Origin of the sequence: Bifidobacterium sp. RTP21102st3_E2_RTP21102_210122, assembly GCF_040916945.1 — a bacterium.
Taxonomy (GTDB): Bacteria; Actinomycetota; Actinomycetes; order Actinomycetales; family Bifidobacteriaceae; genus Bifidobacterium; species Bifidobacterium longum.
In genome coordinates this window covers 1-57,671 of sequence record NZ_JBCPAN010000003.1, presented here as the reverse complement: position 1 = coordinate 57,671, position 57,671 = coordinate 1, and the positions used below count along the sequence as shown (strand labels likewise).

Genomic DNA, 57,671 nt, shown 5'->3' with positions numbered 1-57,671 from the left:
TCATGTACGTTTCGATGACATGATCGGCGTACGCGTCATAATCCGATTCGGTCGCGCTATCGACGTTTTTGCCCTGCTGAGCAATCCACGTCTTGAAACCGTCGACCATAACACCGCTGTAATCCAAACCTCGTACGAGTTTGATGCCTCGGGCATGCAGATACGGCGCGTAATCGCTCTTGAGCTTGTCATAGAACGGCTGGGCCGCCGCTTCCTGGCCACTGGGAACGTAGCTGAACACATTGACGACATCGATGCCGTATGGAATGTCGTACATGGAGATCCAATTGTCATCCGGTAAATCGGTGTTCACGCCTTTCATGGTCACGTCACGCCATGCGCGGTAATACACCATGAAATGCTTGTTGCCGTTACCCTCCTGCGACGCCGCAACGGGGGAATCCCCCTCCTGGGCGTTCGCAACCGTTCCCATGGCCAGCGAACATCCGAGCATCAGTGCTGTGGCGACTACGCCCGCCGCGACGGCGGCGAGTCTGCGTCCGATGGACGAGCGCCCTTCACTACCTTGTGAGCAACACATATATAATCTCCTTTGTTGTTTCCTCTATCGGGTGACAACCCGCAGACTTGCAGGTTGCGAGAATGGATGCCTTGCGGTTTCAGGCTCCATCCGGGGGTGTGATGCGGTTCCAGTGCTTCGCACCCCACATTCATACATGCCCCCTAATATTCCCCCGGCAGCGTCGCCGTGACCGTATGCGTCGAATCTCCATCCAGCGTGCAGGTCACCTGAACTTGCCCGTCACCGACATCCCGCAGACGATCACACGGCACGTGGAACGCGATATCGCGACGCTCTCCCGCGTTCAAGTCCATGTATACCGAATCGACAAGCATTGCCAAACGTGGGATGCGGCGGCCGCCGCTGACATGCGCGAACAGATTCACGGCACCCGCGGCCCCGTGATCGTCAGCATGTGCCGTCACCTGCACCAGCACTTCACCTGGATGCGATTGCGTATCAGCGTGCATCTCGCTGAACGTCACCGCCGCCAGCGAACCGGCTCCATAGCCGAAGCCGCGCAATATCGGTTCCGCCGCATCCTTGTAGACATGCGCGGCACTTTGGCGGTCATTGTATCGAACGGGAATGGCTGCGGGATATGCGGGTAAGGTCACAGGAAGGCGGCCAGACATGTCGGCTCCGTCAACCAATACGTCGGCTACGGCCTGCGGCCCATATTGGCCGGCATATCCGGCCCAGATCGTCACGGCGGAGCGTTCCAGCACATCGGTCAGTACATGCGCGCGACCGCACACCGCCACCGAAACAATTGGAGCGGTGGTCAATGCCGCGACTTCGCCTAGCATGTCATCCTGACGCCAGGGCAGGCGGATGTCAGACAAGTCCACGCCTTCGCCGCAGGTGGCACCGTATTCGGTTACGGCCTTCGCCGCGCCATTGTCGTCGAATTCACTGTCATAGCTGCGTTCGCTGGTGCTGCCGCATACGAATACCACGGTCGACGCACGCGCCCATTGATCGGCCGGCGCATCGCTCGGCTTGGCGGCCAAGAGAACTCGGTCCTCCCCGAGACGTGCCACCAATTGCCGGTAGACGCTTGACTGTTCATCGGCGGGCAGAGGGGCGGTGTAATCGCCCAGGAAGCAGTCGAAATCGTCGGAGAACGGGCCGGCGACAATCACAGGGCCGGCTTGAGCATCAGCTATGACGCTGCGGATATCGTCGAGCGTGGCGGCAGACTGGCCATCATTGATCAGCGTTATCGCCTCGCGGGCCATGCGCTTGGCCTGCTCACGCCCATCCGCAGTGGCCTGCGCGATGGCGTCGGCGCTCGGCATGGCAATTGCGGCGGTATCGGCACCGTCTTCGGGCAAGAGACCGAACATGGCTTTGAGTTCCAGCACCCGGCGCAAGGCCGTGTCGACAGCGGCCACTACCTGTTCGTCATCCGCATATTCTTCGAGGCGGGTGAATCCTTCATCCCACAGGGAGACGTCCACGCCGGCGAGCAGTGCGGCACGCCCTGCCGCGGGAATGGAGCCGGCCATATCTTCGAGCCGATCCACGGCCAGGCCATCGGCCATCACGATGCCGTCGAAACCGAGCTGGTCGCGCAGATAATCCTTGAGCAGCCACGGGTTGGCGCAGCAAGGTACAGAATCGATATCGTTGTAGGCTGCCATAAAGCCCAAGGCACCGGCGCGCACACCGGCGGCCACCGGCGGCAGATGAATTTCATGAAGATCGTGCGGGCCCAGTACGGCGGACTGTCCGTTGCGGCCGCCCACGGCCTCGCCTTGCGCCGCCAGATGCTTGAGCACCACGGCCACTCCCCCGTGGCCGACCTTGCTGCGATGCTCACCCTGCATGCCGGTAACGATGGCCTCGCACATGCGGGCAGCCATCAGCGGATCCTCGCCGAAGCATTCCTCGCAACGGCCCCAGCGTGGGTCACGGGCGATGTCCAAACCGGATACCAATGCGATATGGATGCCGCTGGCGGCCAGTTCTGCGGCAACCGCGGCTTCCGCTTCCTGCACCCCCTGCGGGTCAAACGTAGCGCCCAAACCCAGATTGGTGGGCAGCACCGTGCCGCCCAGCGCCTGATGCCCGTGAGACGCCTCTTCGCTAAGTAATACGCCGATGCCGTGCGCGCCACGTTCCAGCACAGTTTGCTGCACCACGGCAATCGCCTCAGTCCGCTCCTCAGGGCGTATGCCGTTACCCCAATGTTGACCAGACCATGGGTCGGCTCGCAATAGACCGTACAGGGTGCCGAGTCCACCCCATCGGTCAATCTCCTGCTTGAGCTCGTCCGAGGCCACCAGCCGTCCCGCAGCATTGCGTTCCACGGACTTCCAACCGAGCAGACGCTGGTTCAACTGGCCAACTTTCTGCGTGAAGCTCATCGAATCAATGAGTCGGTCCACTGCGGCGCAATTGATGCTCATTGAGCGCTCCCCCTTCTCGTATATTGTCTTCTCGTTCTTCTCGCTCTTCGGCGAGTACCGGGTCTTATGTTTTGCCCTGCGCACTGCAATTGTGCGCACTGCAATTGAAAATATCCGGCTGTGGAACAAGGAGTAGATGATTCCACAACCGGATATCGGTTTAATCAGCCGTTTCGAACGATGGGTCCGAAACCGCAGTGTAGTAACGGGCGGCATAGGGGTGTTCGTCAGCGTGCAATTCCAGAATGCCACGCTGCGCGAGCGCCTCTTGATTGGACGCCACCTGCGAGGTGATGATGGTCGGGCGCTGGCCCGCCACCTGCAGCTTCATCCACAGGTCGCACACCGAGCCTCCCGGGCCGAGCGCACTGCGGTTCACCGGGTTTCCGGCCTCATCCACATCAATCACCACGGCGACGGTCTTCGGCTGAGCCGGCAATGCGGAACGGTACTGTGCGGCGAGTTCCCCGAACGTACGGCCGATCGGCTTCAGCTGGCCTTGCTCGTCGAACAAGCCCAGAGAGTGCTCGAAGAACGGGAAGTCTTCCATGCTGGCGGGCACATCGTGCGAGCACCACCACGTCACACCCCACAGGTTCCGGCAATCCATGGCACGTTCAACGGTCTTGCGGCAGAATTCCGGCGTGTAGTCGGTTTCCAGCACATTCTCCGGCGCACCGACTTCCTGGAGCCACACCGGGCGCTCGGAATCCTTGCCGAACGCCTTGGCCAGCTCGGCCAGGTACAGTGCGTACGACGAGCACTCCTCACTGGTGGCGCCGTATCCTTGCGCGATGCCGTTGAACACCCAGGAGTGAATCACTGTCATATCACCCTTGGTGGCGGACTGCACCGGAGTGAACGGGTGCCCATCGATGAACCAAGTGCCATCGTTGACGCTGTACAGCGCGTTGCGCCCTTCACCGGCGGCGGTCGGAAGCAGCGCGTCCAGCCATGCGTCGATCTGCCGGTCCGTGGCGCTCATCTTCGTGGGATGCGGCCTGTCAGACAGCTGATTGACCTCGTTGCCCAAGGTCAGACCCTTGAACGCGGGTTCCTTGGACAGCTCATCGGTCATGGTCTTGACCAGTTCACGCTCGGCCGCAACGGCGTCCGCATCGGTGAACATGTTGCCCGCATGCCAGGTGACCAGCCATGAAGGCAGGAAGTCGAAGCTGGACAGATGCCCTTGGAACACGTCCACATAGGCATCCAAACCGTGCTCGCCGGCGATGTGCACCATGCGGCGCACATCCGCCACGCCCTTCTTGTTGATCCAGGTGCGATTAGGTTGCAGATACGGCCAGATCGGGAAGATGCGCACATGGTCCATACCCAGTTCGCTGATCTGCTTGAAATCGTTGTCGATGCCGTCCCAGTCCGGGTCGAGCCATGCGTGGAACCAGCCATGCGACGGCGTGTAGTTGACTCCGAATTTCATTGGAGTACCTCCTTTTTCCAGTCCGCTCAGCCCTTGAGTCCACCCTGTTCCAAGCCACGGAAGAAGTAGCGCTGGAAGCAGCAGAAGAAGACGATGATCGGGATAAGCGAGACGAGCGCACCGGCGGCGATCAGTCGCGGATCTTGGATGAACATGCCCTTGAGTCGGTTCATGCCGAGGGTCAAGGTGTACTTGCTTTCATCGGAGATCGCGATCAACGGCCACAGGAAGTCGTTCCAGGCACCGACGAATGCGAAGATGCCGACAACGGTCATCGTGCCTTTGACCTGCGGTACACAGATGTGGAAGAACCGCTGCCATAGGTTGGCACCGTCCACCATGGCCGCCTCTTCGAGTTCCATTGGAATGGATTTGAAGGCGTTGGTCATGAGCAGGATGTTGATGGCGCCGCACAGGCCAGGCAGTGCGACTGCCAGCAGTGTGTTCTGCAGGTGGATGGAGCGAATGATCAGGAACTGGGAGATCATCACGCCTTCGATCGGGATGACCATGGTGCCCATGAACATGGTGAACACCAGTCCGCGGCCACGCCACTTCAGGCGTCCCAGTGCGTAGCCGGCCATCGTGGAGAAGACCACGTTGCCGAAGATGGAGATCAGGCAGACCACCAGCGTGTTGAGCATGTAGTGGAATACCGGGACCTGCTTGAACACGGAAATGTAGTTGTCCAGCGTCGGGGTCTTCGGCATCAGGTAGGGAGGCACGGCGTAGACGTTGTCGCCCTTGCCCTTGAACGACAGGGACAGTTCCCAGACGAACGGGCCGACGAGCAGCAGGAACATCAGAATCAGAATCAGATACTGGACGACTTTGCCGACAGTGACCTTATGCGTGTTGGTATTCATCAGTCCTCACCTCGCTTTTGTACGATCTGCTGCACGATGAGCATGACGCCGACGATGACGAGCACGACGATGGAGATGGCGCTCGCGTAACCAGTGCGGGCCTGGATACCGGTGCCTTCGCGCTTGATAAGCATCGACATCGTCATATCCATGCCGCCGGGGCCTGCGGAGCCGTTGGTCAACACGTAGATTTCGTTGAAGACTCGGAATGCGGCGATGGTGGACAGCATCATGATGAGCATCATCGTGGAGCGCACGCCGGGCATTGTCACGTAGATGAACTGGCGGACAGGGCCAGCGCCGTCGAGGGAGGCGGCTTCGTAAAGGGATTCATCGATGTTGGCGAGGGCGGTCAGGTAGATGACCATGTAGTAGCCGAGGCCCAGCCAGATTGTCACGAACATCGAGCTGAAGAGCACGCCCCATCGATCGGTGAGGAATGGAACCGGCTTGGAGATGATCTTCAATGCCTTGAGCACGGAGTTGACCAGACCGGCGGAATCCAGCAGGTTGGTCCAGATCATACCCACCACAACGGCGGACATAACCACCGGCATGTAGAAGGCGGTGCGGAAGAAGCCCATGATGCGGGAGTTGCCCTTGACCAGATAGGCCAGGATCAACGGGAGGATCACCATGAACGGCACTACGCAGATCACGTAGAGTGTGGAGTTCAGCAGTGCCGTGAGGAAGTACTCGTCATGGAACAGTTTGATGAAGTTTTCGAGTCCGACGAAGGTTCCCGGACGGAGCAGCGTGGAGTTGGTGAAAGCAAGCCTGAAAGTGTTGAGTGCCGCAAGGACGATGAATACAAACACAATCACGAACGCTGGCAGAACAAACAGGTAGGGGGCAATGATGGTGCCGAAGCTACGATTCTGCTTCTTGCCGTGGTTGAGGTTCATCGGTTCAGGCCGGTCGGAGGCCGTGCGGGCCTCCGACCTGTCAGCGGCGAGTGCCGCGTTGCTCACTGTGCGAGCTTCTCGTTTGCGAACTCGACGGACTTGTCAAGGGCTTCCTTGGCGGTCTGCTTGCCCTGCATGGCGAGGGCGATCTGCTGCTGGAAGTTCTTGTAGCCGTTGTTGTCGGTGAACTCGGACGGACGAGAGCCGTAGCCGTCCTTGACCTGGTCGAGCGTGATCTTCAGAGCCTTGCCCTCAAGGGTGCTTTCGTCGATGCTCTTGTAGTAGTCGTCATCCAGACCCCCCTTGGCGGACGGGAACACGGAGGCCTTCTTGTCGAACTCGATCTGGTTCTTCTCGTTGGTCACGAATCGGGCGAAGTCGATGGCGACGTCGGGGTGCTTCGAGTTGGCGCTGATGCCGAGCATCTCGTAGGCCACGGAAGCGGACTTGCCGTCGTTACTGATACGCGGGCCGACTGCGAGGTTCTTGTAGAGGTCCGGAGCGTTCTGCTTGAAGCCGTCAGCGGAGTAGGCGGAGCCAGCCATGGAGACCAGGTTGCCGCGCTGGAAGAGATCGGCGGCCTGGCTCCAAGAGGAGTCGAGGGCCTCCGGCGGGATGCCGCCCTTCTTGTACAGCTCAACGAAGCGGCTGATCTGCTTGACGCCGGCCTCATCATTGAAGGTGTACTTGCTGTGATCCTCGCTCATGAAGGACTTGACGCCTGCGGTCATCAGATCTTCGGCGTTGTAGCCCATCGTGGTGCCCAAATAGACATCCTTGCAGTTCTGCACGATGGTGTCGCCGGCGGCGAAATACTCATCCCATGTGGTCGGGATCTTGTTCGGGTCAAGACCGCACTTCTGCATCAGCTCGGTATTCCAGTAGGTCGGGCCATCGTTGACGTACCACGGCAGGCCGTAGGCACCCTTCTCGACGCCGTTGCCCTGCATGGTCACGGACTTCCAAGCACCTTCGTAGTAGTCCTTTTCCGCATCCGGAGCCTGCTTGGAGACATCGAGCAGCGCACCGGCCTTGGCCAGACCGTACAGGATGGAGTTGCCGCCATCGACGATGTCCGGCAGTTCGCCGGCCGCAGCCTGGCTGGACAGCTTGTCTTCGTAACCGTCGGACGGGGCGTCAAGCCACTTGACGGTGACGTCCGGGTGGTCCTTCTCATAGGCCTTGATCAGCGCCTCGAAATACGGGGTGTACTTGTCGTTCTTGAGGTTCCAGGTCTGGAAGGAGATCTCCTTCTTGCCGCCGTCATCCCCCGCAGTTCCGCTACCACAGGCAGCCACCGATACGAGCATCGCACCGGCACCGGCGATGGCGAGGATCTTCTTCATAGAAAACATACGTTTTCCTTTCCTTTTGGTTCCTTTTTCGCCCCGCCCTGCTGTGGACGGAGAAAACCTAATCGTTGTGTTCCGGTACAGTCACCCGTCGCGGTGATTGACGTGGTATCACAACCTTTATTCAGTTCTCATCGCTGAGACTAAACCGTTTTAGTTTCCAGCCAGTTATGAACCTGTTAACTAAATCGGTTTAGTAAGAATATAACACAATCGAAACATGCACGCAACGAATTCATCCGCGCGTGTCGCATTGATATTTGTCCAACGGGATCGCTCTCCCTCTTCTCATACAATAATGGGCCGCGCCCAACCGTATGGCAGAGCCGGTCTGTTCCGGTTCCGTTACGGTTGGGCGCGACCCAAAATATCGAGTCTAGGCCCAATATCCCTTATCGGCGAATACGCAGCGTGGTGAGCTGGAATGGCGCCAACGAAACGACCGCACCGTCGGCAGGCATTGGTTCGTCACCGGCGAGCGCGCGCGGCAGTTCGGCGTCCAGTTCCGGCTCCTCCATGAGATTCACCTCCCGCACGCCGGCCTTGGCATCGGCGAGAGCGGCGTCAAGGCGCAGTGTGGCCGTGGCATTGCCGCCGGCGGCCTCGTACAGGCGCACGATCAGATCGTCGGAACCGTCATCGGCGAGCTTGATCCAGTCCAATACGATGGTGCCGGTGGCGTCGGTGAGCGAGACCAGCGGCGCCATATCAGGCAACTCCCCTATTACGGGGCTGTTGAGTCGCGCCGCTTCGTCCAGCACTGCGTTCATATCGGCGTCAGCGACCAGAGACCATGCGAAGGAGTGCGCGCCTTGGTCGGTGCGTGGGTCGGGGTACAGCGGTGCGGACAGCAGCGACAACCGCACCATGGTGCCGCGGCCGGTGCCATGTGCCGTATCGGCGTGGATGGGGCTGACGTCGGAGCCGTAGGTGGAGGCGTTGACCACAGCGGCGGCATAGTCGGCGTCGGCGATACGCACGAAGCGATGCGTGCAGCTTTCGAATTTGGCATCATCGCTGCGCGTGTTCTTATTGATCGGGCGTTCGACCAGGCCGTATTGGCATTCATATTGCGCGTTCACCGCTTGCACGGTGACCGGCATATCCACTTTGAGGAACTGTTCGACGGCATGCCAGTCCACATCGGCGGTGAAGTCCAGTGTGGCGGAGCCCGGCCTTAAGGCAATGCCCGTACGAATTTCAACGCCCTTCGCGCGAGTGACAGCATGCACGACGGCCCCACCGTTGGCGGTTTCATCCACGCTTGTAATCGATGCCTCGCTGAGCGCGTTGGCGGTGAGGAATGCATCGCGTTGAATATCCCAGGCGTCCCAGTGGAAGGGTTCGTCTTTGAGCATTTCGTAGCGGCCCAGTCGGGTGCCGGCTGGCACCAGTTCACGATTGGTTCGCTGATCGACGATTGACGAAACGGTGCCGTCGGCTTCAATGCGCACGTGCAGTTGGCCGTTGTCGAGCACAATCGTATCGCCGTCATGGGTAACGGCGACCCGAGCCATGGATGCGGTTCCCGCTTCGGCTCGGCTCGAAGCCGGGCGTACCACCCACGTCTCACAGGCTTGGCGGGAATATGGGGCGATTACGGCGTCGGTTATGGTTGCGTCATCGGGTTCCACGACTGCGATCGCGCGCCCGGCTTCAAGGGCGATCTCGTTCAGCCGAGCGATGTCACGCGCGTATTCGGTCCGCGCCTGACGGTGTACCCATGCGATGGCCGAACCGGGCAGAATGTCGTGGAACTGGTTCAGGAGCAGCGTTTTCCAAATACGGTCCAGCTCTTCGCGCGGATAGACATAGTCCGGGTTCTTGATGCGGGCCGCGGCGCACAGGTATTCGGTGACGCGCAGCATCGACTCCTCCTGGCGGCAGCCGCGCTTCATGTCCTGCTGGGCGGTGAGGGTAGCGCGGTGCAGTTCAAGGTACAGTTCGCCCTTGAACACCGGGGTCTCCCCTTGCGCATCGTCGACGATATCCTTGCGCACGCGATCGAACAGTTGGTCGGGAGTACCGAATTCGATTTTCGGCGCGCCGGCGAGATCATGGTCGCGGCGGATGCGCGCGGTCATCTCACGGGTGGGGCCGCCGCCGCCATCGCCGAAGCCGTACAGCAGGATCGCGTTACGGGAGAGGTCCTTGTCCAGGAAGTTGCGCTGCGAATACATGAGCTCGTGCATGCTCATCCACGAGCAGTAGGTATCCGAGGGCGGGAAGTGCGTGAGAATACGCGTGCCATCGATGCCCTCCCACATGAACGAGTGGTGCGGGAACTTGGTGGTGTCGTTCCACGAGATCTTCTGCGTGAGGAACCAGTCGAATCCTGCACGGCGGGCGATCTGCGGCCAAGAGCCGGTGTAGCCGAAACTGTCCGGTAGCCAGATGCCGCGCGGCGCGACGCCGAGATGCTCCTTGAAATATCGGCGGCCGAACGTGATCTGCCGCACCAATGATTCGCCGGAAGGAATCATGTTGTCGGATTCCACCCACATGCCGCCGACCGGGATGAAGCGGCCCTCTTCGATGCGCCGCTTCATTCGTGCGAACAGGTCGGGATGCTCCTCTTCCAGCCATGCGTACTGTTGGGCGGAACTCATCGCATACGTGAAGTCCGGGTCTTCGTCCATCAAAGCCAGCACGTTGGATACGGTACGGGCCACCTTGCGGCGGGTCTCGCGCACCGGCCACAGCCATGCGGAGTCGATATGCGCGTGGCCGATGGCGATGTGTTTGATTGCGCTGGAGGCGGCCGGTTCGGCGAGTACGCCGGCGAGCGCCGCACGGGCTGCCGACAAGGTTTCCAAGTCGCGTTCATCGTAGATGTTCAGGGAGCGTTGCAGTGCTTTGGCGAGCTGCCAGTAGCGTGGGTCGTCGTCCTTGAGCTCACGAATCAGCGAGGAGACGGTTTCCAGATCCATGTAGTAGGCGAACACGTCTTCGTTGAAGATGGTGACGTCCATACGACTCAGTGTGTATGGGAAGTCACAGGTGCCGGTGGCCTCTTCGCCGAGTTCAGTGGGTGAGAACGGGGTGGGGCCTTCGACGAATGGGTTGGCGGCGGCTTCGATATAGACGGTGAAGTCGCCATGCTCATCGAGTTCGACAGTGCTGCTGCCGTCCGCGTAGACGAGTGGAATCCAGTGGTTGCGTGGGTTCGCGGATTTGATGGCGGTGCCGTCGGCACGATAGACAAGTCCCTCGGATTGGAATCCGGGGCCGCGGTGATCGAGCCAGCCGAGGTCTACCATGAGTTCGACTTTTCGTCCTTTGACCGCCGCCATGTCGATGTGGCCGTTCACCTCGAACCATGTGGTGCCCCATGTGGTGCCCCAGACGCCGGGAACGCGGAAAGGTTCGAAGGGCACTTGGCCGTTGCGCACTTTGGCTAGAAATTCGCTGGAGGGCACCGGTTCGCCGGGATTGTGGAACGAACGCAAGGTGCATGCGGCAAGTGTGGTGTGGATATGCGGTTTGACGCGCTGCTGCATGACGCGGTCGCAGCGCTCCAACTGCTGATTGGGCAGAAGAAACATGGAGAGTTCTCCTTTGCTGTGTCTAATGGAAATGATGGGTGTGGTGGCAATTGGAAAAACCGTAATACGACATGCTTCTGCCGCCTCATGGTTCGAGGAGGCAGAAGCGTCAGACGGGAATTCAGCGCGTGATGCGCAGGGTGGCGAGCTGGAACGGGCCAAAGTGCAACGTGGCACCTTCGGCGTTCTGCCTACCGTCTTGCAGCGCGACTGGAAGGTCGGTGGCCAGATTGTCGCCTTCCAGCACATTGGTCTCATGCACCGAAGCGCCTGCGAGCGCCGGGCAGATGTGCAGCGTGGCATCGGCCTGGCCGCCGGCCGCCTCATAGGCACGTACGATCAGGTCGCCGGAACCATCATCGGCCAGCTTCATCCAGTCCAGCACCACGGTGCCGTTTGCTGACTCGATCGAGGCGAGCGGCGTGATATCGGGCACATCATGGAGTACCGGTGCGTTGAGCACACCGGCGGCGCCAAGCGCACGGTCCACCGTGGCGTCGGTCACCACGGACCAGTCGAACTCGTGCGAGCCGATATCGGTGCGCGGGTCGGGGAAGGTCGGCGCGGAGAGCAATGACAGTCGGAACATAGTGCCCGAGTCACAACCTTCGGCGGCATTCCCGGAGATCGGCGTGGCATCGGACCCGTACACCGATCCGTTGATGACGGCCGCCGCGTAACCGGCGTCGCCGATAAGGGCGAAGCGGTTCGTGCTGCTCTCATACTTGGCTTCGTCGGATGCGGTGTTTTTGACGATTGGGCGGCGGACCAGACCATACTGGCAGTCGTATGTTGCTTGGTCGGCCACGATACCCAGCGGCAGATCGACTTTGAGGAAGCGTTCACGTTCGTGCCAGTCAATGTCGGCGTGGAAATCGAGCGTGTGTGAACCGGGGCGCAGCGTGATGGTGGTGGTGATGACGGTGTCATCGTCGGCGGTACGCACGCGGACTCGTGCCGCACCGTTTTCGGTATCGACCGATTCGATTGATCCGGTCATGGCATTCGCCATGAGCAGGGATTCGCGTTCGATCTCCCAGGCATCCCAAACGGCGGGTTCGTCCCTCAACAGTTCGTATTGGCCCAATCGGGTGCCGGCCGGAACCAGTTCACGGCCATGCTCCTCGTCAAGCAGCGACGAGATTGTACCGTCGGCCTCGATGGTGACGGACAGTACGCCGTTGGCCAGCAGCACACGGCCGTTGTCCAATGTCTGGGTCAGTACGGAAAGCGCGTCGGTCGGTTCGTTGATGCGGTTGGCATGCCAAGACGCGCCGCCATTGCGGAACTGGCTGATGCGGGCCTCGGCGAGCAGGTCGGCCTGCGGGTTGGCCTTGCGCAGCACGGCGCACATGTCTTGGGCGATTTCGGCGAGACGCTTCAGGTCGCGGCGATAGTCCTCGCGGGCTTCGCGGTGCACCCATGCGATTGCCGAGCCGGGCAGGATGTCGTGGAACTGGTTCAGCAGCAGCGTCTTCCATATGCGGTCCAGCTCCTCGCGCGGGTAGACGTACTCCGGATCGGACAACACGGCGGCTGCGCCCAGGTATTCGACCGTGCGCAACAGCGATTCCTCTTGGCGGCAGCCGCGTTTCATGTCCTGTTGCGAGGTCAAGGTGCCACGGTGCAGTTCGAGATACAGCTCGCCCTTCCAGACGGGCATTTCTGGGCCGGCGTTCTCTGCAAGCTGCTGATGCGCCTTGTCGAAGAAGTCATTCGGCTCTTCGATGCTCACCTTGGAGACGCCTTCGAGGTTCTCGTAGCGGTGCAGGTGCTCCATCATGTTGCGCGTGGGGCCGCCACCGCCATCACCGAAACCGAAGAGCAGAAGCGAGCGGTCGGAGAGATCCTTGTCCTGGAAGTTCTTCTCGGCGTAGTCAAGTTCCTGAACCTTGCACCAAGCAGCATAGGTATCCGCCGGCGGGAAGTGGGTGAAGATGCGCGAGCCGTCGATGCCTTCCCACATGAACGAGTGGTGCGGGAACTTGGTGGTGTCGTTCCACGAGATCTTCTGCGTGAGGAACCATTCGTACCCGGCACGGCGGGCGATCTGTGGCCATGCGCCGGTGTAGCCGAAGCTGTCCGGCAGCCATACGCCCTTGGGTTCCACACCGAGATGTTCCTTGAAGTATTTGCGGCCATATGCAATCTGGCGGATCAGTGACTCACCGGCGGGCAACATGCCATCGGCTTCCACCCACATGCCGCCGACCGGGATGAACCGGCCTTCTTCAATGCGCCGCTTCATGCGCTTGAAGATGTCCGGATGATCCTCTTCCAGCCAGGCGTACTGCTGGGCGGAGCTCATCGCGTATTTGAAGTCGGGGTCGGCGTCCATCAGCGCCAATGCGTTGGATACGGTGCGGGCCACCTTGCGGCGGGTCTCGCGCACCGGCCACAGCCATGCGGAGTCGATATGCGCGTGGCCGATGGCGCTGACGTTCATGGCCGAGGCATTGGCCGGCTTGGCCAGTACGCCGGCGAGTGCTGCGCGCGCGGCTTCCACGGATTCGGGGTTGCGCTCGTCGTAGGCGTTCAGCGAACGCTGCAATGCTTTGGCGAGTTGCCAGTAGCGCGGCGACTGTTTGTCGGCGAATTCCATCAGGGAGCTCACCACGTCGAGATCGACGGAGTAGTTCTCGTAGCGTTCATCGAATTCGGCCAGATCGGCGGACTTGAATACGTACGGCTCGTCCGGCTTGCCGGTGGCATGGTCGCCCAGTTCGGTCTCAATGAACGGAGGCACGCCGAGCAGCAGCGGGTTGCTGGCGGCTTCGAGGTACAGGGTGAAGCTGCCGTCTTCGGCGACCGGCACTTGCGCGTTGCCCTCGGCATCCATGAACGGCACCCAATAGTTGAGCGGGTGTACGGCTTTGATGGCGGTGCCGTCGGCACGGTAGACGAGGCCCTCGATATGGCCGCCGCAGGAGTGCGGGTACCAGCCGAGGTCGAGGATGAGCTCCAGCGGCTTGCCTTTCGGGTAGCCGGCCGGCACGGTACCGGTCAGGCGGAACCAGACTGTGCCCCATGTGGTGCCCCATTCACCGCCGAGCGTAAACGGCTTGAAGTCGATGTCACCTCGATTGAGCTTCTCGAAGAACTCGTCAGTGGGCATCGGCTCTCCGGGAATGTCAAAGGACTCCACCACAAGCTGTGCGATCGATGGGTGGATATGAGGGTCCACGCGCTGGCGCACTATGCGCTTGCACCGCTCCAGTTGCTGTTCAGGTTTCAGGAACATCTGCTGTTCACTCCCCTTATCTCTGCCGCTTGTGCGGCCACATCATTGTGCTGCCCGTTCATGGGAAACATATCGACATGCGCCCTCGCCCGCAGAAGACTAAAGCGCTTTAGTAACATATTGGAGGGAACGGGATATGATGTCAAATTACTATCGCAATTCAGCGTGTTCCGTCAGGCATGTCATGCTCGGTGTCGATGACGATGGTCACCGGCCCGTCATTGACCAGTCCGACCCGCATATGCGCACCGAAACGACCTTCCTTCACCGGCACTCCCCCGGAGCGCAACGCCTCGTCGAACTTGATCCACATGAAATCGGCATGCTCGGGCCTGCCGGCCTTGATGAAGCTCGGGCGATTGCCCTTGTGCACGTCGGCGAACAGCGTGAACTGCGAGATGGAGAGAATCTCGCCGCCGATGTCCTGGATCGAACGGTTCATCTTGCCCTGCGCATCCTCGAACACCCTGAGATTCAGAATCTTATGGGCCAGCCAGGCGATCTGCTTGTCGCCGTCCTCATCGGTGACGCCCACCAGAATCATGAATCCCGGGCCAATCTGCTGCGGCTCGAACGTGGGATCCAGCGTGCCCAATTCATTGACCACGTCTACCGATGCTTCGGATACTCGTTGCACTACAACTCTCATGACTCCCTACAGTAGCAACTGCAGCAACAAAAAAGCGCCGTTCCCTTACGGAAACGACGCTTGTCTTGGTGGAGGCGCGGGGAATTGAACCCCGGTCCGATGACCGAGCCCACAGTCTTCTACGTGCGTAGTCTGCTGGCCAAGTTGGCGATTTTTCTGCCCCCATCGATGTCGCAGACAACTGATGGCGAGCATATCCGCAGTTAAAGTCCCGATGCAGCCCTGAGGCTCAACTGCATCAGCAAGTCTTCTAAACGACGCTCAACATCCTCCCAAAGACGAGGAGGAGTGAACGGAGCGGCTGCTCACTGGTTAATCCTGACTAAAAATCAGGCAGCGAGAGCGAACTCAGTGCGGTTAGATTTAGCACTTATTCTTTTGCCGGGGTCATCCACGAGCGGACCCGGCGTTCTCGGCACGCTTCCCTGCAGCGAACAGGTCACCGTCGAAACCGATCGCCCCCAATCTTGAGTTATCAAGCTTCCGGCTTTTCGGCCGGACTTTTCAGCATACACCCTATGGCGCTACTCGCGCAAATCGCCAGCAGCGAACATCGCCCCGGAACCAACGAAGCCAACGAAATCGCCGTCACTTGATGATGGGCTTCTGGGATGAGGAAACATCAATCTGATGTTTCCCGGCAAAGCCAGCCGTGCCAGCGGTGATGTTCTTGTCGATTTCCTCGACTTCCGCCAACTTCAGCTTCAGTTGCGAAGAGTCGCCCCAAATGATTACGCGGTCACCGTCGTTAAGCGTGGTAGTCACCGAATCCTGCGTCTCAGCGGTGACCTTGGTAATGGACTTACGCATCGATTCCGGCAACGCGCCCAGAATCGTCAGCGTCTCCTTCACCGAACGGTTCTTGAGACTGGCGTCTATATCCTTGACCTCGATCACCGGGATGCCATCCACGTTGGCGTTCTTCACCGAGTTCAACACACGCGCCTGGGAATCCACCGCGGTCAGGGTATCGCCTCTTTTCAGCATGGCCGCGGGCCGTTGCGCCTTGACTTCCACGCTCATCGACTTGGGGAACTGTTTGGAGACCTTGGCCTCGCTGACGCCGGGAATGGACTTGAGTTGCTCTGTGACCTCATGGGCGGAGACCAGGAACAACGACTTTCCAGCCTGCTTATCGGCGATGACATGGATGGTCTGCGCACTCACCCATTCGTTGGCACCGGATACGCCGATCTCGCTGGTTTCCAGACGAAACACCGACGAGAAAAGCAGCAGCCATGCCAGCCCCGCCACTACAGCCACACTGACGACCGCAATCAACACGCGTAACGCAACGACGCGCACGTTTGCACGCTTGCGTTCTTTGGCGCGTTCGGTGAAATTCACCACTTTCGGGCGTGATGCGACTCCTAGGGAGCCGGTGGTCTGATGCAGCGTTTCGGCAACGTAATCCTCGCTGTGCAACCGCCGTGCATCGACGAAGGCACCGGCCTGGCCCTTGGCTACCGTCACATCGTCGATGATCTCCGGCTCGTCGATCTCATGACCGGAAGACACGGACCGGGGAGCGCGAGACTTCGACGAGCGACCCGTGTTTCCGCGTGAACCGATGGTGCGCGGCTTGCGGGAGCTCCCAGACGAACGACGTGAGCCGTTGTCATTGCCCCCGGATCTGACCGTGCGCCCGGACATCACTCGCAGCTTTCCCGATGGGCCTCAAGTGCGGTGAGCAGCACCTGATCCATGTCGGTGATGTCGCCCGCGCCCACGGTGAAGATCACGTCGCCGTGGTGGGCGCGCATGGCCATCATCTTGGCGGCCAGGCACATATCCTCAACCGGCTGAATCCACGTGCCTGCGGAAGCATCCTTGAGTCCCGCAGCCGCGTCCACGATGGTGGAGGGGCTGATGTCCGGGAAATCGGCCTGCTTTTCACGGGCCGGGAAGATGCCGGTGATAATGACGTCATCGGCTTTGGCTAAGGATTTGGCGAACTGGTGCGCGAAGAACTTGGTGCGGGAGAACAGGTGTGGCTGGAAGATCACACGAATGGTCGAATCGGGGTACCGGCGTCGGGCCGCATCCAGCAGGGCCGCGATTTCGGTGGGATGATGGGCGTAATCGTCCACTACAGTGACCTGCTTGACCGTGCCGCGCACCTGGAAGCGGCGTGCCGCACCGAGGAATGTGCCGGCCGCCTTGGCCGCGTCTGCGGGGCTCACGCCCAGCAGCACGGCAGCGCTGATGGCGGCGGCCGCATTGCGCGCATTGTGCACGCCAGGAACCTTCAGGGCAACGCTCTGAGACACCGGCTCCCCCGCCGTCACCGCGGCCGGCAGATGCAGGGTGAGCTGTTCGACGCCGCTGCCAGCGGTCTCGCTTTCCGAAGCGATCCAGACATACGCGGCACCGCCCAAATCGGGCAGGGATTCACGCGCGGTAGTGCCGTAGGCAACGGTATGGGATTTCACGTCGGCGGGCAGGGCCTCCAGCACGGCAAGTCCGTCGGGGTCGTCGATACTGATGATCACGTGACCGGTGGCCCGGCCGGCGTGGGCAACGAACGCGGCACGGTAGTGGGCTTCGTCGCCGTAATGGTCGAGATGATCGGCTTCACAGTTGGTGATAATGGCGATGGTCGGATGGTATTTGGCGAAGCTGCCGTCCGATTCGTCGGCTTCGGCCACCAGGATGTCGCCTTTGCCCGCGTGTCCGCCGTCCAGCGTGGTTCCGTCCGGGCCTTGGATAAAGCCGCCGATGGCGTAGCTTGGATCGGCACCGGCGTTCACCAGAATGTGGGACAGCATGGAGCTGGTGGTGGTTTTGCCGTGCGCTCCGGCCACGGTGACGGCTCGTTTGCCGTTCATGAGCAGGGCGAGGATGTCACTGCGATGCACAATGCGCTTGCCCGCCGCGTGTGCTGCGACGATTTCCGGATTGTCCGGTTTGATGGCGCTGGAGTAGACCACGGTCTCGGCCTGGGCGACATTTTCGGCTCGCTGCCCGAATTCAACGGTGATGCCCAGCGTTTCAAGTCGGTCGGTTTTGGCGCTGTGTGCGCGATCGGAGCCGTCCACCGCGACTCCTTCGGCGTGCAGCATTTCGGCCAGAACGCTCATACCGGCACCGCCGATACCGATGAAATGGGTGGCGCCGAGATCCGCAGGGCGGGCCGCAGCATCGAATGAGGCATACGTAGGGTCAAGCACTATGGGCTGATCTTGAGACAATTCAAAACTCCTTTAGGGATTCCAGCACCCTATATTATGACCGTATCTCGTGCTGCGGAACGGAATTGGTCAGTATCGCGCACGGAATGATATCTGAATACTACTTGGATGGTTCGGCTAATTGCAGAACGTGCCGGGCCATGATTTCGGCAGCGTTTCTGATGCCGTATTCCCATGCCTTGCGGCCGAATTCGGCAAGTCGTTCGTGATCGGCGAGCAGATCGGGCACATGCTCATGCACCCACTGCGGGGTCAGGTCCTTGTCTGCGACCAGAAGGCCGCCGCCGGCGTTCACCACTGGCTCGGCGTTGAAACGCTGCTCGCCGTTGCCGATGGGCAGCGGCACGTAAATGGCCGGCAGGCCCAGTGCAGCCAGCTCGGATACCGATCCGGCTCCGGCACGGCAAATCACCAAGTCGGCACAGGCAAAGGCCAGATCGATTCGTTCCAGATATTCGGCGGTATGGTAGTCACCTTGTCCGGCCGATTCGGGGCCGATGCCGGTAAGCACGTCCGCGCCGGCCGAGGCCGTGACCAGTTCGCGTACTTCGCTGATTTTGCCTCGCCCGGTCAAGTGGATGATTTGTGCGTGGGCCAACAGGTCTGCGGCGGAGGAGGCGATGGCGCGGTTCAGGCTTTGCGCTCCCAGCGATCCGCCAGTGACCAGCACCAGCGGACGGTTCGGATCGACGCCAAGCTGCGCGGCCGATTCACGGCGTACGGCGGCACGGTCGTCACCGATGCGTTTGGTCAGGGAGGCGATGGCCGGGCGCAACGGCAGACCGACGCGCTCGACGTCGGCTCCGGCACGCGGTTTGAGACCGGTGCCCTCGTACACGGTACCGATGAAATCGGCCCAACGAGCGCCCAGTTTATTGGCCATGCCGGCACGCGCATTCTGCTCATGGATGGCAATCGGAATGCCCATCTTGTGTGCGGTGGCGTAGACGGGGGCGGAAGCATACCCGCCGAATCCGGCCACGACATCCGCATGCCGCGTTTCAAGAATGGAGCGCACCTTGGCGGTTTCTCGCTTCCATTTTGCCGGGAAGCGCAGCATGTACAGGTTAGGGCGACGCGGGAACGGCACTTTTTCGATGGTGTCGAGCTCGTAGCCGGCCTCCGGCACCAAATCCTTCTCCAAACCCACCGCAGTGCCGATGACGGTGACCTGTGCCGTGGGTTCGATGTCGCGAATCGCCCCGGCGACCGCGAGCAGCGGATTGACATGTCCGGCGGTACCGCCGCCAGCAAGAACGATATGTGGTGTGCCTTGATTCATGATTACCGAGTCTACTTACGCGCTCTGACGCGACTGTTTTATCTGCGGTTGAGAGCGCATAAGTCCCACAACCAGTCCGGCCGCCGTCAAGCACATAACCATGGATGAGCCGCCTGCGGAGACGAACGGCATAGGCACGCCCAATACCGGGAACACACCCACGACCACGCCGATGTTGACCATGGCCTGGCCCACGATCCAAATGGTGACGCACATCAGCACCATGGCAACATAACGATCGGTGACCTGCAATGCGATGACGATCATGCACCAGGCGAGAATCGCGAAGAACAGCAATACGATGGCGCAACCGACGAATCCGGTCTCCTCGCCGATGATCGCGAAAATGAAATCGTTATGGGCGGCCGGCAGGTAATTCCATTTCTCCCGCGAATTGCCGATGCCCAATCCCAGAAAACCTCCGGAGGCGATGGCGTACTTGGCGTGAATGGACTGGTAGCATACGCTCTGCGCGTCAGCGGCCGAGCAATCGCCATATGTGGCCAGAATACGACGCAAGCGGTTCGGGCTGGAAACCGCCAATGCACCGACCATAACCACCGCGCCCAATACGCCGACTCCCATCCATTTGCCGGGGAACCCGACGATCAGAAAGGCCACGCCTCCGATGAAGACCAGAATCATGGCCGTGCCGAGGTCCCTGCCGCCCATCACCAGTGCCACGCCTATCGCATACAGCGCCAACGGCGCGGCATATGCTTTGATTCCCTTCTTGTGGTACATCTTGCTGCAGGCATGCAACGACGAGGGAAGCCATATGCACATCGCGAACTTCATGAATTCGGCCGGCTGGATAGTGGTGAAGCCGAGGTCCAGCCAACCTCTGTTGCCGTAGACGTCGTGACCCAAAGGAGTAAAGGTCAGCGCCTGCAACAGGCAGGCACCCACCACAAAGAACACGCCGGTCCGTTTCCAGAACGTCACCGGCATCATCAATGCCACGAAGCCCAGCACCAAGCCGATCAGGCAAAACGCGCCCTGGTTCAGAAGCTGAAGGAACGGCGACTTGCCCAGTGCGGCCATGGTGACCGTGGAGCTGGAGAACACCATGATCAGGCCGAAGCATGTCAGCCCCACCACGGCCATGCGGAAGCCGTGGTAGCACCATAGCGGGTTGAGCAAGCTTCGCCAACCCGTGTAGTCGGCGATTTCGAGTGAGGGCTTGTCAGGGGCTCTGTATGCCTTACGCTTATGGGTATCAGTGGAGGCCATGCACCTCGCTCCACGTCTTGGCTGCGGCGGCGAATCGATTGCCTCGATCCGCATAGGACTTGAACTGGTCCATGGAGGCGCAGGCCGGAGCCATAAGCACGATGTCGCCGGCGGCGGCATACGTGCCGCAGGCTTCGACGGCACGGTCCATGACGGTATCGTTGTCTTCGGGATCGATGATGGTCACCGGGATGTCCGGAGCTTGGCTGGCAAACGCTTCGATCATCGGCTGCTGGTCTTTGCCGATGATGACGGCCGCTTTGATGGTGTGTGCCTGGTCCTTGACCAGGTCCTCGAATCGACTGCCTTTGGCCAGACCTCCGGCGATCCAGATCACAGACTTGGCCGGGAAGCTGGACAGCGAGGCGCGTGCCGCATGACCGTTGGTGGCTTTGGAATCGTCCACAAAACGAACAGAGCCGCCCTCGACTGCGGCCTCAGCCACGGTTTCGATGCGATGGCCGCCCGGCTTGAACGAGGTAAGCGCCTTCAGCGCGGTATCGCGATCAGCGCCAAGTCCCAGCACCAACGCCAATGCCGTCAATGCATCGGCCACCAGATGCGGGTACAGTGAGCCGTCCGGCTCTGCCAGATGCGTGAAATCGGTGATGGCGGCCAGTCTGACCGACTCTCCTACTGCGCCGCCGGCCACGCCGCTCCTGTCCACGATCCAGCCATCTTCAATGCCGATCTGGCCGGCCTGAGGGGCCTCGAGCGTGAATCCTACCTTGCGGCATCCTTCGGCAGTCTGAGCCTCGGCCGCCAGTTCGCTGACTTTGGCGTCCTGCGCATTGTAGACGATGGCGCGTTTGGCGTTGTGGAACACCTTGGATTTGTCGGCGGCGTAATTCTCGCGCCCGCCATGCCAGTCGAGGTGATCGTCGGCGATATTGGTGATCGCCGCGCAGTCAAGTGCCAGCGAATCGGTGAAGTGCAATTGGAAGGAGCTCAGTTCCACGCACAGTACGTCGTGCTGAGGATTGGTGGCGCAACGAGACAGGCTCATGCTCATGTCTCCGGAGGCGATATTGCCGGCGGTCGGCGCGTCGAGTCCGCAGGCGGTGAGCATTTCCGAGGTCATCTCGGTGGTGGAGGTTTTGCCGTTGGTGCCGGTGATGCCGATCCATGGAGCCGGAGTACCGGTGCGCTCGTTATTCACACGCAGCTGCCATGCGAATTCCACCTCGCTCATCACGGGGATGCCACGGCGTTGGGCTTCCAGCACGAACGGGGTGCGGGGGTTGAACACCGGGGACGACATGACGTAGTCCACATGGTCCCAGTCCACGTCATCAAAGGAGTGGAGATCGGCCTCGGGCTTCCTCTCGTCGACGCCAATCACGTGGGCACCGCGTTCCCTCAATACCTCCGCCAACGAGGTGCCGGACACCCCCAGTCCGGCGATCACCACTGTCTTATCCGCTACTTGCATTGTTCCTCCTGATATAGGAATTCCGTGGGTGAGCATAATCCACCCAGATTTCCGCTAGCTGAACAGCAGGCCGGAGCGGGTGACCCAGTCGCCGTAGAAAATCGTCAGGGCGAGCAGCACGAAGATGAGTTCGATCATCCAGAACCGCACCACCACCTTGGTTTCGGTCCAACCCTTCAGTTCGAAATGATGGTGAATCGGCGCCATTTTGAATACACGTTTGTGGGTCATCTTGAAGTACCCGACCTGGATGACGTCGCTCATGGCTTCCATGACGTACAGTCCGCCCAGAACCACCGCCAGGAATTCGGTGTGCGTGGCGATGGACAGGGCTGCGAACAGACCGCCCAAGGCCAGGGAACCGGTATCACCCATGAAAATCGATGCGGGGTTCGAGTTGTACCACAGGAAGCCGAAGCAGGCGACGGCCGCGCATACGGCGATGACGGTCAGATCGAGAGGATCGGACACGGCATAGGAATATCCGCCATGGCTGCCGCCCTTGATGTGGTAGCTTTCCCAGAATGCGATGACGCCAAAACCAGTGAAGGCGATCATCGACGAACCTGCCGCCAGACCGTCAAGTCCATCCGTCAGATTCACTGCGTTGGTCCATGCGGTCATCAGGAAGTTCACCCAGATGACGAACAGGATGATGGCTACGGCACGGCCGGCGAAGTCGAAGTTGAAGAACGGCTGTTCGATGAAGCTGATGCCTGCCTGCGCACTGGGGAATCCCGATTTGGTGGGAATCAGCAGCGCAAGTACCGCGTAGATGGTGGCGAAGATGAACTGGCCGATGAACTTGCCGCCCACCGATAGGCCTTCGTTCTGTTTCTTACGCACCTTGGCGAAGTCGTCGATAAAGCCCAGCAGACCCATCGACAGCATGGCGAACAGTACGAGCGCCGCGGACCAGGAGGGCACGTCGCCCGAACGCAGGTATCGGTACAGTGCGGAGGATGCCCAACCGAGCAGAATCGCGAAGTTGATGACCACGCCGCCCAACGTGGGGGTGCCGCGCTTGACCAGATGCGACTGCGGCCCATCCTGGCGGATGTACTGGCCATAGTGCAGCTTGTGGACCAGCCGAATCAGCAGCGGGGTGCCGACTAAGGTGACGATGAGCGACACCAGCATTCCAATGATCAGAGCAATCACGTGCAGCTTCTCTTTCTTGTCGGTTTCTTGGGGTGGTTATCAGGTCAGTTCTTTGCCCAGCGTTCAGCCAAAGCGCTCAGGCCTGACGCGTGCGATCCCTTGAGCAGTACCACAGCGTCGGGATGGTTGCGAGCCAAGTCGATGACCAGCTGTTCGGCCGCATCGATGTCGTGTACGCAATCCACCGACGCGGATTGGCTCTGACGGGCACCGTCCGCCAGAGCCTGTGCCAGTGCATCGAGATGTTGGTCTTGGGCGGAACCGACCGCGATGATCGCGTCGATGCCCAATTCGTCCGCATACGTGCCGATCGAGGTGTGCAATGCCGTTTCATCGGCGCCGAGTTCCAGCATGGCACCCAGCAGCGCCACGCGGAACGGCTCCTTGCCGTCATTTGAGTTCCAGGCCTTCAACCCGTTCAGGCCGGCTTTCATGGAGTCGGGATTGGCGTTGAAGGAATCATCGATCAGCGTGAAGGAAGTCCCCTCGCGATTCACCGTGGACAATGCCATGCGATGAGGGCTGATGGTGTGCTGCGAGGCCAGAATCCGTGCCACCGTTTCGGGTGCCATACCGTAACGCATCGCCACGGTTGCGGCGGCCAACGCGTTCATCACATTGTGACGTCCAGGAATGCCCAGATGCACCGGCGTATGGTTGCCGTCCGCATCGACCAACGTGAATTCAGCATGATCGGACCGGTCGGCAGTGACATCAATGGCCCGCACCTCGGGCTCCTGCGACGATCCCAAGCCGAACCACAGCACGTCGCCGTTGGCCAGGCCGGCCATGGGAACCACGTGTTCGTCATCGGCGTTCAGTACCGCGGTGCCTCCGGGAAGCAATCCCTGCACGATTTCGCTTTTCGCCTGTGCGATGCGTTCGCGGGAGCCGAATTCTCCAAGGTGAGCGACGCCGACCTTCAATACGATTGCCGTGTTCGGCGGTGCGATACGGGTCAGTCGCGCGATTTCGCCGATATGGCTGGCACCCATCTCAGCCACGAAGAACCGGGTGTGCTCATCGACCCGCAACGCAGTGAGCGGCAGGCCGATCTCATTGTTGAACGATCCCACCGGAGCCACGGTCGGACCTACGGTGGCAAGCAGGGAGGAGAGCAGATCCTTGGTGGTGGTCTTGCCCACCGAACCGGTCAATCCGATGATGTCGAAGTCGCCGTCCAGCTCGCGGCGGCGAACGATGTTGTATCGGGCGAGTTCGCCAAGGGCGTCGACCGTGTCTTTCACTACGATCTGCGGAAGGCCATCGGACTTCACCTCATGGTCGACGATGGCCACCGTGGCTCCCTGTCCAGCGGTTTTCGCCACAAAGTCATGCCCATCGACACGCTCGCCTCGGATGGCCACAAACACCGATCCGGGGCCGGCCTGCCGCGAGTCGCTGACCGTATTGGTGGCTCGAGACTCGGAACCGGCGTCTCCGATCAATCGACCATCGACGGCCTTGGCGATCTCCTCCACGCTCATCGGAACCATGGTGTTTCAAACTCCTTTACGATTACGCTTCGTCCCGTATCCACGGACTTAATTGAGATTATTGGCCACATGCAGGGCACTGCGTATGTTGTTTTTCCTCACGCCGGCGGCCAGCACCATGGCGATGGCCAAGGACATGTGCCCGAGTCGGACGCGGTCATACATTGCCGGTGAATCCGCAGCCATTTCATCCGATTCGGGTGTCGACGAGGTCATGGACATGTCATGTTCCGCAACGAATGCGTAGCGTGTCTTCAATTCGTTCAAGCTTGCGCTTGCGTTGACATCCTCCGTGCCCAGTACATCCACGTTCACCGATTCCAACGCATGCTCGGCCAACGTGCGGTCATCCATGGCGATGATCACGGCCGCCACACCGTCTTCGGCGCACACGGACAGCGCGCGCTGCATATCGAGGATGCCCAGAGGATAGTTCAGGTTCATGGTACGTGTCATCGACGTGGACCCGGATGCGGTGATTACCGCCACCGGATTGCCCAGCATGTGCAGGAATTCGGAGAGCTGGGACACGCCTGCGTCGACGGCCTGCTCATCCGCACCGGTCACCGCGAACACCGCCATGGCATTGGACGGTCCGCCGGCCAGACCGCTGGCCAGATCGCCGAGTACGCGATCGTCGAAATCGCCGTAGAGCAACGGTATATCGGCATTGGCGATCTGCCCTTTGGACGCGCGTGGCAGCAACGCCGCATAGGCACCGGCCTGTGCGGCATGCAGTACATCGGGTTCCTGCTCATGCGTGCAGATGAACAGCGAGCCGGGAATCACGGTGTCCACGGCATCGCTGAGTGAGGTAATGGTGACATTGGTGGCGAAGGGTGGATCGACTTCAAAACCGTACCGTTCGACCAGCATTCCCAGGGTCACCCGCTGGGCGATGGATTCGCTCACTGCACTCATGGGCTATCGCCTTTCTCCCCTGATCCTTACCACGTGACTGGAATAGCATTTTTGCGTGGACCGGAGACAGGCACCTCGTATTTCTGCATAAGGAACTCACAAATCTGTGCGGAAACAGGGCCGGCCGTCAGACCGCCGAACACACCATTCGGATCCTTCATCACCACGGTGACCGCATAGCGCGGGTTGTCCGCGGGAATCACCACGGAATAATCGGAGATAATGGACGAGAGCGTACCATCCGAGCCCTGCACCTCTGCGGTACCGGACTTGGCGGCCATGCGGTAACCATCGACCTTGACGAACTTGTTGTAGCCTTCCGCCACTGATTCCATCGCATTCATCATGTCCGATGCGACCTTTTCATCCACCACGCGGGCGGCTTCGCCCTTCTTGGTCTCAGTGGTCTTGCCATTGGCATCGGTGGTTGATTTGATGATCGACTGCTGCTGCTTGACACCCTTGTTCGCGATGGTGGCCACCACGTTGTTGAGCTGCAGGGCGTTGACGGTGTAGCCCTGACCAAACAGGATGGTGTTGCGCGTACGCAGATCCCACGCCGAAGGGTTGGTGAGCAGACCGCTCGATTCACCGGGCAGGTTCAGTCCGGTCGGTTGTCCGATGCCGAATTTGGTCAGGTACTCGTAGCGTTGCTCATCCGGATAGTTCTCCCCGGCCATAATCATGCCGACGTTCGATGAGTTCTGCAGAATGCCGGCGAGCGTCCAGCGCTCAGTGCCATGGTCGAATGAGTCCTTGTAGGTCTGGCCCTCCTGTGTGATGTGGTCCGGGACCGACAATTGATCGCTCATCTTATGCAGTCCCATCTGCAGATAGCCGGACATGGAGATGACCTTGCCCACCGAACCAGGCTCGAAGGTTTCGGACACGGCCCGAGACGGGCTCATCTTCGCCGCATCGGTACCAGCCTGTACTTCATCGCTATCGGCCAGTGCGAGAATCTCCCCGCTCTGGACATCCTGCACCACGGCGATCGCCCACGCTGCACCATACTTGGATTCGGCCTCCTTCAAGACCTTTTTGACATACCATTGCACATCACGGTCAATGGTCAGGGTGACATCGTCGCCATTTTTGGCCGCCACCGATTCGGTCATGGTGCCGGGAATCTCTTCGCCGCCATTACCACGCTGGTAGGTTTCATGGCCATCGGTTCCGGTAAGCGTCTTGTTCTCGACCTGCTCGATGCCGGCGACGCCATCGCCGTTGTCGTTCACGCCGCCAAGCAGCGCGCCCATGAGATCGCCATCCGCATACAGTCGTTCACTGCTCAGCTCACCCCAGACAATACCGCCCAGGTGCAACGACTCGATGCTGCGCTTGACCTGCGGAGTCACATCTTTCTTCAGAATCACATACTGCCCGGTACCGGACAGATCAGCGCCCAGTTCCATGGCGTTCATATCCAGGACTTTGGCCAGCAGTCGGCCCACGGCCGCCGCTCCGGTAGCGCCCACGGGTTTGCCGTCAATTTCGTGGCAGTAATCACGGGTGTTGTCATTGCAAGTAATCGGCTCGAACTCCTGTGCAGCCTCCGGATTGGCGACGATAGTATAACGCTCCACGCTTTGAGCGAGCACGGAGCCGTTGGCGTCGAGGATACGCCCACGCTTGGCGCTCAACGTCACGGTCAGGGTGCGGTTAGCCGTGGCCGCTTGTGCGGTTTGACGGCCGCCGATGAGCTGGGTGGAGGCCAGCTGAATCACGCATGCCGACGCCACCAACGCCAATGCGGCGCCGATGGCGATGCATTTGAACGCGAAGGTCTTGACCTTGGCGAACTCTACGATGCGACGAATGGTGTTCACTGGGTTCCGCCTTTGTTGGACTGGTATCCGCTTAAGTCGATGGACACTGACCCCTGCTGCGGGACCATGCCCATGTCGCTGGCCTTGTCGGGCAGGTTCGCGACCAATTGATCGAGTTTGGCCTGATCGTCTTCGACATCTTGGGTAAGTCTGTTGATGTTGGTTTCGATCTGTGCCGCCTCAAACGAGTTCTGCACCATCTGGGTACGCAGCATCAGCGCGCCGAACAAGGTGCCGACGAGGAAGATCACTGCGATGGCCACGTGCACCAGCGGTGCGCTTCTTGTTCTGGTCCATTCGATGACCCGTCCGACGACATTGCCCTGCTCGTTTCCACGCGGGTTGGAGACCACCCGCAGCTCAGGTCGGGAGGAGGACTGATGCTTGGTGTGCGGTCGGTTCGAGGCTGGAGCCGCGTTCGATCGAATGCTACGTGCAGTTGCCATATGCTGTTATCCCCTCCTTGTACGAATTCGTGCCGTGTTTTTGGCTCTGCCCGGAGACGCGGAGCCTTGTATCTTGACGTCATTCAGGCCCTGCGCGGTTTGCGTAAAGCGTTTCCTCCATCGTGACGGAATCTCACGGCTGACTTCCACCGCCCGCAACCGCACCGAAGCCGATCTCGGGTTGGCTGCGATTTCATGTTCGTCGGCCTTGATGGCACCTCGCGTGAGATCCGTGAAAAACGGTTGGGCATCCGGCGGTATGACAGGCAGGCCAGCCGGAACATCCACTCGCAGCCCTTGTGCCATGAACGATTTGACGGTTTTGTCTTCGAGCGAATGATAGGACTCCACCACCAGTCGTCCCCCGACATGCAGTCGGTTCGCGGCCTGCGGCAATGTGGAGGCGAGCTTGTCCAATTCGCCGTTGACTTCAATGCGCAACGCCTGGAAGACGCGTTTGGCGGGATTGCCCGCCGGGCGGTGGGCTTGCGGCACCACTTCATCGACCAGACGGTTGAGCTGTGCGGTGGTGGTAAACGGCTCCTTGTCTCGACGCGCCACGATGGCGCGGGCGATCTGACGCGAGAAACGCTCTTCACCGTATTCCTTGAATATGCGGACCAGTTCCGCCGCATCATAGGTGGCAAGAATCCGTTCGGCCGTCAACGGCTGGCTGACGTCCATGCGCATATCCAGCGGCGCATCATGCGAATAGGAGAAGCCACGATCGGTTTCGTCGATCTGCAGGCTGGATAATCCCAGATCCATGAATACGGCGTCCACGCGTTCGATGTCTTGGTCCGCCAACACCTGATCGAGCTGATCGAAGGCGGCATGCACCGGAATGAATCGATCGGCGAGCCCCTCCCGTTCCATACGTTCGGTGGCCAGCCCCAGCGCTTCACTGTCACGGTCAATGCCGATGAGCCGAGCCTGAGGCGCGGCCTTGAGGAAGGCGATGGAATGGCCGGCAAGGCCCAGGGTGCAATCCACTGCGATGGCGTTCTCATGTTCCAGGGCAGGTGCCATCAGGTTCACGCAATCGTCAAGCAATACCGGCAGATGAATATTCGCCACATCAACCATCAGAATTCCACCTCCGGCAACACATCGTCAGCAATATCGGAATATCCCTCTTCCTTCTCGGCGAGGTAGGACTCCCACGTGTCCTTATTCCACAGTTCGGCACGGGTGCCAACGCCGATCACCACGACGTCGGAACCCAGATTGGCGTAATCGCGCAGCATCTGCGGCACCAGCACGCGGCCCTGCTTGTCCGGCTGCTGGTCGACGGCACCGGAAAGGAACACACGCAGGTATTCGCGGGCGGCTTTGTTTCCCACCGACACACGCTGAATCTGCGAGGCGATACGTCGAAATTCGTCGAACGGCAGCAGGTACACGCACCGTTCCTGGCCTCGGGCCATGACCAGGCCCTGCCCCAGCTGGGAGCGGAATTTGGCCGGAAGCGCCATACGGCCCTTGGCATCGATCTTCGGCGTATATGTGCCGAGAAGCAATGGCGGCAGACCAGCCATGAGATCGGCCATAGTGGTGGAGCCTTGTGCGTTGGCATCAGCGTCGCGAATCGTCTGATCGGCAACCATGGCTCCACCTCCTTCATCGTTACGTGGGATACACTTCGGCCAACTGGCTCACCACTCTACCCCACGATTCCCCATTTCTCCCCACTCATGCACGATTTGCTCACCCTTTTAGGGCAATTACCGATGGATTGCGCGTGTCGGCCACGACTGTCGCACGAATGGACGCTCCGCACATCTAATCCACGTCGCGCACCCCACCGACCGAGCAGCATGGTGAATTCACGCTGAATTCACCTATTCCGGGTTGTCCGCATCACTGACGTAGGGGGTGTGCGGTAAATTTGAATGCCTTAAGTTTTTCTGCCCCACGGAAATGGAACGAAGAGAACAGCATGTCGAGTTACGCCTCCCAGCTGCATGAAGAGCAGCAGGCCGTCGATCGCGCCTATGGACGATTGGATGATCTGCGAGCCGAAATGTGGCAACGCCTGGACACCGTACGCGCCGCCGGCTCCCACGGATCCCCCACGCAACGCAGCGAACGAGACTCCTTTGCCGCAATGTACGAAAACCGCCTCACGCAATTGCGCAGCGTTGAGGATCGGCTGGTGTTTGGCCGCCTCGATGCCAAGAACGGCGACCGTCATTACATCGGCCGCATCGGCCTGTCGAGCCCGGACCATGAGCCGATTCTGACCGACTGGCGTGCCGAAGCCGCACGTCCTTTCTATGAGGCGACCCCTTCCAATCACGGCGACATCGTGATGCGCAGGCATATCACCTTGAGTTTCCGCGAAGTCGTGGGCGTTGAGGATGAGGTGCTCGACGTGCATTCAGACCAGGTCGGCCAAGCGTCTTCCGCCGGCACATTGACCGGCGAGGGTGCGCTGCTGGCTTCGTTGAGCTCACGCCGCACCGGCAAGATGACCGATATCGTGGCCACCATTCAGGCCGAGCAGGACCGCATCATCCGCTCCGACATGAATCGCGCCGTGGTGGTGCAGGGCGGCCCCGGCACCGGCAAGACGGCCGTGGCGCTCCATCGCGCCGCCTACCTGCTGTACACGCACCGGCGCACGCTGGAACGTTCCGGCGTGCTGGTTGTTGGCCCCAGCTCGGCGTTCCTGCACTACATCGATCAGGTGCTACCCTCCTTGGGCGAGACCGGCGTGGTCTCACGCACCATCAGCGATCTGATTCCCGGCATCACCGCCACGGCGGTCGACTCCCCTTATGCAGCCAAGCTCAAGGGCGATCGACGCATGACCTCCGTAGTGGCCAATGCCATCGCCGCACGCGTGCGTGTTCCCGCTGCTCTGCCGACAGTAACCATTAGCGGCATTCAGGTACCAATGCTGGCCACTGATATCGAGCAGGCGCAGGCGGACGCGAAGCGCACCCGACAACCTCATAACAAGGCCCGCGAGACCTTTATCCGTTCGATGCTGACCAGCATGCAGAACCGTTATGCCGAACAGCTTGATTACACGCCGGATCAGGCGGAGCTGAACCGCGCGATGTCGCTGCTACGTATGAACGAGCAGGTTCGCAAGACCCTGAACCTGTGCTGGCTGCCGATGACCGCCCCATGGCTCATCGATCAGCTGTTCGCCCATCCCGAACGTCTGAAGTCTCTGGCTGGTTGGCTGACCGACAACGACATCGCGGCACTTGCCCGCCCCAAAGGCTCCCCGTTGACCCGCTCCGATATTCCGCTGCTCGACGAAGCAATGGATATGCTGGGCCCCGATCCCAAGGCGGTGGCCCGCCAGTCCGCCGCCGACGCACGTCGTGCCGCCGAAGAGCAGTATGCCAAAGACACTCTGGCCGCGACCGGTCTGGGTGGAGGCATCGTCTCCAGTCAGATGCTGCTCGACCAGATGAACGGGGACGACGCTGAGCTGACCGCGCAGCGGGCCGCGGCCGACCGTGAATGGACCTACGGGCACATCGTGGTCGATGAAGCGCAGGAATTGACCGCCATGGACTGGCGTATGTTGATCCGCCGTTGCCCCTCCCGCTCGTTCACCATCGTGGGCGATGTGGCGCAGACTTCGGCGCTGGGTGGCACCCGACGCTGGAGCAAATCGATGAACCGCCTGTTCGGCGAAAGCCACTGGGATTTGAACGAGTTGACCATCAACTACCGTAATCCGCAGGAAGTTTCCGAACTTGCCTCACGATTTGCTGAGGAGGAAGGCCTCTACATCTCCACGGTCAATGCGGTGCGCACCATCCCCGATTCGGTGTCCCGCAATGTGGTGCCCGACATGTCGTCCTTGCTGGAAACGACGGCCGAACAGGCGGCGCAGCTTGCCGAACAATTCGTTTCGGCAGACGGCACCGGCCGCATCGCCGTCATCTGTCCGGATAATCTCATCGCCCCGGTGCGCGATGCCGTGCGCCGCAAACTGGCTGTCATTCTTGACCCGGCCGAATACGCAAGGCTCATCGAGCAGCCCGAATGGGATGAGCAAATCAGCGTCTGCGGCACTGAAACGGTCAAGGGTCTGGAGTTCGATGCCGTCGTGGTGGTCGAGCCCGGTCTCATCGAGGATGACGCGCCGAGCCGCCTGGTCGCCGCCTCGGACCTGTACGTGGCAATGACCAGGCCGACCCAGAAACTGGTTATAGTTCGGACAAAAGCGGACGAAAAGTCCCCGAACATCTAAGGTATGAAGCATGCCCAAAGCACTGTTATTGGAAAACATTCACCCCGATGCGGCCAAATCGCTGCGTGATCACGGTTTCGAAGTCGAGACCATGAAGGGAGCCCTGAGCGAGGACGAACTCATCGATGCGCTGGATGGCGTGGACTTGGTGGGCGTACGCTCCAAGACCAACGTCACAGCCCGCGTGCTGGATGCGCGTCCTACGCTAAGCGCCATCGGCTGCTTCTGCATCGGCACCAATCAGGTCGATCTGGCACATGCCGGCAAGCGTGGCATCGCCGTGTTCAACGCTCCCTACTCCAACACCCGTTCCGTGGTGGAATTGGTGATCTGCGACATCATCTGCTTGATGCGCCGCATTCCCGCACACACACATCACATCAAGCATGGCCTTTGGGACAAGTCCGCTTCCGGCTCGCATGAAGTGCGCGGCAAGACCCTCGGCATCATCGGCTACGGCAACATCGGCTCCCAGCTGTCGGTACTGGCCGAGGCCCTCGGCATGCGCGTGGTGTTCTACGACATTGAGGAGAAACTGGCCCTGGGCAACGCCCGCCGTTGCGACACCCTCAACGAACTGCTGGAACAGTCCGATGCCGTGACCCTGCACGTGGATGGCCGCAAGTCGAACACCGGCTTCTTCGGCGAAGACCAATTCGCCCACATGAAGCAGGACGCGATTTTCATTAACCTTTCGCGCGGTTTCGTCGCCGATCTGGGAGCTCTGAAGCAGCACCTCGATTCCGGCCATCTGTCTGGCGCGGCGGTCGACGTGTTCCCCGTTGAGCCGAAGAAGAGCGGAGATCCGTTCGAGACCTCACTGGCCAATGAAGACAATATGATTCTGACTCCTCATATTGGCGGCTCCACCTTGGAAGCTCAGGAATCCATCGGCCATTTCGTCTCTCAGCGTCTTGAGGATTACTGGTTCAAGGGTTCTACCTCCTTGTCCGTGAACCTACCGCAGATCAACCTCGGTGAGTGCAAGGGTGTGTGCCGTATCGCCCATCTGCACGACAATCTTCCTGGTGTGCTGGCTCATGTCAATCATGTGCTCGGCGAGGAGAACATCAACGTTTCCTTCCAGTCGCTGGCAACCGAAGGCGAACTTGGCTATGTGGTCACCGACGTGGCTCAGAAGCCCAGCGCCGCCACGCTTGAAGCACTGCGCAACATCGAAGGCACCATTCGCATGCGTGTCATCAGCTGACGCAGCTCATCCTCGATTGATATGAAAGAGACCCGTCATCATGACGGGTCTCTTTCATAAGTGCTGGGCTTCATGATTGGCTCGCACCATGGTTTGCGAATCACTCGCATATCACGGTGCATGGCATTCGCATATTATTCACGCAAACCATCAATGGCGCTTTGGAAATCCTCCAGACCTGCAAAGTTCTGGTACACACTCGCGAATCGAAGGTACGCCACCACATCCAAGTCACGCAACGGTTTCAGGATGGCTTTGCCCACTTCATCTGAGGTGACTTCAGCAAGGCCTCGGGAGCGAAGATCCTCTTCGACTTTCTGTCCCAGCAGCTTCAGATCCTCTTCTCTGACCGGCCGCCCCTGACAAGCTTTGCGTACGCCGGAAATCACTTTGTCTCTACTGAATGGCTCCACGCCACCCGAACGTTTAGTGACCAGCAGCATACTGGTTTCCACCGTGGTAAAACGCTTACTGCATTTCGGGCATACGCGACGCCGACGGATGGAATGACCGTCATCGCTAATGCGCGTATCAATGACTTTGGTGTCGGGGTTCTGGCAAAAAGGACAATGCATGCTCCCCAGAATAACGTGTACGGGCGGAAAAACCATGCCGCTCGGGTTTCATTTACTCAACCGGAACAATAATGCGCTGCCCGGCCTGCAATGATCCGGACTCAAGATTGTTCAACGCAATCAGCTCATCCACCGTTTCCGATACATCATGACCAGCAGGCGTGATAGCCGAAGCATATGACCAAAGCGTATCCCCCGGCCGCACGATATAACTGGTCACCTGCGTGGCCCCCGTATCCGATTGGGCCCGCTGAGCGGTAAGCGCGCCGAAACCACACCAGGCCAGCGCCAAGGCGACCATCACTGCGATAATCTTCCCACGCACATTCCGGCGGGACGTTCCAGCATGCTGCATAGCTACACGTGCGCTACGGGCCGGGGCCATCACCATTGAACCAGTCATCACGACCACCTCTCTCGAACAGATGTTCTATCGAACAACTGTTCTTATAATGGCACAAACGTTCGACACGGTCAAGTCGAAACTCGAACAGATGTTTGATTTCACACGAACAACACGTTATGCTGGTGACATAACGAAAGGAGCCCTGACGTGAGCACCATTCCCTTCTCCCCCAAGCAGAAGCCGGACGAGTCCACCCTGACCGACCGCCAGCGCAAAGTGTTGGACGCCATTCGCACGCATATCGACGAACAAGGCTTCGCTCCCTCTTTCCGGGAAATCGGAAATGCCGCCGGGCTCAAAAGTCCGTCTTCGGTCAAGCATCAGCTACAAGTTTTGGAAGACAAGGGCTTCATCCGCATGAACGCGAACAAGGGTCGCGCCATCGAGGTGGTGGCAGGATCCGCCCCGAATGCCGAAAAGCCCTCCCAAGCCAGCGAAGAGGCAACCAGCACCAGTAATGTGGCGGAGATATACCAATTCCCCGCCGAAGCCATTGCCGAATCACACGATGTGCCGCTCGTTGGCCGTATTGCCGCCGGTGTGCCAATTACCGCCGAACAGCATGTGGACGACGTCATGCGTCTGCCGGAACGGCTGACCGGCTCCGGCACCCTGTTCATGCTGGAAGTCCACGGCGATTCCATGGTGGATGCCGCTATCTGCGATGGCGACTATGTGGTGGTGCGCGAACAGAATTCCGCCGTCAACGGAGATATCGTCGCCGCTCTGCTGGACGACGAGGCCACGGTGAAGACCTTCCGCAAGGAAAACGGCCATGTCTGGCTGATGCCGCACAACCCCGCATACTCGCCCATCGACGGCACACATGCCACGATTATGGGCAAGGTGGTCACCGTGCTGCGCAAATTGTAGCCTGTTCGCCACCAGCTGATCAGCGTGCACCGAATCGCGCTGGTCGTGCTATAGTCACGCACAGCTTACGAAACCCCGGCCTCGCGCCGGGGTTTCGTCGTATTCAGACCATATCGCAAATGGTATTGAGAAGCGGTTTCAACTCGATAGAGCGAAGGAGTACATATGGCTCATACCCATGCACCCGCATCATCCACATCCGTAAACCCTGCCGCGCACCAGCGTAGGCTGATTGCCACGTTGACCGTAACCGGTTCGGTCTTCCTCATCGAAGTGGTGTCGGCTGTCTTAACCGGCTCATTGGCCCTGCTGGTGGATGCCGGTCATATGCTCACCGACATGTCCGTGCTGGCGGCATCCACAATCACCGCCATACTGATGCGCCGCAAGCCCAACAACACTCGTACTTGGGGCTGGGCCAGGCTTGAGGTGCTCACCGCTGCCGCAGGTGCCGTGGTGCTGCTCATCGTTGGCATCTATGCGTTGGTGGAGGCCGGCATGCGTCTGTTCGGCGGTTCCAAAGCGGAAATCGACGATATCGGCTTGCTGCTGTTCGCGGGCATTCTGGGTCTTGCCGCAAATATCATCTCGATTTTCATCCTTGCCTCGCAGCGCGAAGACAACATGAATATGAAGGCCGCGTTCCTCGAGGTGATGAATGACGCACTTGGCTCGGTGGCCGTGGTGGCCTCTGCCCTGGTAATGATCCCCACCGGATGGAATGGCTTCGACGCCGTGGCCGGTGCCGTCATCGCACTGATGATGATTCCGCGCGCCATCAAGTTGCTGCACAACGCGGTCAAGGTGCTGCTGGAGGAAACACCGGATGGACTTGACCTCGATAAGGTACGCGAACATCTGGAAGACGTGCCGCATGTGCTTGCCGTGCATGACCTCCACGCCAGCACGGTGTCCACCGGCATGCCGATTCTGATGGCCCACGTGGTAGTCGACAAAGACCTCACCATGGAAGATGCCGCCACAATCCTCACCCAACTGCAGGATTGCCTGCGCGAGCACTTCCCGGTCTCGGTCCCCCACACCACCTTCCAGCTCGAGCCCGAGGGCTATAGCTCCCCCTCCTCCAACGAACTCCACGAATAAAAAATGCTCCCAACGGGAGCATTCAGCAGGGTATAAAAAATCGCTGTACGTGTGCGATTTTCGTGCCGCACAAGGTGAAGGCCTACAAAGGTAGGTCGAGTCTTGTGCGGTGCGAAAGGCGCTCCGTACAGCGATTTTTTATCAGAAGCCGAACTGGGCGGCGGTTTCCTTCAGCGTCTCGGCAGAGCGCTTCAGAGCGGCGAGCTCCTTGTCGGAGACCGGGGTGTTGATGGTGTTGTTGACGCCCTGACGGTTGAGGAGGGTCGGCACGGACATGCAGATGTCGGAGATGCCGTGGAAGTCCTTGAGCATGGAGCTCACGGGCAGAATGCGGTTGGTGTCGTGCAGGACGGCTTCGATGATGTCGACGCCGGACATGCCGATGGCGTAGTTGGTGGCACCCTTACCGTTGATGATCTTGTAAGCGGCGTTCTTGACTTCCTGGTGGATCTCCTCGCGCTTGTCGGCGTCGAGCGGATCGTGGCCGGGCAGCGGGGTCCAGTCGCACATGGGGACGCCACCGATGGTGGCGGACTCCCACAGCGGGACTTCGGAGTCGCCGTGCTCGCCGGCGATGTAGGCGTGCACGTTCTTGACGTTGACGCCGGTCTGCTGGGCAATCAGGAAGCGCAGGCGAGCGGAGTCCAGGTTGGTGCCGGAACCGAAGATCTGGTTCTCGGGCAGACCGGTGAGCTTCTGAGCCACGTGGGTAGCGATGTCGACCGGGTTGGTGATGAGCATGTAGATGGCGTTCGGAGCCACCTTGACCAGGTTCGGCATGATGGCCTTGAGGATGTTGACGGTAGCGCCAACGAGCTCAAGACGAGACTGACCCGGCTTCTGACGCGGACCAGCGGTGATGACGACCATGTCGGCGTCGCGGCAGATCTCAGGATCGTCGGAACCGTCGATGGACACGGTCGGGTAGAAGCTGGAGCCATGCTGCATGTCGAGCACTTCGGCTTCCACGCGCTCCTTGGCGATGTCTTCAAGCACGATCTCGCGAGCGATGCCACGCTGGGCAGCGGCGAAGGCGAGGGTGGAGCCAACGGCACCGGCACCAATAACAGCAAGCTTCGTGGGCTTAACGGTAGTTTCCGCCATGATGGATGAACCTCTCTTCAAAGGCGGTCTGCTGATGAATGGCAGGCCTTGTAACTAACGTCTTCACTCTATAAACCCGCTAAGACGTTTTGCTACCGGCACACCACCCTGTTTGACAACCGTATGGTAATGTTTTCAACGGTTGTTAGCGCTCACGAATATACTGTGATGTTTATCACGTTAGTCAATGGACTGTTCGACCACCTGAGCGGCAAGATGGGCATCAACGTCCGCTTCAAGCTGTATGCCATCATCGCGGTACTCCACCTTGTCTACCTTGCCGTATTCGCGTACACGAGAGATCAGGGAGCCAGCGGTATACGGCAGCAGAGCGTTGACATGCACATGCGGGACCGGCAGCAGACTTTCGACCGCGGTACGCAGCTCGTCCAATCCCTCACCGGTATAGGCGGAGACGATGAACGCATCTGGCTGCAGCGCGGCGAGTCGTTCACGAGTCGCCTCGTCCGCCTGATCGGCCTTGTTGAATACGAGAATACGCGGAATCGAGGCCGTGCCTTCGATGTCCGCCAACACGTCATTGACCGCGTCGACCTGAGAGAACGGGTCAGGGTGGGAGCCATCGACCACATGCAGGATCACGTCGGCCTCGGCCACCTCTTCCAGGGTGGATTTGAACGCCTCGACCAGCTGGGTGGGCAGGCGGCGCACGAAGCCGACCGTGTCCACGTAGGCGTAAGCGCGTCCGTCGCGGGTTTTGGCGCGGCGCACGGCCGTGTCCAATGTGGCGAACAGCGCGTTTTCCACCAGTTCGGCCGAACCGGTCAGACGGTTGGTCAACGAGGATTTGCCGGCGTTCGTGTAGCCGACCACGGCCACTGTGGGCAGGCCGAAGCGACGGCGTGAACCGCGCTTGACCTCACGTGCCGGGGCCATCTCACGAATCTGACGGCGCAGTCTGGCGATACGCGTGCGAATTACACGACGGTCCATTTCGATTTTGGTCTCGCCCGGGCCTCGCGATCCGATGCCCGCATCCGCGCCGGCCGCGCGACCGCCGGCCTGACGGGACAGCGAACCACCCCAACCACGCAGTCGGGGCAGCATGTATTCGAGCTGCGCCAACTCCACCTGCGCCTTACCTTCACGCGAGGTGGCGTGCTGGGCGAAGATGTCCAGAATCACCGCGGTGCGATCCACCACCTTGACTTTGGCGGCGTCCTCCAATGCACGGCGCTGTGACGGCGGCAGGTCGTCGTCCACGATAATCGTATCGGCTTCCTCACGCGCCACGATGCCGGCAATCTCCTTGGCTTTGCCGGAACCAACGTACGTGGCTGCATCCGGCTTGGAGCGATGCTGCAGCAAACCATCGCATACCACCGCACCGGCGGTTTCGGCGAGCGCCGCCAACTCTCTCAATGATTCCTCGGCCTTGGCTTGCGTGGTGACGGCGGACGACCAGACGCCGACGAGCACCACACGTTCCAGACGCACCTTGCGGTATTCGACTTCGGTGACGTCCTGCAGCTCGCCGAGACCGGCGACATGCTTGAGCTCGTTGCGGGCCTCGCGCTCCTCCCATTCCTGGTTGGCGTCCTCATGCCAGCCGGTCGCGCGCTGGCTGTCGTCGAGCAACACTTCGGACTGCTCGGCCAGCACACCTTCAGGGGTAACGTCGTTGTTGCCGCGGTTGATGTCGGTGTACTGGGTGTTGTCGGTCAAGTGCGCCTCGTTTGGTTGGAATGGTTCACGATTCTTCTATGGTCCTTTATTATCATCACATGAGGTGACATGCTGGCATAGATCGGCACGTACCGGCATAGGCCGGCTGATACAGGTCGGCATACGAGAGCGGCGAATCCCGCAGAAATGGAGCGACCATGGCAGAACAGTATTTCTCTGCGGAACCCGCATCGAAGGATGTGCGCCGCACATTGAACGTAACGTTGCGCGGCCATGAGGCGACCGCTCAGGTGTCGAACGGCGTGTTCTCCGGCTCGCGCGTGGACCTCGGTACGTCGGTATTGCTGAAGCATGCGCCCGAGCCGCCGCTTACCGGCGATTTTCTGGATTTGGGCTGCGGCTGGGGCCCTATCGCCCTGACATTGGCGTTTGAGTCGCCCGAAGCGAACGTGTGGGCGGTGGATGTCAACGAGCGCGCGGTGGACCTGACCCATGCCAACGCACAGGCGAACGGCCACACGAACATTCATACGGCTCAGGTGGACGAGTCCAGCACTCCCCTGCCTGCCGAGAACCAGCCGGCGTTCTGCGAGACGGTGCCGAGCGACCTCACGTTTGATGTGATTTGGTCGAACCCACCGATCCGAGTCGGCAAGGAAGCGCTGCATACATTGCTTATGGCTTGGCTGCCGAAGCTCAAGGTGGGCGGTGCCGCCTATCTCGTAGTGCAGAAGAATCTCGGTTCCGATTCGCTGATCCCCTGGCTGGACGATGCGCTCGGCGAGGGGTTCACTGCGAGCAAATACGCGAGCTCCAAGGGCTTCCGTATCATTGAAGTTCGTCATGAAATATGAGTATCCCGCAGAACTTCCCGTATCTGCCGCGCGTGATGAGATAGCCAGCGCGGTCAAACGTTCCCAAGTCGTTATTGTGTCCGGCCAGACCGGTTCGGGCAAAACCACACAGCTGCCGAAAATCCTGCTTGAGCTTGGCCGTGGCACGCACGGCAAGCAGATCGTGCACACCCAGCCTCGCCGTATCGCCGCACGCACGGTGGCCGAACGTATCGCCTCGGAGATGGGCGTGAAGCTCGGTGACGAGGTCGGCTATCAGGTGCGTTTCACCGACGAAAGCTCGCCCGGCACACGATTGAGGGTCGTGACCGACGGTATTCTGCTCGCCCAGATCCAGCGCGATCCGAAACTCACCCGATACGATACGATCATCATCGACGAGGCGCATGAGCGCAGTCTTAACATCGACTTTCTGCTCGGCTATCTGACGGCACTGCTGCCTCAGCGCCGCGATCTGAAGCTCATCATTACCTCCGCGACCATCGATTCGGTCAAGTTCCAGGAGCATTTCGAGCACGCCTTGCATGAGAAGGTGCCGGTAATCGAGGTTTCCGGCCGCACCTTCCCCGTGCAGGTGGTCTACGAGCCGCTTGGCACCGCGCCCGCGTTGATGCGCGAAGTGCCGGGATTCGCGGTGGGCGCCCGCCCCGGCGACGCCGATTACGACGAGCTGGCCAGCGCCATCGCGGAATCCGATTCCGACCGGCCCCGCGGCCGGTCCGGTGCCTCCTATGCCGATGACGGCATCACCGATATGCCTACCGCCGTGGCTCGAGCCTGCGCCGAGCTGGTGATTCACTCCTCCCACGAGCGCGGTCCCCGCGATATTCTGGTCTTCGCCTCCGGCGAGCGCGACATCCACGAGTTCGAGGCCGCACTGCGGCATCATTACGGCCCGCGCGCCGACGACATGCGCCGGCCGGATGCCATCGAGATCATGCCGCTGTTCGCGCGACTGTCCGCCGCCGACCAGCATAAGGTGTTTGAATCGCACCTTCACCAGCGCATCGTCATTGCCACCAATGTGGCTGAGACCTCGCTGACCGTGCCCGGTATCCGGTATGTGGTGGACCCCGGTTCCGCCCGTATCTCCCGGTATTCGAAGACCGCAAAGGTTCAGCGTCTGCCGATCGAGCCGATCAGCCAGGCCAGTGCCGACCAGAGGTCCGGCCGATGCGGCCGTGTGGCCGACGGCATCGCGATCCGCCTGTATTCGCGTGAGGATTACGAGACCCGTCCGCGCTTCACCGAGCCGGAAATCCTGCGTACCTCGCTGGGTGCCGTGGTACTCCACATGCTGTCGGTGGGCGTGGCCCGCACGGCCGAGGACGTCACGAACTTCGGGTTCATCGATCCGCCGGATATGAAGGCCGTGTCGGACGGTTTCAATGAGCTCACCGAGCTCAAGGCCATCGGCCGCAAGCGCGGCGAGGTGACGCTCACCCATACCGGTCGTCAGCTGGCGCGCATCCCCATCGACGTGCGTCTGGGACGTATGGTTATCGAGGCCGCGAAAACCGGTTCGCCGAATCTTCTGGCCCAGGTGCTCGTGGTCGTGGCGTTCCTGAGCTTGCAGGACCCACGTGAACGCCCGGACGACAAGCGTGAGGATGCCGACCGCATCCACAACCGGTATGCGGATGAGACCTCCGACTTCCTGACGGCCCTGAATATCTGGGACCGCGTGTTCCAAGCAGACGGCGACCCGAGCAACAACGCGCTGCGCCGTATCTGCAAAACCGAGTATTTCAGCTGGCTGAGGATGCGCCAGTGGAAAGATCTCGTCTCCCAGCTACGCCAGATGTGCAAGGAGCTGAAGTTCAAGGTCGGCGACCCGCTGCCCGCCTCCCGCCCAGGCTTGGAGATCCGCCAGCTGCCGTTGAATCAGCAGGCCGCGCATTCGCTGTGCTGCGCGTGGGATGCGGACGGCATCCACAAGTCGATGCTCGCCGGATTGCTGTCGATGATGGGCATGCAGGTGGTGCGCGAGCCCAAGGCCTCCGATTTCGCGGGGCTGACCGGTTCGGCGCGCGCCCGTGCGATGAAACGCGCCCAGAAGCAGTCGAAGAACGATTATCAGGGCGCACGCGGCACCCGTTTCGCCCTGTTCCCCGCTTCCGCCGTGGCCAAGAAGACCCCGTCATGGGTGATGAGCACCGAACTGGTGGAAACCTCTCGCCTGTGGGCCCGCTATTCGGCGGCCATCGACCCCGCGTGGGCCGAACCGTTGGCCGGCCAATTGACCCGCACCACGTATGCGGAGCCGCACTGGTCGGGTTCGCGTGGCTCGGCTGTGGCCACCGCGCGCGTGCTGCTGTATGGTCTGCCGATCGTACAGGACCGTGCCGTGCAGTGGGGACGCATCAATCCACTTGAGGCGCGCGACTTCCTGATTCGCCAGGGTCTGGTCGAGGGCGATATTCAGCAGCGTTTCAGTTACGACGACTTCGTGGGCAAAAACCGCGACATTCTCGAGGATGCCGCCGATGATGCGAGCCGCACCCGCCAGCTGGCGGATACCGTGTCCGACGAGGATCTGTTCGACTTCTACAACGCGGTCATTCCCAACGATGTGACCAGCGTGGCCGATCTGGCGAAATGGTGGAAGTCCGAGCATGACCGTCAGCCGAATCTGCTTGATTTCGACCCGGCCAAGGTGGAGCGTCTGGCATCCAGCGATTCGGTGAGTCTGGACGATTACCCCGACCATTGGCATACGACCGGATCGGACGGCCAACCCATCGACCTGCGTCTGAGCTACGTGTACGATCCGGCCGACCCGGCCGACGGCGTCACCGTGCATGTGCCGTTGAAGGCGCTCTCGCGTATCACGCCCGACCAGTTCACATGGAATGTGCCGGGTCTGTTGGATGAGCTGATCCTGTCGATGATCAAGGCGCTGCCCAAGCAGCTGCGCGTCCAGTTCGTGCCGGCCCCGGATGCCGCGCGTGCGATTCGTGACTGGATCGACGAGCATTACCCGGATCTGCCGGGCTCGGGCTCGCAGCAGAAGCCGAATCTGCCGCCGGTGGATGAGGATGGCACGACCGTTGGCTGGCCCGATCTGGCACATGTGTTCACCAAGGCGGCCATCGCCACCAAGGGTGCGCAGATTCATCCCGAAGTGTTGGGGCCGGAACTGGTCGAGCGTCTTTCCCCGTATCTCAGAGTCACGTTCTCGGTGGAGCAGCAACTGCCGGCCGGCAAGCACCCTCGTGGACGCCGGCATGCGCGCGGCCCCATCAAGGTGCTGGGTGTGTCCAAGGATCTGAAGGCGCTGCAACGCAAGTTCGCCGCGCAGGCGGAGGCGTCGGCCCGTCAAATGGTCAAGAAGCAGGCCGATCAGGCTGGAGAACAGGGCAAGCTGGTCAGTCAGGCGAACCTGTTGCATAAGGCGGGTGCCACCACCGAGTCCCGGGCCACGATGCTCTGGCGTGGCGCATTGGATGCGTTGCGATTGCCGGCCGAACGCATTTCGTCGCGCTGGCTGGGTACCGAGGCGTTGATGCTGGCTTCTGCTCCGTACAAGTCCACCAAGGATCTGGTCGAAGACCTGCAGCTGGCCACGGTCAAACGGCTGATGCCGAATGTCGACAGGCTCTCGGACGATGAGGCGTTAGCCAATGCGGTGCTCGATGTGCGCGAAGTGTACGAGGACACCGTCTATCAGGTGGCGCATGACGTGATCGCCGTGCTCAAGGCTTATGCCGAGGTCGACAAGGCCACTGGCGGCAAGGCTGATCTGCCGATGCTTTCGGTGTTGCAGTCGATTCGCGACCATATCGCCACGCTCGTCTACCCCGGATTCATCGGGCGCACTCCCCCGGATGCGCTGAAGTCGTTGAGCCGATATTTGAGAGCCGATCTGAGCCGACTCAATAAGGCGAAAACCGATAAGAACCGTGATGTCAAGTGGGCTTGGCAGGCCGACGAGGCCCGTCAGGTGGTTGATAAGGCGTTGGCCCGTGCCAAGGCGGAGCCGGCCGGCCCGAAGCATGAGGCATTGATGAAGCAGGCCGAACAGGCCCGTTGGATGCTTGAAGAGTTCTACGTGTCCCTATGGGCGCAGGAGCTTGGCACCAAGGGGCCGGCTTCGCTCAACCGTATCAAGAAAGCGCTGGCGTGACCGGACGGCAAACAAGTCGCCAGGCCACGCGCCAGCGCACGCACAAGCCGTCATCACAGCGTGGGCCAGTGCGCGGACACCTCGGCAATCGGAACAGGAAACGCAATCGTAGGCACGGTCCGATCAATGCTCTGAAGCGTTCCTGGCGTAAGGCGAACTGGCCGACCCGCATCAAGATGGTGCTGATTCCCACGGTGGCGGTGGTCGTTGTCGTAGCGCTGGTGGCCGGGCTGGTTCGTTTCACAAACTGGCGGGCACAGGTTCGCGCAGCCGAGGCGGCACAGCTGGAACTGACGCAAACATACGATTTCAATCCGGGCAATATTATTTCGGATGGTCAGTTCTTCAACGGTTCGGCGATGAGTCAGGCCGAAGTCCAATCGTTTTTGGACACACAAGGTGGCTCGCTGGCCGCGATGACCTTCGACACATCGAACGAGTCAGGCGAAGGCCTGTGCGCGGACTATACAGGCACCAAAGGCGAGTCGGCGGCGGCAATCATCGACCAGTCGGCCCGCGCCTGCAAGGTGAGCCAGAAAGTGCTGCTCACCGTGATGCAGAAGGAGCAGCATCTGGTCACTGCCGTCGATCCCAGCGACTATCAGCTTATGGCGGCGATGGGGTTGAACTGTCCGGATACCGCCGACTGCGATCCCGCCTATGCCGGATTCTTTCGGCAGGTGTATGGCGCGGCCAAGCGGTACCGTTACTATCTCGAGCACGAGGAACAGTACGGGTATACGGCGCACAATCTCAACTACATCCAATATCATCCGAACGCGGCATGCGGCGGCGCACAAGTGTATATCGAGAACAAGGCGACCGCCCTGCTCTACATCTATACGCCCTACCAGCCGAACATCGCCGCACTGGCCGCTGGCAACGGTACCGGCGATTCCTGCTCCAGTTATGGCAACCGCAACTTCGCGCTTATCTACACCAGCTGGTTCGGTTCGCCGCGAAGCTGATAACGGCAGCTGACCGGTCTTGTCCGATTGGACTCGGCCAACACTGTCAGCGTTCGACGTATGGACGCAGCAGGGTCGTGGCGCCAACCGCCAGCAGCGAGGCGAAAGCCAGCAGACACAGGCAGACGGCCTGCACGCAGTAGATCGGTCGAATGTGGGTCAATGGTTCCACGCCATGACCTTTGTCGGCCAGCTTGCCGCCGTACAGGTTGCTCCACAGGCAGGCGCAGCCGTAAATCACCAAGCCGATGCTGATATAGCGTTCGGGCACGCCGATTTCGTCGCGCATGATCGGCGAAAGATACGTGTAGAAGACATAGGAGGCGGCTGCGCCGAAGACCACATCCGCCACGCCGAGCTGGATGCGGCGGTCGAAGAACAGGCGGAATTGCCTCAGGAAACCGATCTTCGCCGGATGCGAGTTGCGTGGCAGAGACACTGCCATCGATGCCATCAGCACGGCGGTGAGCACCGAGACCAAGGCAAAGGTGACACGCCAACCAAAGGTATCGGCCACCCAAGTGCCGGCCGGTACGCGCGGTGTTCGCAGGTGCGTTCGTCATGGGTGCTCTCTTGAGTGCTCTCGCTCGTACTACAAGCTGATTCGTCGGTTATGTCAATCGTTTTTTCGTATCAACTCAGCGACAACACTTTTCCCGCCTCTGCCCGCTACCCACCACAACGACACGCCATAGAAAACCCCGCCGATGACCAATCATCGACGGGGTTCGGCACATGTGCAACGCTTGCGATTACAGCTTCGGCAGATACTTCTTCAGCTCGTAAGGCGTGACCTGCTGGTTGTACTCCTCCCATTCCTGGTGCTTGTTGTCCAGGAAGTAGCCGAAGGCGTGTTCGCCGAGCACGTCGGCCACGAAATCGGATTTCTCCATGATCTTCAGCGCCTCGTCCAGCGAGCGCGGCAGCGGCTGAATACCCATAGCCTGACGTTCGCCGTCGGTGAGCTCCCACACGTCATCACTGGTGGGTTCGCCCAGCTGCATCTGCTTATCGATGCCATCGAGACCGGCGGCCAGCAGCACCGAGTAGGCAAGGTATGGGTTGGCCACCGGGTCGAGCGCACGGAACTCCATGCGCGCGGAGTTGCCCTTGCCCGGCTTGTACTGCGGGATACGCAGCAGCGCGGAACGGTTGTTGTGGCCCCAGCAGATGTAGCTTGGTGCCTCGTTACCGCCCCACAGGCGCTTGTACGAGTTGACGTACTGGTCGGTGACCGCGCAGATTTCGGCCGCATGGTACAGGATGCCGGCGGCGAACTGGCGGGCGGTCAGGGACATGTTGAACTCCTGACCGGCCTCGTAGAAGGCGTTGGAATCGCCTTCGAACAGGCTCAGGTGCGTGTGCATGCCGGAACCGGGCGCGTCGGCCAGGGGCTTGGGCATGAAGCTGGCGTGAATGCCACGCTCCAAGGAAATCTCCTTGACCACCGTACGGAATGTCATGATGTTGTCGGCCATGGTGAGCGCGTCCGCGTATCGCAGATCGATCTCGTTCTGGCCTGGCCCCGCCTCATGGTGCGAGTATTCCACCGAGATGCCCATTTGCTCGAGCATGTTCACGGTGGCGCGGCGGAAGTCCATGCCTGGGCTGCGCGGCACGTGGTCGAAGTAGCCGCCCTCGTCGATCGGGGTCGGGGCCTTGGACCAGTCGTCCTGGCTTTCGAACAGGTAGAACTCGATTTCCGGATGCACGTAGAACGTGAAGCCCTTGTCCTTGGCTTTGGCGAGCGTGCGCTTCAACACGTGACGTGGATCGCCGAGCGAAGGCTCGCCGTCCGGGGTCAGAATGTCGCAGAACATGCGGGCGGTACCTTGCGGGCCACCGCGCCACGGCAGGATCTGGAACGTCGAGGGATCGGGTTGAACGATCATATCGTCTTCGGACACGCGGGTCATGCCCTCGATGGCGGAACCGTCGAAGCCGAGCCCCTCCTCAAACGCGGCTTCCAGTTCGGCCGGAGCAATCGCCACGGACTTCAGTGTTCCCAACACGTCCGTGAACCACAGACGAATAAAGCGCACGTCGCGTTCTTCGACCGTGCGCAGCGCAAACTCCTGCTGTTTATCCATAGTCGCCTATCGTTCCATAACCGTGTTACGAAGGGCGTTAACATCTCACTGTTCGTCACCTGCGAGTCGCGAGATTTCATCAACATGCCCCGGTCCGCATGTCAGGCATGGTTCAGGCCCATGCCGGCACGGCACTATGGTAGTGACTATGAGCGAAGATCATCTCACCCCATCCGCCAATCCGCCCGTCGACGTGACCAGCTGGACGCAGGCCACCGACCCGCGCGACCGTTCGCGCGCCGGCATCGCCACTCGTACCAAGGCGCCGCTGGACGCACATGCCATCTGGAAGGTCAAGGAGGGCCGGCGTGAGGCGATCAGCCTTTTGGAGGAGCAGTCCGCGATTCGCGTACCGGATCTGATTCCGCTGCGTTACAAGCGTATGAGCGCCAGCCCCTTCACCTTCTACCGGGGCACCGTGCTCATCATGACCAATGACCTGGCTTCCACGCCAGTCACTGGCATTCCGGTGCAGTGCGTGGGCGACGCGCATATCGGCAATTTCGGCATTTTCCGCTCCCCTTCCGCCCGTCTGGTGTTCGATATCAATGATTTCGACGAAACCGCTATCGGCCCGTGGGAATGGGATCTGAAACGTCTCGCCGCCTCGGTGGAGATCTGCGGACGCGCCAACAAAATCAAGGAGAAGGACCGTCGCGCCGCCGTGGTCCAGTGCGTACACACGTACCGCACACGCATGAAGTGGTTCTCCGAAATGGATTACCTTGACGCGTGGTATGAGCACCTGGACGTGGAGGAGACGCTCGACCGCTTCGAGACCACCGGTTCCAAACGCAGCCGTGTGCTGCGTGAGGCGGCCATGAAGGCGCTGCTGAAGGATAACGACGCGGCGGCGGCCAAACTGTGCCGTTATGAGAGCGGCAAGCTCAGGTTCAAATCCAATCCGCCCGAGCTGGTGCCGATCAATCAGCTGGATGATTACGCCGACTTGGATGCGTTGCAGGCACGTATAGACACGCTGTTCGAGAGCTACCGGCATTCCCTGTACGACGATCGCCGTTGGGTGTTCGATCATTTGCGCTATCAGGACGCGGCCCGCAAGGTGGTGGGCGTGGGCTCGGTGGGCCAGCGCGCGTGGACGTCGGTGTGGATCGCGCGTGATATCGACGATCCGATGATGATTCAGATGAAGGAGGCCACGTATTCCGTGCTCGAGCATTACTGCGGCGCGTCGCCGTACGCCACGCACGGTGAGCGCGTGGTTCAGGGGCAGAAGCTGATTCAGAATACGGCCGATGTGCTGTTGGGTTGGTCGAGCTTTATGGCCGAGGATGGCCGACCGCGCGACTATTACGTGCGCCAGTTGTGGAATGGCAAGGGGTCGATTGATATCGACAATCTCAACGCTTCGGGATTGAGCGATCTGTCACGCATGTGCGCATGGTCGTTGGCGCACGCCCACGCCCGCACCGGCGATTCGATTGCGATCGCCAATTACATGGGTGGCACCGACGAATTCGATCAGGCCATCGCCTCATTCGCCGTCAGCTACGCCGAACAGAATGATGAAGACTACGCCGTCTTCAAAAAGCTCCTCAAATCCGGCGACCTCCCTTGCTGAGCCGTTAAGCGGACAGCCCATTGGGCTGTCCGTAGGAGGGGTCTGAGTGAAGCGATAGCTGAGCGAAGGTAGATTAACAGTCTCGCTAAGGCGAGTCCTTTGCCTACTTCGCTACTTCAAGCGCTTCCTGGAGCGTGAACGCACGTGCATAGAGGGACTTGCCGAGGATGGCAGAATCAACACCAATTTCAGCCAGTTCCTTGATGGCGCGCAAATCGTCCAGCTTGGAGATACCACCGGAAGCCGTGACCTTGGCGTCGGTGCGTTCAGCGACTTCACTCAGCAATTGAATGTTCGGGCCGGACATCATGCCGTCCTTAGCCACGTCGGTTACCACGTAACGCGAGCAGCCCACGGAGTCAAGGAACTTCATGGTCTCAAACAGGTCGCCGCCTTCGCGCGTCCAGCCGCGCGCCGCCAGTGTGTGACCGCGCACATCCAGACCAACAGCCACGCGGTCGCCGTACTTCTTGATGACCGAGGCGGTCCAATCCGGATTCTCCAAAGCGGCGGTGCCGATGTTCACTCGGGCGGCACCGGCCTCAAGGGCCGCGTCCAACGAAGCGTCATCGCGCACGCCGCCGGACAGTTCGATGTTCACGCGGTCGCCGAGCTCATGAACGATTTCTCGCAGCTGATCGCGATTGTTGCCCGTACCGAAAGCGGCATCAAGGTCGACCAGGTGAATCCATTCGGCACCGGCCTCAACCCAAGTACGGGCGGCCTCGAACGGCGAACCGTAATCGGTTTCGGAACCGGATTCGCCTTGGCGCAGGCGCACGGCCTTGCCATCGCGTACATCGACGGCGGGCATCAGAGTCAACGACATAAGAAGAGCCTTTCTTCAGTTACTTATACACAATTTGAGCTCCCTCGTCAGAGGGAGCTTCATGCTTTTTTACAGCGTGGCGATCCAGTTCTTGAGGAGCTGGGAGCCAGCGTCCCCGGACTTTTCCGGGTGGAATTGCGTGACGGACAGCGGGCCGTGTTCGTAGGCGGCCACAAAGCGCGATCGGCCGTACGAGCACCAGCTCACGCGTTCGGGCGAATCGCTCAGATCGATGTCGAAGCGGGACGTATCCGCCGGCTTCACTTCCATCGCGGCGTAGGAGTGCACGAAGTAGAACCGTTCGTTCTCCACGCCGTTGAGCAGCACCGAATCGGGGGCGGCCTCGATCGTGTCCCATCCCATGTGAGGCACCACGTCGGCGTCCAGCAGGTTCACCGAACCGCCGATCAGTCCGATGCCTGCGGCATGGGCACCGTGCTCCAGACCGTGTTCGAACATGATCTGCTCGCCCACGCACACGCCGAGCACCGGGCGGCCAGCGCGGATGCGATCATAGATCACACGGTCGCCGTCGACCTTCTTCAGTCCTTCCATACATGCGGCGAACGCACCCACGCCCGGCACGACTAGGCCGTCGGCCTCCAACGACTGCCGGTAGTCGGAGGTGAGGGTGGTGTCGACGCCAAGATTGGCGAGCGCACGCACCATGGAACGTACATTGCCGAAACCGTAATCGAAAACAACCGCTGTGGTCATCTGCTCTCCTATCCCCTACTGGTTTGGTTGGCGTCTATTCGATGCGGGAGCCGCGCCCGCCACGTCCGCGCCTAGTGTGGTTGGCGAGAATCTGCATCGCCTGATCATGGTCGAGTCCAGCGGAATCCACCACTTCGAACCCTTGGGTCTTGAGTTGATTCAGGGTTACGATGCCGAGCATCAGGTCCTCGACGAAGCGCGGCGTGGAGGTGAACAGCACGGGCGGCGCGAAACTCTGGCCGGCCTCTCCCTGCACGTACATGGCCACTTCAAGCTTGTCGGCACGGTTGACTGCAAGAATCACGGCCATGCCGGATACCACGGTGGTCAGGTCCTTGGCTGCGGCTTCCGGGCCGTCGCCGTCCAGATTCTTCAGCACCGCGACGGCCCCCTGATTGGCACCGATGCATGCGGCGGAGATGTCCGACAGCTGGCAGAACGCGGCCAACAGTTCGGCGGAGGCAAGACGGGTAACGATCAGCGCCACCTTCGCCTTGTTACCCAACAGTCCAGCGAGTTCGTTGTCGAAGCCGAGCGAGGGGTCGACCACGTCGGCCATGGCCTCGTTCACCGCATCCGCAACGGACCCGGTGACGTCGTCGGTCATAGGCCGGCCGGAATCAGCGGAAGCCTTATCAGCCGTATCATCATTCGCGTCGGAATCGGACTTCGCTGAAGCAGCGTCCGCTGTTTTATCGGCATCACTGGTATCACTGGCATCGCCGGATACCGAATCGTCCGCGAATTCTTTCTCGAATCCGGCGAGCGCAGCCTCAAGCTCCTCGTCGGAGAAGTGCGATTCGTCCGGATCGAACTTGTCGTCGGTCATCACAGGGCTCCCTTGGTGCTGGGCACGCCGTCTACACGCGGGTCGATTTCCACGGCGAAGCGCAGCGCACGGGCCAGCGCCTTGAATTCGGCTTCAGCGATGTGGTGCGGGTCGCGGCCGGCGAGCACCTGCATGTGCAGGCAGATGCCGGCGTGGAAGGCGATGGATTCCATGACGTGGCGGACCAGCGAGCCGGTGAAATGGCCGCCGATCATGCAGAATTCGTAGCCTTCGGGCTCGCCGCTGCACACGCAGTACGGGCGGCCGGAAATGTCGACCACGGCCTTGGCCAGCGCCTCGTCGAGCGGCACGGTGGCGTCGGCGAAGCGGCGGATGCCTTTCTTGTCGCCGAGAGCCTGCTTCAGAGCTTCGCCGAACACGATGGCCGTATCTTCCACAGTGTGGTGCACGTCGATGTCGGTGTCACCGTGGGCGTGGATGGTCAGGTCGATCAGCGAATGCTTGCCGAGCGCGGTCATCATATGGTTGTAGAACGGCACGGATGTATCGATATCGGTTTTGCCGGTGCCGTCGAGGTTCAGTTCGAGGTCGATGTGTGATTCGCTGGTTTCGCGGACGATGTGCGCGGTTCTTGCCATCATGTCTCCTGTGTGATTCGTCATATTGGATTGCGGCGGGACTCGAATCGCTTCGGGTCTCGCCGCAATCGGAAAGAAACGTCCCTTATGCTGCTTCCACTATACGAAGCACTTCAACAAGGGCGTTACGGAAGGTTTCCATCTCCTCGTCGGTGCCCATGCACACGCGCAGCCAACCGTCCGGTCCGACCACACGGATGAGTACGCCGCGCTTCAGGAGCTCGTCGAAGATGGCTTCACGCTTGTCGAAGTGCCCGCCGAACAGCAGGAAGTTCGAGCCGGATTCGGCCACTTCAAGCGGCTGGTCCTTGTAGGTCTGTTCCTTGAGCCATGCGGCGGTGGCCTCGCGGGTTTCGCGCAGGTGCTCGACACGGCTCAGCTGCTCGTCGGTGTGTTCGAAGGCGGCCAGTGCGGCGGCCTGAGTCACGGCGGACAGGTGGTACGGCATACGTACGATACGCACGCAGTCGATGATGCCCTTGGACGCGGCCAGGTAGCCGACTCGCGCACCGGCGAAGGCGAAGGCCTTGCTCATGGTGCGGCTGACGGCCAAGTTCGGGTGGTCCTTGATCAGGCTCACGGCGCTCGGGGTGCCGGGCTTGCGGAATTCCACGTACGCTTCGTCGATGACGAGAATCGGATGCACGCCCTCGCCCGCGCCGACCACTTCAGCGGTTTCGCAGGCGGCGAGAATACGTTCGATATCCTCCATCGGCAACGGAGTGCCGGTCGGGTTGTTTGGGCTAGTGAGCAGCACCATCGAGGGCTTGACCTCGGCGATGGCCTCAAGCACCTTGTCGACGTTCAGCGTGAAGTCGGCGTTGCGGTGGGCGAGCTTCCAACCGGTGAAGGTGTCGCGGGCGTACTCCGGGTACATGGAGTACGTCGGGTCGGCACCGAGTGCGGTGCGGCCCGGGCCACCGAAAGCCTGGAACAGCTGGAGCATGATCTCGTTGGAGCCGTTGGCACCCCACAGCTCGTCCACGTCCAGACGGGTACCGGATTCGCGGGCCAGGTAATCGGAGAATGCCTGACGCAATTCGATGTGCTCACGGTCCGGGTATCGGTTGAGTGTGGGGGCGATTTCACGCACACGCTTGGCGATGGTGTCGCATACGGCCGGGTCCGGCGCATACGGGTTCTCGTTGACGTTCAGGCACACCGGCACGTCCAGCTGGGGAGCGCCGTACGGCTCCTCACCGATCAGGTCGTTGCGCAGCGGCAGGTTTGCAGGAATCGAGCTCATCGCAGACCGGCTTCCTTCTCCTGCTCGCGCAGGGTGGCCTTGTCATACGGATCCTTGACGAAGCGGGAGAGCACGCACTCGCCGTGGGCGGGCAGGTCCTCGGATACCGCGAAGGCGTTGATGCGGGCGGCGAGGGCCTTGAGGCCTTCCTCGTCGTATTCGATGACTTCGACCGGCTTCATGAAGGTGTGCACGCCGAGGCCTGCGGCGAAGCGGGCGGTGCCGCCGGTGGGCAGCACGTGGTTGGAGCCGGACATGTAGTCGCCCAGCGGCACCGGGGAGTACGGACCGCGGAAGATGGCACCGGCGTTCTTGATGCGCTTGACGACCGCATCGGCATCCTTGGTCTGAATCTCAAGGTGTTCGGCGGCGTAGGCGTTGGCCGCGTCGATGGACTGGTCGAGACCGTCGGTCAGCACGATGGCAGACTGGGTGCCGGACAGCGACGTGTGGACACGCTCGGCGTGCTCGGTACGCGGCACGCGGTACTTGAGGCTCTCCTGCACCTTGTCGGCAATCTCGGTGGAGTCGGTGAACAGCACGGAACCGGCGAGCTCATCGTGCTCGGCCTGGCCGATGAGGTCGGCGGCCAGCAGGCTCGGGTTGGCGGTTTCGTCTGCGATGATGCCGATTTCGGTGGGGCCGGCAACCGCGTCAATGCCCACGAATGCGGAGACCAGCGACTTGGCGGTGGCCACGAAGATGTTGCCCGGGCCGGTGATCTTGTCAACCGGATCGCACAGGATGTCGCCGTCCTGCGGCTCGCTGCCCTTGGCGCCGTATGCGAACATGGCAATGGCCTGAGCGCCGCCGACCGCGTATACCTCGTCAACACCGAGGATGGCGCAGGTGGCGAGGATGGTCTTGTTCGGCAGGCCTTCCTCATTGTCGCGGGCGGGCGGGGTGGCGATGGCCAGCGATTCGACGCCGGCGGCCTGGGCCGGCACAGCGTTCATGATGACGGAGCTCGGGTAGACGGCCTTGCCGCCGGGCACATACAGGCCGACGCGCTGAATCGGAATCCAGCGTTCGGCCACGCGGGCGCCTTCGGCGAGGTCGGTGTAGAAGTCCTTCGGCACCTGGTTGGCGGCCACGGCGCGGGCGCGGCGCACCGATTCCTCGATGGCGGCGCGCACTTCGGGGTCGAGCGTGGTCAGGGCGTCCTTGATCGCCTCGACCGGCACGCGCAGGTTCTTGGGACGCACGTGATCGAACTTCTCCTCGAAGTCGCGCAGGGCAGCGGCGCCGCGTTCTTTGACATCGTCCAGAATCGGACGCACCAAATCGGTGGCTTCGGAAGTACCCATTGCAGCACGCGGCATCGCGGCAAGCAGTTCGGCACGGGACAGGTTCTGACCACGCAGGTCAATGATTCGCATGATGTTCTCACTCATAACGCCCCATCGTAGCAATGTGCGAGGCCTAAGCGGCGAGGAACGCCCATGTTCACCCGTATCGTGAGATTATCGTGCGTGATGTGGGTTCGTGATACAGGTTATTGACGCACGCCAAATGCCCGAGCGGTCTCATCGATAATCGGCATGTCATGCACGGCGACGTGACTCACTTCGGACCATCGCGGGCCAATGGCTAATTGCTCAACCAAGGCTTGCACTGCGTCGCTGCTGCCTTGTGCTTCCAGCTCAACCGAGCCATCGCGACAATTACGCACCCAACCCCGTACACCAAGCCGACGTGCCTGAGTCACCGTAAAATAACGGAATCCCACGCCTTGCACCAGTCCGTTGACCACTATATGTTTGCGGACCAAATTCGCCGATTGCCTCATGATGCTCAGTTCCTAATCCATCGTTCGCAGCATTGGGTAGAGGCTCAGGAATCGCCGGTATGCGTCGGCATATGTGCGTGCGGTGTCAGGATTCGGCTGGTATACAGTGCATTCGCATACTGATTGCAGCAGGTCTGGTACATTGAATACCAACGAGGCCATTGCCACTGCTGGCAGAATATCGGCATTGGCGAACACTTCGATGGGATGCTCCAACACATCGGCCAGAATCTGGCACCACGCATTTTCTCTGGCTCCGCCGCCAATCAGGGAAATCTCGGTGGGTTTGGCGTCAAAACTTTCCATACCTTGACGAATGGAGAAGGCCACACCCTCAAGCGCGGCACGCATCATGTCTGCCTTGGCGGTGTCTGGATCGAGGCCCACATAGGCACCGCGAATATTCGGATTCATAACAGGGAATCGCTCCCCCACCAGATATGGCAGGCATAGCACACCGTTGGAGCCGGGTTTGGATGTTTCGATAAGCTGATGCGCCTCTGCGTAATCGCCATCGGAGAATACGCCGGTAACCCATTTATGCACGTCGCCGGCGTTGAGGAATGGCACGGCATTCACGAAGCCTTCTTCCACGCCAAATGCCAGATTCGCAGCACCTGGCTTGTCGGTGAACGGCTCGGGCGAAACGGTGGCGATCCAGCCTGAGGCGCCGATATTGATGTTGTATTGACCAGGGTGGCTGACACCGCTGGCAAGTGTGGTGGCACCCGCGTCTCCAATGCCCGCGTATACCGCAGTTCCGGCGGAAAAACCGGTGCGTTGTGCAGCGGATTCCGTCACTGTGCCAATGTTGTCTTGCGGATTGTGCAGGTGTGGCAATATGGTCATGTCGATTTCTGCGACCTCGCATAATTCGGCATCCCACTGGCCATTACGGATATTCATGGCCCCAGCTGTGGAACACGCCGCCACATCGCCCACGCATTCGCCAGTTAATTGGGCGATCAAGTAGTCCTTGGAACTGATCAATACATGACGAATGCGCGCGTACGTTTCCGGCTCGTGTTCACGCAGCCACATCAACTTGGGCAACGACAAGCAGCCTTCGAGCCGGTTACCAACGGTGTTCAGGAAACGTTCTGCACCGCCCTGATATGTCTCGGCGAGTTGCTTGGCCTGTTCCTCGGCTCGGCCATCCGAATACAGAATGGCATTGCGGACGGGATTGAGCTCGCCGTTCAAAACAATAACATCCTGCATCTGACCGCTGAAAATGATGCCACGAATGCGAGTCACATTGAATTCTGACTCGGATTGCCGCGCCTGCTCAATCATGTGCCTGGAGGCCGAGCAGAAAGCTTGCCACCATTGATCGGGGCTCTGCTCCCGATAGTCGCCGTTGATAATAAGGTCAAGTTCGCTACTCGCACTAGCTACAATGCAACCCTGCCCATTAACTAAGGCACCCTTCAACGCCGTGGTCCCCGCATCAAATGCAGCCACATATTCCGTAGTCATATCGTTCATCGTAGCGCTGAAAAAAGAATCATTCTTTGCCAGCAAAACGCGGCTTATTGCATCGTCTTGTTTCTAGAATGGGAAATTGAACGAATACTACGACTAGTGAGGCATTATGGCAATTCAATCGACAATCATGCTGAACAACGGCACTGTCATCCCGCAGGTGGGCTTGGGCGTATTCCAGACACCGGATGGTGATACTACAGTGAACGCGGTGCAGACGGCTCTGGAGAATGGCTACCGCCATATCGATACCGCAATGATTTACCACAACGAGGCTTCAGTGGGTGAAGGTATTCGCCGTGCTGGTGTGCCGCGCAGCGATTTCTTCTTGACCACCAAGCTGTGGAATGACGATATTCGCGCACGCCGCGGCAAGGATGCATTCCAAGAAAGCCTCGACCGCTTGGGCGTGGATTATGTGGATCTGTATCTGATTCACTGGCCAGCAGACGGCTGGCAGCAGGCATGGGACGACTTGCAGGAGATTTATGCCTCTGGCCGCGCCAAGGCCATTGGCGTCAGCAACTTCCAAAAGCATCATATCGATGAGCTACTGACCCATAGCGATGTGGTGCCTGCTGTAGACCAAGTTGAGTCTTCCCCACAATTCACCAATCAAGAGCTTATTGACCAGCTGCGTGCCAAGGGCATTCACACTGAAGCTTGGAGTCCGCTCGGCGGCACCGGCGGTAACCTACTCAGCAACCCAGTACTGGCCGGAATCGGTGCCAAGTACGGCAAGTCTGCTGCACAGGTAGTGATTCGTTGGCACATCCAGCGCGGCATCGTCGTGCTTCCCAAGTCCACTCATGCCGAGCGCATCAAGCAGAACTTCGAGGTCTTCGACTTCAACCTATCGGTCGATGATATGACCGCCATCTCCGCCATCAACACCGGCAAGCGCAACGGTGCTGATCCGGACAATTTCAATTTCTAGACCTTTATCGGTCCAGATACGCAAAGAGGGAACTCTCCGTCATTGGAGGGTTCCCTCTTCTATATGCTTTCGATTCGGCCACACCCTAGGTGCGAGAGCCTATGTCTTGTCGGTGTCTTGTCTTGTTGGTTTCGGATATAGAGAAAGCCCCTTGGGGCGTGTGCTCCGAGGGGCTTCCTGTACGTGTGATGCGGCGGCGTGCTACTCTCCCACACCCTGTCGGGTGCAGTACCATCGCCGTGCCAGGCCTTAGCTTCCGGGTTCGGAATGGGACCGGGCGTCTCACCTGGGCCATGGCCGCCGCAAATCTTCTCTTATACGGTCAGACGCTGGGGTCTGCCGGCCTGTGGCGGCCTGGGAACCGGACAGCGGACGCGGATATGTCGATGTTTCGTCTTGTGGCCAGACAATGCTCATTGCCGTCTGGTGCCGTTTGCAGGAGGAAGATGCGGTCCAACCGCCAGGGGTTGGAATGTTGGTGTTGCCTTTCGTCCGTTAGTACCGGTCGGCTCCACCCCTCGCGGGGCTTCCACGTCCGGCCTATCGACCACGTGT

General features: G+C 60.4%; 43 protein-coding genes, 1 rRNA gene, 1 other RNA gene and 1 pseudogene (1 of these 46 running past the window's edge). 9 read left to right on the top strand and 37 right to left on the bottom strand.

All coding sequences use genetic code 11. The features are described from left to right. The 22 genes from AB5287_RS04085 to mraZ form a co-directional block, all read right to left on the bottom strand. On the bottom strand, nucleotides 1–541 hold the start of the coding sequence (locus AB5287_RS04085; protein WP_007058521.1) for a glycosyl hydrolase. 1,127 nt of this gene lie to the left of the window's left edge; the window shows 541 of its 1,668 coding nt (coding positions 1–541); the start codon lies at nucleotides 539–541; the stop codon falls past the left edge of the window. Nucleotides 542–684: 143 nt separating this feature from the next. Further along, nucleotides 685–2,937: a glycoside hydrolase family 3 protein gene (locus AB5287_RS04080; protein WP_368220720.1), complete on the bottom strand. Its 2,253-nt coding sequence runs from the start codon at nucleotides 2,935–2,937 to the stop codon at nucleotides 685–687. A 160-nt stretch (nucleotides 2,938–3,097) separates the two neighbouring features. Further along, nucleotides 3,098–4,378 carry a glycosyl hydrolase gene (locus AB5287_RS04075; protein WP_368220718.1) on the bottom strand — a complete coding sequence of 427 codons (1,281 nt, stop codon included), beginning with the start codon at nucleotides 4,376–4,378 and terminating at the stop codon, nucleotides 3,098–3,100. 26 nt (nucleotides 4,379–4,404) lie between these two features. After that, nucleotides 4,405–5,244: a carbohydrate ABC transporter permease gene (locus tag AB5287_RS04070; RefSeq protein WP_007054409.1), complete on the bottom strand. Its 840-nt coding sequence runs from the start codon at nucleotides 5,242–5,244 to the stop codon at nucleotides 4,405–4,407. Beyond that, a complete protein-coding gene (locus AB5287_RS04065; RefSeq protein ID WP_007058509.1) occupies nucleotides 5,244–6,215 on the bottom strand; it encodes a carbohydrate ABC transporter permease in 972 nt (323 codons plus the stop codon). Before AB5287_RS04065 ends, AB5287_RS04070 begins: the two co-directional genes overlap by 1 nt. Then, complete coding sequence (locus AB5287_RS04060; RefSeq protein WP_007058523.1) at nucleotides 6,212–7,504, bottom strand: ABC transporter substrate-binding protein; 1,293 nt, start codon at nucleotides 7,502–7,504, stop codon at nucleotides 6,212–6,214. The genes AB5287_RS04065 and AB5287_RS04060 overlap by 4 nt, the downstream gene beginning before the upstream one ends. Nucleotides 7,505–7,893: 389 nt before the next feature. Beyond that, nucleotides 7,894–11,046: an alpha-mannosidase gene (locus AB5287_RS04055; RefSeq protein WP_368220717.1), complete on the bottom strand. Its 3,153-nt coding sequence runs from the start codon at nucleotides 11,044–11,046 to the stop codon at nucleotides 7,894–7,896. 121 nt (nucleotides 11,047–11,167) lie between these two features. Next, nucleotides 11,168–14,287, bottom strand: coding sequence for an alpha-mannosidase (locus AB5287_RS04050; RefSeq protein WP_007058508.1), 3,120 nt, complete (start codon nucleotides 14,285–14,287; stop codon nucleotides 11,168–11,170). 160 nt (nucleotides 14,288–14,447) lie between these two features. Then, a complete protein-coding gene (dtd, locus tag AB5287_RS04045) occupies nucleotides 14,448–14,936 on the bottom strand; it encodes a D-aminoacyl-tRNA deacylase (protein WP_032738948.1) in 489 nt (162 codons plus the stop codon). 66 nt (nucleotides 14,937–15,002) lie between these two features. Further along, nucleotides 15,003–15,399: a transfer-messenger RNA gene (gene ssrA / locus AB5287_RS04040) on the bottom strand. Nucleotides 15,400–15,524: 125 nt separating this feature from the next. Continuing rightward, nucleotides 15,525–16,454, bottom strand: coding sequence for a cell division protein FtsQ/DivIB (locus tag AB5287_RS04035; RefSeq protein ID WP_007052552.1), 930 nt, complete (start codon nucleotides 16,452–16,454; stop codon nucleotides 15,525–15,527). Between the two features lie 134 nt (nucleotides 16,455–16,588). Next, entirely contained in the window at nucleotides 16,589–18,127 is a 1,539-nt protein-coding gene (gene murC, locus AB5287_RS04030) for a UDP-N-acetylmuramate--L-alanine ligase (RefSeq protein WP_007054402.1), read from the bottom strand. A gap of 100 nt (nucleotides 18,128–18,227) precedes the next feature. Then, a complete protein-coding gene (locus tag AB5287_RS04025; RefSeq protein ID WP_007052550.1) occupies nucleotides 18,228–19,409 on the bottom strand; it encodes a glycosyltransferase in 1,182 nt (393 codons plus the stop codon). 15 nt (nucleotides 19,410–19,424) lie between these two features. Further along, complete coding sequence (gene ftsW, locus AB5287_RS04020) at nucleotides 19,425–20,642, bottom strand: putative lipid II flippase FtsW (protein WP_032684951.1); 1,218 nt, start codon at nucleotides 20,640–20,642, stop codon at nucleotides 19,425–19,427. After that, on the bottom strand, nucleotides 20,629–22,074 hold the full coding sequence (murD, locus tag AB5287_RS04015) for a UDP-N-acetylmuramoyl-L-alanine--D-glutamate ligase (protein ID WP_023658460.1): 1,446 nt from the start codon (nucleotides 22,072–22,074) through the stop codon (nucleotides 20,629–20,631). The genes ftsW and murD overlap by 14 nt, the downstream gene beginning before the upstream one ends. 54 nt (nucleotides 22,075–22,128) lie before the next feature. Continuing rightward, a complete protein-coding gene (gene mraY, locus AB5287_RS04010; protein WP_007056651.1) occupies nucleotides 22,129–23,235 on the bottom strand; it encodes a phospho-N-acetylmuramoyl-pentapeptide-transferase in 1,107 nt (368 codons plus the stop codon). A 44-nt stretch (nucleotides 23,236–23,279) separates the two neighbouring features. Further along, the gene (gene murF, locus AB5287_RS04005; protein WP_007054398.1) at nucleotides 23,280–24,731 is read right to left on the bottom strand and encodes a UDP-N-acetylmuramoyl-tripeptide--D-alanyl-D-alanine ligase; all 1,452 of its coding nucleotides are present in this window, start codon (nucleotides 24,729–24,731) and stop codon (nucleotides 23,280–23,282) included. 48 nt (nucleotides 24,732–24,779) lie between these two features. Next, complete coding sequence (locus AB5287_RS04000; protein ID WP_007054397.1) at nucleotides 24,780–25,652, bottom strand: hypothetical protein; 873 nt, start codon at nucleotides 25,650–25,652, stop codon at nucleotides 24,780–24,782. A gap of 26 nt (nucleotides 25,653–25,678) precedes the next feature. Next, nucleotides 25,679–27,481: a peptidoglycan D,D-transpeptidase FtsI family protein gene (locus AB5287_RS03995; protein WP_368220711.1), complete on the bottom strand. Its 1,803-nt coding sequence runs from the start codon at nucleotides 27,479–27,481 to the stop codon at nucleotides 25,679–25,681. After that, entirely contained in the window at nucleotides 27,478–27,927 is a 450-nt protein-coding gene (locus AB5287_RS03990) for a hypothetical protein (protein WP_032736087.1), read from the bottom strand. The genes AB5287_RS03995 and AB5287_RS03990 overlap by 4 nt, the downstream gene beginning before the upstream one ends. Before the next feature lie 6 nt (nucleotides 27,928–27,933). After that, complete coding sequence (rsmH, locus tag AB5287_RS03985) at nucleotides 27,934–29,013, bottom strand: 16S rRNA (cytosine(1402)-N(4))-methyltransferase RsmH (RefSeq protein WP_007052542.1); 1,080 nt, start codon at nucleotides 29,011–29,013, stop codon at nucleotides 27,934–27,936. Next, nucleotides 29,013–29,534: a division/cell wall cluster transcriptional repressor MraZ gene (gene mraZ / locus AB5287_RS03980; protein WP_007052541.1), complete on the bottom strand. Its 522-nt coding sequence runs from the start codon at nucleotides 29,532–29,534 to the stop codon at nucleotides 29,013–29,015. Before mraZ ends, rsmH begins: the two co-directional genes overlap by 1 nt. Nucleotides 29,535–29,866: 332 nt before the next feature. On the opposite strand from mraZ, the gene AB5287_RS03975 reads away from it, so the two are divergent. Beyond that, complete coding sequence (locus AB5287_RS03975) at nucleotides 29,867–32,146, top strand: AAA family ATPase (protein WP_368220709.1); 2,280 nt, start codon at nucleotides 29,867–29,869, stop codon at nucleotides 32,144–32,146. Between the two features lie 10 nt (nucleotides 32,147–32,156). Continuing rightward, the gene (serA, locus tag AB5287_RS03970; protein WP_059280633.1) at nucleotides 32,157–33,356 is read left to right on the top strand and encodes a phosphoglycerate dehydrogenase; all 1,200 of its coding nucleotides are present in this window, start codon (nucleotides 32,157–32,159) and stop codon (nucleotides 33,354–33,356) included. Nucleotides 33,357–33,490: 134 nt separating this feature from the next. Here serA and nrdR read toward each other — a convergent pair whose 3' ends face one another. Together nrdR and AB5287_RS03960 are read right to left on the bottom strand one after the other, a co-directional pair. Then, nucleotides 33,491–33,931 carry a transcriptional regulator NrdR gene (gene nrdR, locus AB5287_RS03965; protein ID WP_007056380.1) on the bottom strand — a complete coding sequence of 147 codons (441 nt, stop codon included), beginning with the start codon at nucleotides 33,929–33,931 and terminating at the stop codon, nucleotides 33,491–33,493. Nucleotides 33,932–33,983: 52 nt separating this feature from the next. Continuing rightward, the gene (locus AB5287_RS03960; RefSeq protein WP_032682533.1) at nucleotides 33,984–34,334 is read right to left on the bottom strand and encodes a LysM peptidoglycan-binding domain-containing protein; all 351 of its coding nucleotides are present in this window, start codon (nucleotides 34,332–34,334) and stop codon (nucleotides 33,984–33,986) included. A gap of 150 nt (nucleotides 34,335–34,484) precedes the next feature. Between AB5287_RS03960 and lexA the strand changes: the two genes are divergently transcribed. Both lexA and AB5287_RS03950 read left to right on the top strand, forming a co-directional pair. Further along, nucleotides 34,485–35,210 carry a transcriptional repressor LexA gene (gene lexA, locus AB5287_RS03955; RefSeq protein WP_007052535.1) on the top strand — a complete coding sequence of 242 codons (726 nt, stop codon included), beginning with the start codon at nucleotides 34,485–34,487 and terminating at the stop codon, nucleotides 35,208–35,210. Between the two features lie 165 nt (nucleotides 35,211–35,375). After that, the gene (locus AB5287_RS03950; protein ID WP_007058510.1) at nucleotides 35,376–36,314 is read left to right on the top strand and encodes a cation diffusion facilitator family transporter; all 939 of its coding nucleotides are present in this window, start codon (nucleotides 35,376–35,378) and stop codon (nucleotides 36,312–36,314) included. 141 nt (nucleotides 36,315–36,455) lie between these two features. Here AB5287_RS03950 and AB5287_RS03945 read toward each other — a convergent pair whose 3' ends face one another. Both AB5287_RS03945 and hflX read right to left on the bottom strand, forming a co-directional pair. Continuing rightward, nucleotides 36,456–37,418: an L-lactate dehydrogenase gene (locus AB5287_RS03945; protein ID WP_007052533.1), complete on the bottom strand. Its 963-nt coding sequence runs from the start codon at nucleotides 37,416–37,418 to the stop codon at nucleotides 36,456–36,458. Nucleotides 37,419–37,598: 180 nt separating this feature from the next. Then, nucleotides 37,599–39,104, bottom strand: a complete 1,506-nt coding sequence (gene hflX / locus AB5287_RS03940) for a GTPase HflX (RefSeq protein WP_007056520.1) — start codon at nucleotides 39,102–39,104, stop codon at nucleotides 37,599–37,601. Nucleotides 39,105–39,262: 158 nt separating this feature from the next. On the opposite strand from hflX, the gene AB5287_RS03935 reads away from it, so the two are divergent. From AB5287_RS03935 to AB5287_RS03925, 3 genes are read left to right on the top strand one after another with little or no spacing between them, the layout of a single operon-like run. Then, nucleotides 39,263–39,919, top strand: coding sequence for a class I SAM-dependent methyltransferase (locus AB5287_RS03935; RefSeq protein ID WP_007054390.1), 657 nt, complete (start codon nucleotides 39,263–39,265; stop codon nucleotides 39,917–39,919). Then, entirely contained in the window at nucleotides 39,909–44,045 is a 4,137-nt protein-coding gene (locus AB5287_RS03930) for a DUF3418 domain-containing protein (protein WP_007056518.1), read from the top strand. The genes AB5287_RS03935 and AB5287_RS03930 overlap by 11 nt, the downstream gene beginning before the upstream one ends. Further along, nucleotides 44,042–45,013 carry a hemagglutinin gene (locus AB5287_RS03925; protein WP_368220704.1) on the top strand — a complete coding sequence of 324 codons (972 nt, stop codon included), beginning with the start codon at nucleotides 44,042–44,044 and terminating at the stop codon, nucleotides 45,011–45,013. The genes AB5287_RS03930 and AB5287_RS03925 overlap by 4 nt, the downstream gene beginning before the upstream one ends. A 79-nt stretch (nucleotides 45,014–45,092) precedes the next feature. Here the strand turns inward: AB5287_RS03925 and AB5287_RS03920 are convergent. Together AB5287_RS03920 and glnA are read right to left on the bottom strand one after the other, a co-directional pair. Continuing rightward, nucleotides 45,093–45,548 (bottom strand): annotated as a pseudogene (locus AB5287_RS03920) (MFS transporter); the annotation flags it as partial. A 217-nt stretch (nucleotides 45,549–45,765) separates the two neighbouring features. Further along, nucleotides 45,766–47,103, bottom strand: a complete 1,338-nt coding sequence (gene glnA, locus AB5287_RS03915) for a type I glutamate--ammonia ligase (protein WP_007052524.1) — start codon at nucleotides 47,101–47,103, stop codon at nucleotides 45,766–45,768. A gap of 148 nt (nucleotides 47,104–47,251) precedes the next feature. Between glnA and AB5287_RS03910 the strand changes: the two genes are divergently transcribed. After that, entirely contained in the window at nucleotides 47,252–48,685 is a 1,434-nt protein-coding gene (locus AB5287_RS03910) for a DUF2252 domain-containing protein (RefSeq protein ID WP_007052523.1), read from the top strand. Nucleotides 48,686–48,788: 103 nt separating this feature from the next. Here AB5287_RS03910 and priA read toward each other — a convergent pair whose 3' ends face one another. The 8 genes from priA to AB5287_RS03870 form a co-directional block, all read right to left on the bottom strand. Beyond that, entirely contained in the window at nucleotides 48,789–49,514 is a 726-nt protein-coding gene (gene priA / locus AB5287_RS03905; protein WP_007052522.1) for a bifunctional 1-(5-phosphoribosyl)-5-((5-phosphoribosylamino)methylideneamino)imidazole-4-carboxamide isomerase/phosphoribosylanthranilate isomerase PriA, read from the bottom strand. 69 nt (nucleotides 49,515–49,583) lie between these two features. Continuing rightward, on the bottom strand, nucleotides 49,584–50,231 hold the full coding sequence (gene hisH, locus AB5287_RS03900; protein ID WP_007052521.1) for an imidazole glycerol phosphate synthase subunit HisH: 648 nt from the start codon (nucleotides 50,229–50,231) through the stop codon (nucleotides 49,584–49,586). A gap of 34 nt (nucleotides 50,232–50,265) precedes the next feature. Then, complete coding sequence (locus AB5287_RS03895; protein WP_021975231.1) at nucleotides 50,266–51,060, bottom strand: hypothetical protein; 795 nt, start codon at nucleotides 51,058–51,060, stop codon at nucleotides 50,266–50,268. After that, nucleotides 51,060–51,659 carry an imidazoleglycerol-phosphate dehydratase HisB gene (gene hisB / locus AB5287_RS03890; protein ID WP_007052519.1) on the bottom strand — a complete coding sequence of 200 codons (600 nt, stop codon included), beginning with the start codon at nucleotides 51,657–51,659 and terminating at the stop codon, nucleotides 51,060–51,062. Before hisB ends, AB5287_RS03895 begins: the two co-directional genes overlap by 1 nt. A gap of 85 nt (nucleotides 51,660–51,744) precedes the next feature. Continuing rightward, nucleotides 51,745–52,905: a histidinol-phosphate transaminase gene (locus tag AB5287_RS03885; RefSeq protein ID WP_007052518.1), complete on the bottom strand. Its 1,161-nt coding sequence runs from the start codon at nucleotides 52,903–52,905 to the stop codon at nucleotides 51,745–51,747. Continuing rightward, nucleotides 52,902–54,299, bottom strand: a complete 1,398-nt coding sequence (gene hisD, locus AB5287_RS03880; RefSeq protein ID WP_008783672.1) for a histidinol dehydrogenase — start codon at nucleotides 54,297–54,299, stop codon at nucleotides 52,902–52,904. The genes AB5287_RS03885 and hisD overlap by 4 nt, the downstream gene beginning before the upstream one ends. Before the next feature lie 101 nt (nucleotides 54,300–54,400). Then, nucleotides 54,401–54,694 carry an acylphosphatase gene (locus AB5287_RS03875; RefSeq protein WP_008783673.1) on the bottom strand — a complete coding sequence of 98 codons (294 nt, stop codon included), beginning with the start codon at nucleotides 54,692–54,694 and terminating at the stop codon, nucleotides 54,401–54,403. Nucleotides 54,695–54,706: 12 nt separating this feature from the next. Next, nucleotides 54,707–56,182, bottom strand: coding sequence for an FGGY-family carbohydrate kinase (locus AB5287_RS03870; protein WP_368220698.1), 1,476 nt, complete (start codon nucleotides 56,180–56,182; stop codon nucleotides 54,707–54,709). 106 nt (nucleotides 56,183–56,288) lie between these two features. Here AB5287_RS03870 and AB5287_RS03865 point away from each other — a divergent pair, with 106 nt between their 5' ends. Beyond that, nucleotides 56,289–57,116, top strand: coding sequence for an aldo/keto reductase (locus AB5287_RS03865; RefSeq protein ID WP_174768318.1), 828 nt, complete (start codon nucleotides 56,289–56,291; stop codon nucleotides 57,114–57,116). Nucleotides 57,117–57,304: 188 nt separating this feature from the next. Here AB5287_RS03865 and rrf read toward each other — a convergent pair. Then, a 5S ribosomal RNA gene (gene rrf / locus AB5287_RS03860) occupies nucleotides 57,305–57,421 on the bottom strand. Nucleotides 57,422–57,671 lie beyond the last annotated feature (250 nt).

Excerpts from the sequence above, each read along its gene's own strand:
- AB5287_RS04080 (WP_368220720.1), bottom strand. The coding sequence starts at position 2,937 with ATGAGCATCAATTGCGCCGCAGTGGACCGACTCATTGATTCGATGAGC.
- AB5287_RS04075 (WP_368220718.1), bottom strand. The coding sequence starts at position 4,378 with ATGAAATTCGGAGTCAACTACACGCCGTCGCATGGCTGGTTCCACGCA.
- AB5287_RS04070 (WP_007054409.1), bottom strand. The coding sequence starts at position 5,244 with ATGAATACCAACACGCATAAGGTCACTGTCGGCAAAGTCGTCCAGTAT.
- AB5287_RS04060 (WP_007058523.1), bottom strand. The coding sequence starts at position 7,504 with ATGTTTTCTATGAAGAAGATCCTCGCCATCGCCGGTGCCGGTGCGATG.
- AB5287_RS04055 (WP_368220717.1), bottom strand. The coding sequence starts at position 11,046 with ATGTTTCTTCTGCCCAATCAGCAGTTGGAGCGCTGCGACCGCGTCATG.
- AB5287_RS04050 (WP_007058508.1), bottom strand. The coding sequence starts at position 14,287 with ATGTTCCTGAAACCTGAACAGCAACTGGAGCGGTGCAAGCGCATAGTG.
- dtd (WP_032738948.1), bottom strand. The coding sequence starts at position 14,936 with ATGAGAGTTGTAGTGCAACGAGTATCCGAAGCATCGGTAGACGTGGTC.
- AB5287_RS04025 (WP_007052550.1), bottom strand. The coding sequence starts at position 19,409 with ATGAATCAAGGCACACCACATATCGTTCTTGCTGGCGGCGGTACCGCC.
- ftsW (WP_032684951.1), bottom strand. The coding sequence starts at position 20,642 with ATGGCCTCCACTGATACCCATAAGCGTAAGGCATACAGAGCCCCTGAC.
- murD (WP_023658460.1), bottom strand. The coding sequence starts at position 22,074 with ATGCAAGTAGCGGATAAGACAGTGGTGATCGCCGGACTGGGGGTGTCC.
- murF (WP_007054398.1), bottom strand. The coding sequence starts at position 24,731 with ATGGTTCCGATGAGCGTGGAGGAGATCGCCAAGGCCGTCGATGGTCGA.
- AB5287_RS04000 (WP_007054397.1), bottom strand. The coding sequence starts at position 25,652 with ATGAGTGCAGTGAGCGAATCCATCGCCCAGCGGGTGACCCTGGGAATG.
- AB5287_RS03990 (WP_032736087.1), bottom strand. The coding sequence starts at position 27,927 with ATGGCAACTGCACGTAGCATTCGATCGAACGCGGCTCCAGCCTCGAAC.
- rsmH (WP_007052542.1), bottom strand. The coding sequence starts at position 29,013 with ATGGTTGATGTGGCGAATATTCATCTGCCGGTATTGCTTGACGATTGC.
- mraZ (WP_007052541.1), bottom strand. The coding sequence starts at position 29,534 with ATGGTTGCCGATCAGACGATTCGCGACGCTGATGCCAACGCACAAGGC.
- AB5287_RS03975 (WP_368220709.1), top strand. The coding sequence starts at position 29,867 with ATGTCGAGTTACGCCTCCCAGCTGCATGAAGAGCAGCAGGCCGTCGAT.
- serA (WP_059280633.1), top strand. The coding sequence starts at position 32,157 with ATGCCCAAAGCACTGTTATTGGAAAACATTCACCCCGATGCGGCCAAA.
- nrdR (WP_007056380.1), bottom strand. The coding sequence starts at position 33,931 with ATGCATTGTCCTTTTTGCCAGAACCCCGACACCAAAGTCATTGATACG.
- AB5287_RS03960 (WP_032682533.1), bottom strand. The coding sequence starts at position 34,334 with ATGACTGGTTCAATGGTGATGGCCCCGGCCCGTAGCGCACGTGTAGCT.
- AB5287_RS03950 (WP_007058510.1), top strand. The coding sequence starts at position 35,376 with ATGGCTCATACCCATGCACCCGCATCATCCACATCCGTAAACCCTGCC.
- AB5287_RS03945 (WP_007052533.1), bottom strand. The coding sequence starts at position 37,418 with ATGGCGGAAACTACCGTTAAGCCCACGAAGCTTGCTGTTATTGGTGCC.
- AB5287_RS03935 (WP_007054390.1), top strand. The coding sequence starts at position 39,263 with ATGGCAGAACAGTATTTCTCTGCGGAACCCGCATCGAAGGATGTGCGC.
- AB5287_RS03930 (WP_007056518.1), top strand. The coding sequence starts at position 39,909 with ATGAAATATGAGTATCCCGCAGAACTTCCCGTATCTGCCGCGCGTGAT.
- glnA (WP_007052524.1), bottom strand. The coding sequence starts at position 47,103 with ATGGATAAACAGCAGGAGTTTGCGCTGCGCACGGTCGAAGAACGCGAC.
- AB5287_RS03910 (WP_007052523.1), top strand. The coding sequence starts at position 47,252 with ATGAGCGAAGATCATCTCACCCCATCCGCCAATCCGCCCGTCGACGTG.
- priA (WP_007052522.1), bottom strand. The coding sequence starts at position 49,514 with ATGTCGTTGACTCTGATGCCCGCCGTCGATGTACGCGATGGCAAGGCC.
- hisH (WP_007052521.1), bottom strand. The coding sequence starts at position 50,231 with ATGACCACAGCGGTTGTTTTCGATTACGGTTTCGGCAATGTACGTTCC.
- AB5287_RS03895 (WP_021975231.1), bottom strand. The coding sequence starts at position 51,060 with ATGACCGACGACAAGTTCGATCCGGACGAATCGCACTTCTCCGACGAG.
- hisB (WP_007052519.1), bottom strand. The coding sequence starts at position 51,659 with ATGGCAAGAACCGCGCACATCGTCCGCGAAACCAGCGAATCACACATC.
- AB5287_RS03885 (WP_007052518.1), bottom strand. The coding sequence starts at position 52,905 with ATGAGCTCGATTCCTGCAAACCTGCCGCTGCGCAACGACCTGATCGGT.
- hisD (WP_008783672.1), bottom strand. The coding sequence starts at position 54,299 with ATGAGTGAGAACATCATGCGAATCATTGACCTGCGTGGTCAGAACCTG.
- AB5287_RS03875 (WP_008783673.1), bottom strand. The coding sequence starts at position 54,694 with ATGAGGCAATCGGCGAATTTGGTCCGCAAACATATAGTGGTCAACGGA.
- AB5287_RS03870 (WP_368220698.1), bottom strand. The coding sequence starts at position 56,182 with ATGAACGATATGACTACGGAATATGTGGCTGCATTTGATGCGGGGACC.
- AB5287_RS03865 (WP_174768318.1), top strand. The coding sequence starts at position 56,289 with ATGGCAATTCAATCGACAATCATGCTGAACAACGGCACTGTCATCCCG.